We start from the raw sequence: 55,394 nt of genomic DNA on the forward strand, positions 1-55,394 counted from the left end.
AGCACGCCGGTACCGTCGTGACCGTCATCTCCCAGCACCGCTTCGACCCCTCGACGGAGATCGTCCTCGCCGCCGCCGAGCGCGGAGACCTCGGGCGCATCACCTCGGGCATCGCCTCGGTCGACTGGTGGCGCGGGCAGAGCTACTACGACTCCGGCGACTGGCGCGGCACCTGGGCACTCGACGGCGGCGGCGCGCTCATGAACCAGGGCGTGCACACGGTCGACCTGCTGGTCGCGCTCCTCGGACGCCCTGTCGAGGTCTTCGGCTACACCGCGCTCCTCGCCCACGAGCGCATCGAGACCGAGGACGTCGCGGTCGGTGTCGTCCGCTTCGCATCCGGTGCGCTCGGCGTCATCCACGGCTCGACGGCCGTCTACCCGGGCCTCGTCGCGCGGCTGCAGGTCCACGGTGACCGCGGCTCGGCGGTCATCGAGAATGACCAGCTGACGTACTTCCACTCCACCCCCGCGGGGATGGAGCGCGCAGAGGCCTTCTTCGGCTCGCAGGGCAAGGACACGAACCAGGCGGCGCAGTTCGCCGACGAGACGCAGGCGGGCTCGAGCGTCGCCGGACAGATGTCGGACGCGCACCTGCACCAGTACCGGAACGTCCTCGCCGCGATCCGCGGGGAGGAGCCGCTCCGCGTGACGCTGGCGGAGAACCGCCAGGCGATCTCGATCATCACCGGTCTCTACGAATCCGCACGCACGGGCCAACCGGTCCGCCTCGACGCCGTTGCGGCGGTGGCCCGATGAGCGCGCAGCGGACGAACCGGGTGGCGGCGAACCCCATCCCGTACTGGAGTGCGCGCGGCAAGACCCGCGAGGTATTCGAGGAGGCCTTCGCCGACTTCCAGCGCATCGGGTTCACCGCGGTGAAGGCCGACATCCCCGAGGGCATGACCGCGGACGAGTACCGCACGTGGATCGGCGACTACGGCCTCGCACCGTCGCTCAGCCTGTTCAGCAGCGCGTTCGACGAGACGGTCGTCCTGGCCGAGGTCCTCGAGGCGGCGAAGGCGTTCGGGGCGGCCCAGGCCTCCCTCGGACTCGACCGGACGATGATCTCCTCGATGGCGATCCCGGCGCGCATGGCGACGCCCGCGATCGGCGCCGACTTCTCCCAGGAGCGTCTCGACCTGGCCATCGAGAACGCCGGCCGGACCTGCGAGGTCCTGCTCGCCGAGGGGATCCGCCCCCTGCACCATTCGCACGTCGGTGGCGTCTTCGAGACCGAGCACGAGATCCGCAGTCTGCTCGACACCCTCGGCCCGGACCTCATCGGGTTCGGGCCCGACACCGGACACCTCCGCTGGGCGGGAGCGGACCCGGTCGCCATGATCACCGACTACCGCGACCGCGTCGGCGGCATCCACATCAAGGACGTCTACGCCGATCACCTCGACGGCGCGGCGGACGGCGCACTGAGCTACCACGAGACGTCGCAGACGAAGCGGCTGTGGGCGGAACCCGGGCTGGGCGTGCTCGACTTCGACGCGATCGTCGCGGCGATGCCCGCGGACTACGACGGCGACTACATGATCGAGGTCGACTTCCCGAGCGTCGAGAGCGTCTACGAGTCGCACCGCCTGTCGTACGAGTGGGCCAACCACGCGCTCGATGTCGCGACCCGCTGACCCGGCCGGCCTGAGCCCTCCCGCGGAGGCCGCGGCAGTACGATGGCTCAGGTCGCCGAGGGCGGCGATCGAGAGGAGCGAGCCCCATGAGCACCTCTGACGCATCCGCCGAGATGGTCGCTCCCGAGCCCGCAAAACCCGAACCCACGGCGGGGGTCGCGAAGACGAAACGTGCCGCGACGATCTACGACATCGCGCAGCTCGCCGGCGTCAACCCGTCGACCGTGTCGCGGGCGCTGAGCCGCCCTGGCCGCATCAACGAGAAGACGGCGCAGAAGATCCACGACGCCGCCAAGCAGCTCAACTACGTGGCGAACCCCGCCGCCCGGGCGCTCCCCACCGGGCGCACCGGCACGCTCGGCCTCATCGTCGCCGACATCACGAACCCGATGTTCTTCGACGTCGTCCGCGGTGCGGAGCGCGAGGCCGCCGAGCGCAACTACACGCTCGTGCTCGCGGAGTTCAAGGAGTCGGCGGAGATGGAGCTGCTGACCGCCAGGCGGCTCATGCCGTCGGTCGACGGTCTCATCCTCGCGACCTCGAGGCTCCTGCCCGACGACGTGCGCGCGCTGGGCCAGGAGAAGCCCGTCGTCGTGATCAACCGTCAGGTCGACGACGTCGACAGCATCGTCGCCGACGTCGACCCGGGCCTCACCGAGGCGATCGACCACCTCGCGGAGCTCGGTCACCGGAGCCTCGCGTTCGTCTCCGGGCCGTCGCGCTCGTGGATGTCGCGTCATCGCTGGGACCGCACGCGCGCGTTGTGCGCGGAGCGCGGCATCGGGACGGTGCGGGTGCCGTCGACGCAGCCCGACATGGCCGCGGGCAGGGCGGCGGCCACGGCCGTGCTCGAGACGGGTGCCACCGCGGTCCTCGCGTACAACGACCTCCTGGCCATCGGCATCATGCTGGAGCTGCGCTCACGTGGTGTCGAGATGCCCACCCGGCTGAGCCTCATCGGCTTCGACGACATCTTCGGTTCGGACTTCACGACACCGGCACTCACGTCGATCCGCAGCCCGCACATCGCCTCCGGCTCCTACGCCGTGCAGACCCTCTTCGCGCACCTCGGGGGCACCGACGTCCCGACCATCACCGACCTCGCGACCACGCTCATCATGCGCGAGTCGACCGCCCCGCCGCCGGCCACGGACTGAGTCGGACCTTCGTCCAGCCCTTCGACAAGCTCAGGGACCGGGGTGTGGGCCCAGGGGCCGGAATGAGCTCGGGAGCCGCTCTCGCCCAGGGACGCACCGCCTCAGGCGACGAGTTCGATCTCGACGCGCGCGCCGAGCGGCAGCCCGACGACCGCGACCGTGGTGCGCGCAGGGTAGGGCGCCGAGAAGACCGACTCGTAGACGCTGTTCATCGACGCGAAGTCGGCCATGTCGACGAGGTAGACGTTCACCTTGACCACGTCGGCGAACCCGCGACCGGCGGCCGTCAGCACCGACTCGAGGTTGGCGAACACCCGGCGGGTCTGTTCGGCGACATCACCGTCGACGAGGGCTCCGGTCACCGGATCGATGGGCGTCTGCCCGGACAGGTACAGCGCTCCGGTCGGGGCGACCGCGGCATGCGAATACGGCCCGACGGGCTTCGGAGCGTGCGGGTCGTTCACCGTGGATCGCGTCATGGCCTCAGCCTAGGTGGCGACGAAGGCACGGATCGCCGAGGCGATCGCTCGTGGTGCCGTGTGCTGCACGACGTGCCGGTGGCCGGGCACGACCGCCATCGAACCGTGTGACGCCCGATCACGAAGCAACCGACTCCATCCCGTACCGGCGATCGGGTCGTTCCCGCCGCGGACGACGAGCACGGGAGCGGTGACCTCGACGATGCGGTCCTCGATGGGGAAGTCGACCATCCGTCGCACCTGCCGCAGGAACCACGACGGCCCTGCGCGGAGGTAGTCGACGAAGACCCGTCGGTTCACGCTCATGGTCTCACCGACCGTGTCCCACGCGAGTGCCAGCGCCTGCGCCACCATCGACCGATGGTCACGGTCCGTCACCGGACCGATGATGACGACGGCACGCGCCAGATCGGGACGCTGAGCGGCCAGTTCGACGACCCACTGCGCGCCCATGGAATGACCGACGAGGACGAACGGCGCGGTCCCGAGCGTGTCCAGCGCGTGCCCGAGTGCCGTCGCCATCTCTCCGACCTCGACCGTGCGGACGGGCCTCGCCTGACCACCGAACCCGGGGAGGTCGACGGAGACGGTGTCACTGTCGCGGGCGAGGTCGTCGTGCAGCCGGGCGAAGTACCGGTGCGAGGTGCCGACACCGTGGACGAGGACGAAGCGGGCCGCGCCGGGGTCGCGATCGGCGGTCGTGGAGATGATCCGGAAGGAGAGGTCGTCGAGCACGAGCTGCGCGTCGCGTCGCGTCGCCCCTACTGCCATGGGGAACCGCAGTATCGTCCAGTCGTCATCCGGACACCGTACCGGGTGCCCGCGCCGGACAGGCCTCGTTGGTGGGAGCACTCAGCTTCAGGGTGCCGCCCTTCGACAGGCTCAGGGACCGGGGATGCCGCTCAGGGACCGGGTATGGCGCTCAGCGGGCGCTCGACGCGAGGGTGACACTCGGGTACTCGCCGAAGCGGGTCGTGTAGGAGGCCGCGAACCGACCGAGGTGAGTGAACCCCCACCGTCTGGCGACCTCGGCGACCGTGGCCAGGCCCGGTTCCGCATCCCGCAACTCCTGCCGCACGCGATCGAGGCGGATCGAGCGCAGGTAGTCCGTGGCGGTGACGTCGTACTCACGGCGGAACGCCGCCTGCAGGCTGCGCAGGCTGAGCCCGGCGGCCTCCGCGATCTCCGCGGTCGCGATGGGTCGGTGGGCGTTCGCGACCATGAACTCGACGGCGGCGCGGGCCTTGCTGCTCGGAGGAACCGCCAGATCGGTCCGTGGCTGCAGAGCGAGATGTGGGAAGACCTCGAGCAACGTGACGGCGGCCGCTCGGTTCGCCTCGGCGCGCAGCACCGCGGAACTCCCGTCGTCGTAGATCACGCGCGCGACGGTCGCCACCGTCTCGGTCCAACGCCGCAGGGCGTCGCCCGACGGGCGGAACGTCGTGTCGAACCGGATCGGACCCACCGACCCCTCGGTGTCCGCCGCGACGCCTTCCACGTACGCACCGCCGAAGTGCATCATGTTGAGCCGATAGTCGATGAGATCGAACTGCGCGGGCCGGTCATTCGCGAACATCGAGGGCACGCCAGGGTGGAGCTTCATCGGCGAACCGAGCAGGTCCATCACGCCCTCGCCACGCGTGAGCCAGGTCACCACGTACTCGTCCTGGGTGAAGGAAGCGCCCGTGATCCGGCCCTCGACCTGCGACGCGCGCAGCGCGAGGTCGGCGTCGCCGATGGACGTGAAGCGGTATCCGAAGTCGGTGGCCGTCGGCTCGACGGTGATCCCGCCGATCTGGTATGCCTCGCGGTACAGCTCGCGCGCGTCGTCGACGTCGCCGCCCGCGGCTTCGAACCGCTCCGCGGGCCCAGCATTCACGCTCATCCTGCCCAGAATCTCACGAGTCCGTGGTAGCTCCATCTTTGGAGGATCGGCGTTCGTTTATCGGATAGGGCCGGGTCTCCGGCGAGCGCCAAGCATCACCCGATGTACGAGGTGTCGGACCGGGCCTCCCCTGCCACGACGGCCGTCAGGTCGACCTCGCGGCCGTCGAGCCGGAAGGTGAACCGCCCGGTCTGCTCGACCGTGGGGGTCTCCGTGAGGTACTGCCGGAGTTCGGCTCGCTCGCTCTCGTGCAGCCACACCACCGGATCGGAGGTCGACTTGAACTCGAGGATGGCCGCCACGTCCTGGAGCATGCGTCGCTCGTCCGGGTCGAGGAGGTTGCGGGCGCTGCGGAAGTAGACGGCGTCGGGGTCGACCTCGTAGACGTCCTTCAGCCAGACGCGGTTGACGGAGTCGACGATCGAGTTCCATGCGCCGACGCCCGACGGGTCGCCGACCCGTTCGGCGTTGTCCCAGAACGGACCGACATCCGGCCCCACGCGCGCGCCGTCGAACACCCCGATGGACGGGATCATCGGGACGCCGCAGCCGAGCAGGTACACGTCGTCGCCGACGGTCTCCCTGATGAACGAGATCGCGTCCCGGTAGGCGGTCTCGCGGTGGACGTCCTGATGCCGCCGACCGGCGACGGCCCCCGCGTACATGAAGTCGAGCTTGAGGTAGCTGAAACCCCACCCGGTGACGCGCTCGAAGACCTCGCGGAGGTGGTCCTGCACCTCCCGCTGCGTGGTGTCGAGCGAGTAGTAGTGGGAGTTCCAGTTGTAGCCAGTCGCCAGCGGGCGGCCGGCGTCGTCCTGCACGAGGAGGTCGGGGCGCTCCCGCGCGATCGTGGAATCGGGAAGCGCGATCATGGGGGCGAGCCAGAGCCCCGGGCGGAACCCGGCCTCGGCGATGCGACCGGCCGTCGCCTGCATACCGGACGGGAAGTCCGGACCGGCCGTCCAGTCGCCCACGATCGGCTCCCAGCCGTCGTCGAGCTGGAACACGTCGAAGGGGTACCCGGTGAGGTCGGCCACGGTGCGGGCGACCAGCTCCTCGTCGATGCCCTCGTAGTAGGAGTACCAACTGCTCCAGACGCGACCGGCGCGCTGCGAGCGCCGCCCGAGCCGTTCGGACAGGATGGCCGCGTAGTCGGCGAAGGCCTGCTGCTCCGGTCCGAACGTGACGAACCACTCGGCTTCGTCGGTCTCGCTCCGCGCCCAGATCGTGTTGCGGTCGGCACCGACCCTGGGGTTGCCGAGCCCGAGGGTCCCGATGAGCAGCACGGTGCCGTCCGGTCCCGCGATGGCTCCGACACCGCTGCCGGAGTGGAGGTGCGGGGTCTCGTTGACCGCATCGTCGGCGGTGAGCAGCCGGTCGGGGTTGTTCTTGATGCCGATGGTCTCGCCGTCCGTGGTGGTCCAGCCGCTCGGGCTCCACGAGTTCCAGCCGTGCCGGTAGAACCCGGTGTCGCCGAAGGGGTGGAGGATCGCGACCGGACCGGCGGGCACGACGAAGCCGGTGCTCGTGGCGGTCGGTTCGCCGGCGAGGTTCGCGGGGACGCGGAGGTCACCGAAGGTGAAGGTGTGCAGCATGGCCGGCTTTCTGTCTGGATGGGCGCTCTCGGGATCGACGCGGGATTCACGCCTGCCACCGCAGGGCTGCCGCGGGTAGAGTCGAGGAGGCGGAGTTAATACTGCAACGTGCCGTGAAAAGTCGCAAGGGGGGAATGGCGGATGCCTCGAGAGGCGATGGTGGAGCCCTCCGGCGGATCGATGGGCAGTCGATCGTTGCTCCGGAGGATGAACTCGCTCGGTGTGCTGCGCGCCCTGCTCCCGGAGCCACTCACCCTGCGGGAGTTGGCGAACGCGTCCGGGCTGTCTCGGACGGCCATCGACGCGATCGTGACGGACCTCGTCGACATGGGCTGGCTCGAATCCGTCCAACGCGCCTCGGCGTCCCGGATCGGCAGACCGGCCACCGCCTTCAGCGTGCGGGCGGGACTCGGCCACCTCCTGTCGCTCGACATCGGCGCGAACCACATCCATGCCGTCGTGACGGACCTCGCCGGTGCCGTCCTGGGCCAGCGCACGGCTCGCTTGCCCGAGGACACGGGCGCGACCGAGCGCATCACCCTGGCGCTGGCGACCGGCGATGCGGTGCTCAGCACCCTCGGCCTCACCCGCGGGTCGGTGTGGATCGTCGCCGTGGGCTCCCCGGGTGCGATCGGCCGAGACGGCGAGGTGCTGCACTTCGGCGGAACGGGGCTGCCGGACTGGGTCGGACTGAACCTGCGCGAGCGGTTCGAGCAGGAGTTCGACGGAGCCGTCCTGGTGGAGGGCGACGTCGCGCTCGGCGCCCGCGCGGAACTGACCGTCGGCGCAGCACAGGGCCACCGCGACGTCGTCTACCTCCTCTGCGGCGTGCGCACCAGCGCGGCCTCCATCGTCGACGGGAAGGTGCATCGCGGCGTGCACGGTGCGGCAGGGATCGTCGGCGAGATGCCCGAACTCCGGTGGTCCCGCTTGAACGAGCGGTACGGCGAGTCGGTCCTCGGCTCTCCACGGCCGTCCCGCGAAGCGATCTTCGAGGCGGCTCGCGCCGGTGATCGGATCGCCCTGACGGCGATGGAGGAGTTCGCGGACGACCTGGCCACCGGCGCGGCGGCCATGATCCTGGCGCTCGATCCGGAACTCCTCGTGGTCGGAGGCGGCAGCGCTCCGGGCGCGGACGTCTTCCTGCCGCGCTTCATCCGCACCCTCGGCGGGATCTGCCCGCTGCCACCGGACGTGGTCGTCTCCTCGCTCGGTTCGGAGGCGGTGGCGATGGGTGGCGTCAGCCTGGCGTCCCAGCACCTCGACACCGTCCTGCAGACGGCCGTCCGAGATGTGGAGCGGTTCCCCGACCCGGCGGGGGCGCTGCTGCTCGTCAAGCGGGACGCAGCGTCCTGAGCCGTCGCTGACCCACGACCGATCGTGGCTCAGCGACCGCCGGGCTGCGCGGCGAGGACCGGCGACCGTCGCTCGGGGATCGCCGCGTCGTAGACGTCCTGGATCACATCGAACGCCTTCCGCGCTTCTGCGGGGTGGAGCCAGAAGGCGCCCGGCTCGTCGAGCCCCGCGTAGAAGTCCTGGATCAGCCGTTCATGGGAGACGCCCCAGTAGGCACGCGCTCCGCTGGCCGTCACGCGCTCGACCGTGGTCTCGACGCGCCCGTCGGCGAAGCGGACAGTGAGTTCGGCGCCGAGGCTCAGCGTGCCCCGCTCGCAGACGACGTCGATCGTCACGGGCAGGTTCGCGACCCCGGCGACCGTCGCGTAGACCGTGCTCGTCGCGCCTCCCGCGTGCACGATGCGGAGCTCGGCCGTGTCCTCGACCTCGATCACCTCGGCGAGCGCGCGGGTGGCGATCGATCCCGTCGCCTCGACCGGGTCGCCGACCAACCACTGCACGAGGTCGATCGTGTGGATCGCCTGATTCATGAGGAGACCGCCGCCGCCGGTCGCCCAGCGACCACGCCAAGGGCGATCCTCGTAGTAGGCCGCCGTCCGATGCCACGGCACGACCGCCGAGGCGCCGAGCACTGCGCCGAGCTCACCCGAGTCGAGGAGTTCCTTGGCGCGTTCCGCCGGCTGGTTGTAGCGGTTCTGGAAGCACACCGCGATCTTCGCGCGACTGTGCTCAGCAGCGGCCAGGAGCCGTTCGGCCTCCTCGCGCGTGTGGGCAAGGGGCTTCTCGAGGATGACGCTGATCCCGCGCTCGAGCGCTCGGATCGCCTGGTCGGCGTGCAAGTGGTGCGGGGTGCAGATGTGCACGACGTCGGGTCGCGCCTCGTCGAACAGTCGATCGAGGTCGGTGAAGCCCGGGACACCCGTCGTAGCCATCGCCGCATCGAGCCGGCCGGTGTCGACGTCGCACACCGCCACGAGCTGCGCGCCGGGAACCGTTCCGATCGACGCGAGGTGGAGGGCTGCGATGTCACCGCACCCGATCACGGCGACGCGGCGGAGGACGGGTGCTGGCCCGCGGCTCATCGCAGCTCGATCCCCAGCTCGTCGGTGAGCCTCCGGAAGGCCCGGGCGGCGACGCCGAACGAGGCGGGACCGGAGAAGCCGCCGAGCGCGTGGGTGTCGGCGAGGTGCGGCTCGAGCGAGGCGAAACCGGTGTAGCCGTCGTCGCGCAACGCCGTGAGCGTCTCACGCAGTTGCCCGTCACCATCGCCGGACGGCACGACCTGGCCGCTCGCGGCGACCGCGTCCTTGACCTGCAGGTAGTCGAGGTAGGGGCGCAGCATCGCGTAGCCGTCGTCGAACGGAGCGACGCCCACCTGGACGAAGTTCGCGTTGTCCCAGGCGAGACGGAGTGCCGGTGATCCGACCGACTCGACGAGGTCGAGGATGCGCTCCGGGACGTCGCCGTAGATGTCCTTCTCGTTCTCGTGCAGCAGCACGACCCCCTCACGCTCGGCCAGGTCGGCGAGCAGGCGCATGCGGACCAGGACGTCGTCGCGGGTGCTCTCCACCGGGACGCCCTCGCCGCGGAAGAACGAGAAGATGCGGATGTTCGGGGTCCCGAGGGCGTGTGCAGCGGCGATCGCTCGCGCGAGGCGGGCGACCTCCAGCTCGGCGTCGAGGGCCACGTCGACCTTGCCGATCGGTGATCCGATGGCGGACACGCCCATGCCCGACCGCTCCAGCTGCGCACCGAGTCGGGCGAGCTGGTCGGCGTCGAGGTCGATGATGTTGACGCCCCATGCGCTCCGGACCTCGATGTGCGATGCACCGAGCGCCTCGAGCACGGCGATCTGCGTCGTCGGGTCGGCGTCGATCTCGTCGCCGAAACCCGACAGGGTCCAGCTCACCGGGTGTTGTGCATTCACGTGCGCTTCCGCCTTCGCGTTCGTTCTCGTCATCGGGAACCAGGCAGTCGGGCTGCCGGTCCTGTCAGCCTACGACTCTGGCAACCGGTTGACAACCCTTCCCTGTGGGGCGGCCAGCGCGGTGCGCTGACGCGAGCGCGGGGCACGCACTCGAGCGCGCCCCTCCGGAGACCCGCGTTCGTGCGCCAGCACCGCGCTCGGGCCGCGACGCACACACTCACGCCCGGACCACCGCGCTCACGCCGCCATGCCCGCGCTCACGTCAGCGCACCGCGCTGGGCATCGAACCCGGCCGGAGGGGTCGCCCTAGGATGGAGCGTGTGACCGATCTCTACCTCGCCAGTACGACCGTGTCCTTCCACCGCAGCTGGTCCTGCGTGCTGTTCGACCTCGACGGCACGATCGTGGACTCGGCTCCCGGCATCATCTCCCGCATGAAGGCGACGCTGGCGAACGTCGGTGCCCCCGTCCCGTCCGACGAGTCCCTGCTGCGCTGGGTCGGGCCGCCGCTGCTCGACTCCTTCCGCGACTTCGCGGGGATGGACCCGCTGCAGTCGCAGCTCGCCCTCACCGAGTACCGCCGCCAGGTCGCCATCGAGGGCGCCGAAGTCGGCACCGCGGTGTTCCCAGGCGTCGCCGGGCTGCTCGCGCGCATCTCCGAGGCCGGGATCCCGATCGGGCTCGCGACCTCGAAGCCCGAGTCACAGGCGAACACGATCCTCGACCACTTCGGTCTGAGCCAGTACTTCACCGTCGTCACCGGCGCCTCGGAGGACGAGGTGCGCAGCAGCAAGGCCGACGTCGTCGGCGAGGCCCTCCGGCGCCTCACCGCCGCCGGCGTCGACACGTCCCGCACCGTGCTCGTCGGCGACCGCCTCCACGACATCGAGGGCGCAGCGGCGCATGGGATCCCGACGATCCTCGTCGAGTGGGGCTACGGCTCGCCGGCGGAGGCCACCGGCGCCCTCGCCGTCGTCCACTCGATCGACGCGCTGTCGAACCTCATCACCGGCTGAGCGGGGCCGGAACCACTTGGTGGCCCCAGGAGGGTCTGGTTTCACCGACACCCGCTCACTAGGGTGATGACCATCCTGAGGAGGTCGACATGGCGGTGTTCACACGCGGTTTCGGAGGACGGGCACGGGAGCAGGACGACCGGCTCCCGCCCGGGCAGTTCCTCACCGAGGACTTCCCCGTCCTGTCCGCCGGGCCCACGCCGCGGATCGACACCGATGAGTGGGAGTTCCAGATCCGCACGGAGACGGGCGAGAACCACCGCTGGGACTGGACGGCCATGCAGGCGCTCCAGCAGGACGACATCACCCGCGACATCCACTGCGTGACCCGCTGGACGAAGCTCGGCACGAGCTGGCAGGGCGTCTCCCTCGACACGCTCTTCGCCGAGGTCGAGAGCGGCTACGACTTCGTGATGGCCCACTCCTACGGCGGCTACACGACCAATGTCCCACTCGACGACCTCCTGGACGGCAAGGCCTGGATCGCCACCGGCTTCGACGGAGAGCCGCTCGCCGCGGAGCACGGCGGGCCGGCGAGGCTCCTCATCCCGCACCTCTACTTCTGGAAGAGCGCGAAGTGGATCCGCGGCCTCGTCATGCAACAGGACGACGAACCGGGGTTCTGGGAGCAGAACGGCTACCACGCCTACGGTGACCCCTGGCTCGAACAGCGGTACTCGTGAGGCGCACGGGCCATGTCGACGTCTGGAAGGCGGCCACCGTGGTCACGGCGACGCAGCTGACCCCGTCGGGGCGGAGCCTCATCCTGGACGCTCCCGGCTGGGGCGGGAACCTCGCCGGGCAGCACGCCGACGTCCGCCTCACCGCCCCCGACGGCTACCAGGCGGTGCGCTCCTACTCGATCGCCTCGGCGGACGCCGGTGACCGCATCGAGATCGCCGTCGACCGGGTCCCCGACGGCGAGGTCTCCCCGTTCCTCGTCGACGCGATCGAGGTCGGCGACCAGGTCGAGGTGCGTGGACCATTGGGCGGCTGGTTCGTCTGGCACCCCGAGGACACGGAGCCGGTCCTCCTGATCGGCGGCGGTTCGGGCATCGTGCCGCTCGTGGCGATGGTGCGAGCGCACGAGGCGGCCGGGAGCACGACGCCGTTCCGACTCGTGTACTCGGTCCGCTCACCGCAGGACGCCTTCTTCGCCGACGAGCTCGCTGCGGCGACCGGAGTCGAGGTCACCTGGATCTACACCCGGCGAGCGCCCGACGGCTGGGCTCGTCCCGCCGGCCGCCTGGTCGCGGCCGACCTGCAGGCGCTCGAGGTCACCGGCGGCGAGGCCCCGTCGGTGTTCGTCTGCGGACCGACCGGATTCGTCGAGGCGATCGCCGACACCCTCGTCGCGATCGGCCACGATCCCGCGCGTATCAAGACCGAGCGGTTCGGAGGCGCGTGATGACCTCGCATCTGGACGGGAACGTCCTCGCCGGCACCCTGTCGGAACTGACCGGCACCGACCCGAGCGACACGATGTCACAGTGCCTCGGGTGCCGCGACGTCTCGCCTCTCGCCGCGGAGCTGGTGTTCGGCACCCCGGACGCGTGGGTGGTGCGCTGTCGACACTGCGACGACATCCTGCTCGTCGTCCTCCATCACGAGGAGACCACGCGCGTCACCCTCGACGGCGTCCGCTGGTGGACAGACCTCGCCTGACGACGTCCCGCCCGGTACCGATTCGTGTTACAGTACCGGCATGGAACCAGATAGCAAGCTCGCGGCACTCCGCCGAGGCATGCTCGAACCCCTCGTGCTCGCTTCGGTCGAGCATCAGCGACGCTATGCGGGCGAGATAGCGACGGCGCTCCGCGAAGCCGGCTTTCCCGTCCAGGAAGCCACGCTGTATCCGCTCCTGAACAAGCTCCGACGCGAAGAGCTCCTGGCGCACGACTGGCAGGAGTCCACGTCCGGCCCGCCTCGCAAGTACCTCTCCCTGACCGAAGCCGGACGAGTACAGCTCCGGAACTTCCGCACCTATTGGTCCTCCCTCACCGACATGATCACGACGATCGGACACTGACATGGAACAGATCCACCACATGAGCCTGAGTGGGCATGCGGAGACGATCCCGCTGACGGCCGCCGCACACGCCCACCTGGTCCGCTACCTGTCGAACACCCGCGCCGCACTCGGCACCGACCCCGATGCGGACGAGACCGTACGCGACCTCGAGACGGCGCTCGGAGACCGCCTGCGATCGATGGCGACGACCCCTGGCGCCGCGATCGACGACGAACAGCTCGCGAGGATCCTCGCGGAGACGGGCTCCGTCGAGCAGGAAGCACCGCCGACCCGGATCCTCGCCTATCCCGCTCGCGGTCGATTCTTCTGTCGCATCGGGGAAGGGAGCTGGTTCGGCGGCCTGTGCGCCGGCATCGCCGCGTACGGCGACTTCCGCGTGGACTGGGTCCGCACCGTCGCCCTCTTCCTCCTCCTCTTCACAGGCGGGACCGCCGGTCTCGTCTACCTGGCCCTCCTCCTCATCCTGCCGAAGGTCGACACGGTCGCCGAGTATCGGCGCAAGTGTTCGGAGCCGGTGCCGAGTCGATGAGGCTGCTCCGACAGGCGGTCCGTAAAAGCTATTGACATTAGCTAAACGGCAATGCACACTAGCTTCATGAACACGAACCCGGCATCGACAGGGCCCGCCACCCGCCACCTCGACCGCCCCGAGGGCAAGATCGCCTACGAGCTCCAGGGCGACGGCCCGCTCGTCGTCCTCGTCCCGGGAATGGGCGAGCTCCGCTCCTCCTACCGCTTCCTCGCCCCCGCGCTCGTCCAGGCCGGCTACCGCGTCGCCTCCACCGACCTCCGTGGTCACGGCGACAGCGACACGACCTTCTCGTCCTACGGCGACGTCGCGACCGCCTCGGACATCCACGCCCTCATCCGCGAACTGGGCACCCCGGCCGTCATTGTCGGCAACTCCCTCGCTGCCGGCGCGGGCGTGATCGTCGCCGCCGAGCACCCCGACGATGTGTCCGGTCTCGTGCTCGTCGGGCCCTTCGTCCGCAACCCGAAGGCGAGCGGGTTCATGCTCGCCTTGTTCCGCGCCATGATGGCTCCGCTGTGGGTCGCACGGGTCTGGAAGGCCTACCTCCCCACGTTGAACGCGGGCCGGAAGCCGGTCGACTTCGACGACCACCTCGCCGCCGTCTTCGCGAGCCTGCGTCGCCCCGCCTACGGCAAGGCCTTCTCGCAGACGACGAGACAGACCGACCACGCCCCGGCCGAGGCTGCGCTCCCAGGCGTGAGCGCTCCGACGCTCGTGATCATGGGCACCGAGGACCCCGACTTCCCCGACCCCGCGGCAGAGGCCCGCTGGATCGGCGACACCCTGCAGGCGGAGGTCGTCCTCGTCGAGGACGCCGGCCACTACCCGCAGGCCCAACAGCCCGAGGTCACCTCGCAGGCCGTCCTCGGCTTCCTTCAGTCGGCGCTGCACCGTGCCTAGGGCGGGACTCAGCCGCACGCGCGTGGTGGACGAAGCGGCTGAACTGGCCGACGAAGTGGGGCTCGAGGGGCTGACCCTCGCCGCCCTCGCCGAACGGCTCGGCGTCCGGCAGCCCTCGCTCTACAAACACCTCGACTCGCTCGCCGGACTCCGCCGGAGCATCTCCCTCCAGGCGAAGGGCCAGCTCGGCGACGTCCTGCGGCGCGCGGCCGTCGGCCGTTCGGGCGCGGACGCGATCACGGTGATGGCCGGGGCGTACCGGGAGTGGGCCCTGAAGCACCCGGCACGCTATACGGCCGCGCAGTGGATCGCCGGGCCGGAGGACGCGGAGGACACGGCGGCGTCGCTCGGCGCCATCCAGGTCATCTCCGACGTCCTCACGGCCTACGAACTCCGCGGCGACGACGCCATCGACGCGATCCGCGCGTTCCGCTCCACCCTGCACGGCTTCGTCTCGCTCGAGGCGGCGGGCTCCTTCGGCCTCGACCGCGACCTCGACCGCAGCTTCGACCGCCTCGTCCGTGGCTTCGTGATCACACTGACCGACTGGGCCGAGACGGACCGTGGCGTGCCCGATGATCGCTAGCTCCGCAACGGCTTCCGCCACGAAGAACGCGCCGGTACATTGCGGTCATGTCATGTCGCATCAGTGAACTCGTCCTGGACTGCCGCGATCCGGAAGCGCTCGCCCGCTTCTGGTGCGAGGTCCTCGACTTCGTCGTGCTCGACCGAGACGAGGACGGGGTGGAGATCGGAGCCCGGGACGGCTTCGGTGGATCGCAGCCGACGATCATCCTCAGCCGCAGCGACGACCCGCCGCAGCCGAAGTCGAAGCTCCACATCGACGTCAGCCCGACCGCCGGCGACCAGGACGCCGAGCTCGAGCGACTGCTCGCCCTCGGTGCACGCCCGACGGACATCGGGCAGACGGGCGACGAGTCGTGGCACGTGCTCGCCGATCCCGAGGGCAACGCCTTCTGCCTCCTGCGCACGCCGGTCAAGCCGGTCTGAGGGTCGTCGGGCACGGTGCCGGTGGGATAATCGGCGCATGTCCTCGACCGCGCGGTACGCCAGGCAGCTCGCCCTCCCCGGGTTCGGACCAGCGGCGCAGCAGCGCCTCGCAGACGCACGGGTACTGATCGTCGGCGCGGGTGGCCTCGGCAGCATCGTCATCCCGGCGCTGGCCGCTGCCGGTGTCGGTTCCGGCGAAGGCGCGATCCACCTCGTGGACGACGACACGGTCGAGCTCAGCAATCTGCATCGGCAGACCGTCCACAGCACCGCGGACGTCGGCCGTCCGAAGGTCGACTCCGCCGCCGACCGCGCCCTCGCCGTCAACACCGACGCGACGATCCTCAGGCACCGCCTCCGCCTCGGACCCGGCGAGATCATGGGTCTCCTGGCCGACGCGGAGATCGACCTCGTCATCGACGGCAGCGACAACTTCGAGACCCGGTATCTGGTCGACGACGCCGCGACGCTCGCCGACGTCCCACTCGTCTGGGGTGCGGTCTCGCAGTACGGCGGGCAGGCCGGGCTCAGCTGGTCGTCCCGCGGCCCGCGCTACCGCGACCTCTTCCCCCACCCGCCGACGGACGGCTCGGTGCTCTCCTGCGAGGCCGGCGGCGTCCTGCCCACCACGGTCGGGGTCATCGGGTCCATCATGGCGACCGAGGCGATCAAGGTGCTCACCGGGGTCGGGACCCTCTCGCTCGGCCGTGTGACGATGTTCGACGGACTGAGCGGCGGGTTCCGCGAACTCCGGTACGAGCGAGACCCCGCGGGCGCCCGGCAGGTGTCGCTGGACGAGCACCTGCACCGGACGCCGGGAGGGGATGCGGCGAGCGCCGCAGCGGCAGCACCCCATGAGCCGCGACACGCCGGACGCACGATCACCGCACCACAGCTGGCGGCGAGCGACGACGAGGCCGTCCTGCTCGACGTCCGGGAGCCGTGGGAGGCGGAGATCGCCCGGTTGCCCGGTTCGACGCTGATGCCGCTCGGCTCGCTCCCCGAGACACTCCACGGTCTCGACCCCGAAACGCCCGTGATCGTCTACTGCCACCACGGCATCCGGTCCGAGTCAGCGCTCCGCCTGCTCCTCGAGCGCGGCTACACGGCCGTCCATCTCGAGGGCGGCATCGACGCGTGGTCGCGCCTCGTGGACCCGACCGTCCCCCGCTACTGACCGCGGCTCCGAACACCCCGTGCAGCCCCACCGACCGACCTCTCCGACGGGAACCACCATGACGACGCCACCGCCCACGAGTCGGAAGACCGTCGAGCAGCACGCCTCCGACGTCGCAGCCCTCCTCGACGACGTGACCGACACCGGCGCCGAGCACGTGCCGATCGACGAGGCCGCAGCTCGGGTGACGGCCGTGGCGGTGCCGTCACCGGTCGACCTGCCGCTGTTCCGCAACTCGCAGATGGACGGTTTCGCGGTTCGGGCGGCAGACCTCTCGGGTGATGAGACGCGACTGCGAGTGGTGGGCGAGATCGCCGCGCGCCCGATCGACCCGGCGCCGCTCGAGCCGGGGACCTCGGTGCGCATCATGACGGGCGCGGTCGTTCCGCCGGGTGCGGACGTCGTCGTGCCCGTCGAGGAGAGCGAGGTCGAGACGGATTCCCACGGTGTCGAGACCGTCGTCCTCGGTCGTCCGCGCAACGGCGGCGAGCGCCCGGTGGGACTGTTCGTCCGGGAGCGCGGGAGCGACGTCCGCGCCGGTGAGGAGCTGCTGCCGGCCGGCCTCCGCCTCGCTTCACGACACCTCGCCGTGTTGGCTGCGGCCGGCATCACGACCGTCGAGGTGCGTCGGCGGGTGCGGGTCGCGATCGTCACGACCGGTGCCGAACTCGTCGAACCCGGCGAGACGCCGACGCTCGGCCAGACCTTCGACTCCAACGGGACCGCCCTGGCGGCCGCCGTCGTCGCAGCCGGGGCCGAGGTCGCCGCTCGTGCGCGCGTCGTCGACGACGCCGACGTCCTGCTCGCGCTGCTCGACGACCTCCACGGCGAGGTCGATCTCATCCTCACCTCCGGCGGGATCTCCATGGGAGAACATGAGGTCGTCCGTGACGTCCTCGGGCCGTCGGGCGGCTGGATCGGCTCGGTCGCGATGCAGCCAGGCGGTCCGCAGGCGCTCGGTGCCCACCGGGGTGTCCCGATCATCGCGTTCCCCGGCAACCCGGTGAGCACCCAGCTCTCGTTCGAGGTCTTCGTCGCTCCGGTCCTCCGCCGGGTCACCGGGCTGCCGCAGGCGTCGCGTGTGCCGGCCGAACTCGCGGTGGCCGTGCGTTCGGTGCCCGGCAAGCGTCAGTTCCTCCGCGGACGCCGACGAGACGACGGCCGGGTCGAACCGGTCGCAGGTCCCGGCTCCCACCTCGTGGCCGGACTCGCGGCGTCCGACGTGCTGATCGTGATCCCGGAGGACACCCTCGAGCTCGACGCCGGTGACGCTGTGGAAGCATGGGCACTATGACCGGGCTCACACATCTCGACGACGACGGCCGCGCACGCATGGTCGATGTCGGCGACAAGGCCACGACGAAGCGGGTCGCGACGGCGACGGCGACGTTCACCACCCGACCGGACGTGATCGCACTCGTCCAGGCGGACGGTCTGCCGAAGGCGGACGTCATCGCGACCGCGCGCATCGCGGGGATCGCGGGGGCCAAGCGGACGAGTGAGCTCATCCCGCTGTGCCACCAGCTCGCGCTGTCGTCGGTGAGCCTCGACTTCGCCTTCACCGAGGACTCGATCGTCATCACCGCGACGGCGAAGACCACCGGCCAGACCGGGGTCGAGATGGAGGCCCTGACGGCCGCGTCGATCGCCGGCCTGACGCTGCACGACATGGTCAAGGCCGTCGACCCGGCCTCGGTCCTCGGCGACATCCGGCTGCTCGAGAAGTCCGGCGGCAAGCGCGGGAACTGGACGCCGGAAGCGTCGGAGCCGATCGAAGCACCTGTGACGCGGACGGTCCGTCCGCGAACCGCGGCCGTCATCGTCGCGTCGACCGCCGGCGCGGCCGGCACGCGCGAGGACCTCACGGGGCCCCGAATCTCCGCGTGGCTGTCCGAACACGACTACGCGGTCGATGCGGTGACGGTCGTGTCCGACGCCGACGTGCACCTCGCGATCACGGCAGCCCTGGACGCCGCGCCCGCGGTGCTCATCACGACGGGCGGCACCGGCCTCTCGCCGAGCGATCGCACCCCGGAGGCGACGCAGCCCCACCTCGACCGCGAACTGCCCGGCATCTCGGAGGCGATCCGCACCCTCGGGTCGACCAAGACCCCGACCGCGGCGCTCAGTCGCGGGCTCGCGGGGGTCTCCGGCGGCACCGTCGTGGTGAACCTGCCGGGGTCCACCGGCGGCGTGAAGGACGGACTCGCGGTCCTCGACGGCTTGCTCGATCACCTCGTCGCCCAGATCGCCGGAGGTGGCGCGCATGAGTGAGTCGACGGTTCCCGAGGTCCTCGCGCTCATCTCGGAGTCGCCCCTCGACGCGCACGCGATCGAGGACTTCGTCGCGGCGCCCGCCAACGGCGCACTCGTGGCCTTCCGAGGGATCGTGCGCGACCACGACCACGGCGAGGCGGTCGATGCCCTCGACTACCGCGCCCACCCCGACGCCCAACGGTTCCTCGAGGACTGCTGCCGGACGGTCGCCGCGGAGACCGGCCTCCGAGTGGCGGCAGCGCACCGCGTCGGGTCGCTCGTCGTCGGCGACCTGGCCCTTGTGGCCGCCGTCGCCGCTGCGCACCGGGCCGAGGCGTTCGCCGCGTGCGAGCGTCTGGTCGAGGAGATCAAGCGCACCGTCCCCATTTGGAAGCGCCAGCACCTGGCCGACGGCGAGACGGAGTGGGTCGGCCTGTAGCGGCCCGCCCTCGATTCGCCCCGAGTGGTCGCACGCACGAAGCGTGGGCGACGATTCGGGGCGAATCGAGCTGTCAGCGTGGCAGCACGTCGTAAGTGATGCGAACGAGACCGTCCTCGGGCGTCGCGTGGGTGCCGCGGAGCCGCAGGCGGACGTCGGCGTCGAGGTCGCCGAAGAGGCGGGCGCCCGAGCCGATGAGCACCGGCGCGACCGACACGGTGAGCTCGTCGACGAGGCCCGCACCGAGGAACGCCTGGATGGTCCTGCCTCCGTCGACGTAGACGCGGCCGGCCCCGGCCTCGTCGAGCAGGGCGGTCGCTTCGTCGAGCGACCCGGCGACCGTGATGCGGTCGTCCCCGGCCTCGAGCGTGGTGCTCAGCACGACGACCCGCTTGCCCTCGAACGGCCACTCGCCGAAGCCGAGCACAGTGTCGTAGGTGGTACGTCCCATCACGAGGGTGTCGATCGTCGGGAAGAACGAATCCCAGTCGAGCGCCGGGTGCCGCCCCGGCGCATCCGCGGCATGCTCCCGCGGCTCGAGCTCCGTGAGCCAGCCGAGGTCGCCGTCGGGCCCCGCGATGAACCCGTCGAGGCTCACCCCGATGAAGACGCAGCCGTGCCAGGAACGTTCACGAGTCATGAGGACGATCCTGCCGTCCACCGCCGACATCGACTCCGTACGGAAGATTGCCGTACAATGACGACATGGCATCTCCACTGAAAGACAAGCGCATCGAGGTCCGCGTCACCAGCGCACAGAAGGACGCGATCGCCGCCGCCGCAGCGATCGAAGGTCGGTCCATCACCGATTTCACCACGTCCGCCGCTACGGAACGGGCGGCTGACGTCATCCGCCGTGAGCGCGACATCCGCGTGGACGCGGCCGCCTTCGAACAGTTCGAAGCGATCCTGGAACGCCCAGCGCGTTCGATCGACGGACTCCGCGACCTCCTGAACCGACCCACGATCTTCGTTGACTGACTTCCGGACTCCACGGCCGCTCGCTACTGGAGACGTCCTCTCCGACTTCCGCTGCTGCGTCGACGTCCTCGACAGCTGGCTCCGCGGATACGCACGGAACAACGACCGCAGCGGTGGGTCGAAGACGATGGTCTCGGTGACGACCGAGGGTCGCGTCGCGGGTTACTACTGCCTCTCGGCGAGTTCGCTCGTTCGAGAAGATGCGCCGCAGCGGCTCGCGCACCGGGCACCCGATCCGATTCCCGTCGTCCTGATCGGCCGGCTCGCCATCGATCAGGAGTTCACCGGCCTCGGCCTCGGAACCGCCCTCCTGCAGCATGCCGTCCTTCAAGCGATCAGCGCGGCGGAGATCATCGGGATGCGAGCGATCCTGGTCCACGCCCTGACCGACGACGTCATCCCGTTCTACGAGCGATTCGGCTTCGAACGATTTCCCGGTTCGAGTCGCGCCCTGTACCTGTTGGTCTCCGACGCACGCGCGACCCTGGTCGGCTGAGCGCACGTCGATCGCCGCCCGCACACCTGTGGGGGCGCGTCAACCACTCCGCATCACGGCAGCGAGCGACGTAGGGTGATCTGATGCCCGAAAACGCCCCCGAAGCATCCGACCCGTTCGTCCGCGTCCGGGGAGCCAACGAGAACAACCTCCGCAACGTGGACGTCGACGTGCCGCGCGATGCGATCGTCGCCTTCACCGGGGTCTCCGGCTCGGGCAAGTCGTCGCTCGCGTTCGGCACCATCTTCACCGAGGCGCAGCGACGATACCTCGAGTCCGTCGCCCCATACGCCAGGCGACTGATCCAGCAGGGTCACGACCCGCACGTCGACTCGATCTCCGGCCTGCCACCGGCGGTCGCCCTGCAGCAGCGACGCGGCGCCCCCAGCTCGCGCTCCAGCGTCGGCACGGTGACGACCCTCTCGAACTCGCTCCGCATGCTCTTCTCGCGCGCCGGCACGTTCCCGGAGGGGTTCACGACCCGACTCGACTCCGACGCCTTCTCGCCCAACACCGCCGTCGGCGCCTGCCCGGAGTGCCACGGCATCGGCGTCGCACACACGGTCACCGAGGACTCCCTCGTGCCCGACCCGTCGCTGAGCATCCGCGAGGGAGCGATCGCCGCCTGGCCGGGAGCCTGGCAGGCGAAGAACCTCCGCGACATCACCATCGCCCTCGGATACGACGTCGACCGCCCCTGGCGGGAGCTCGACCAGGAGGACCGCGACTGGATCCTCTTCACCGAGGAGCAGCCGGTCGTGCAGATCACGCCGCAACGAGACCGGGTCGCCAAGCCGTACAACGGGATGTTCTGGAGCGCCAAGCAGTACGTCTTCCACACCCTCTTCGACTCGAAGAGCCAGATGATGCGGAACAAGGTGCTGCAATTCGTGCGCTCGGGTCCGTGCCCGCTCTGCCACGGCACGGGACTCCGCCGTGAGGCGCTCGCGGTCACCTTCGCCGGCCGCACGATCGCGGAGCTCAACGCCCTGCCGATGACGGAGCTCGCCGAGGTCATCCGCCCCACCACTGAGCTGAAGGACGCGGCGCCCGCACTCCCGACCACGCTCTCCGGCGAGCGCACCGACGTCGCCGTCGCCATCACGACCGATCTCCTCGCGCGCATCCGCGTGCTCACCGACCTCGGACTCGGCTACCTCGGGCTCGGGCGTGTGACGACGACGCTCTCCCCCGGCGAGATGCAACGGCTCCGGCTCGCGACCCAGCTGCGCTCCGGGCTCTTCGGCGTGGTCTACGTCCTCGACGAACCGTCAGCGGGTCTGCACCCGGCCGATGCGGAGCCCCTCCTCGAGGTGCTGGAGCAGCTGAAGCGCTCGGGCAACTCGGTCTACGTCGTCGAGCACAACATGGACGTCGTCCGGAACGCGGACTGGATCGTCGACGTCGGCCCCGGTGCAGGCGAGGGTGGCGGCGACGTGCTCTACAGCGGGGCCGTCGAGGGTCTCGCCGAGGTCCAGGCCTCGGCGACCCGCCCGTTCCTCTTCCCCGAACAGCACGGTCCGGCTCCCGAGCGACGAGCACTCCGTGAGACGCGCGATTGGCTCGAGGTCGAGGGCATCACGCTCCACAACCTCGCCGGCGTCGACGCCTCGATCCCCCTCGGGACCTTCGTCGCCGTCACCGGTGTCTCGGGTTCCGGTAAATCGACCCTCGTGAGCCGCGTCCTCCGCGACGTTGTGCGCGACCACCTGCGGGCAGCCGGCCGGACGACGGACGACACCGCAGACGATGACGACGAGGTGCCCACCGAGACCGATGCGACCGAGGGTTCCGGCCTGGCGGAGGCGACGGTGCCGGACGGACACGCCGACACGCTCACCGTGCGTCGGGTGCGAGGCCTCGAGCACGTGGACCGCCTCGTCCGGGTCGACCAGAAGCCCATCGGTCGAACGCCGCGGTCGAACCTCGCAACCTACACCGGGCTGTTCGACGCCGTCCGCACCGCGTTCGCCGCCACGGACCTCGCCCGCGAGCGCGGGTACACGGCCGGCCGGTTCTCGTTCAACGTCGCGGGAGGTCGCTGCGAGACCTGCCTCGGTGAGGGATTCGTGTCGGTCGAGCTGCTGTTCCTGCCCGGCAGCTACGGGAAGTGCCCGACCTGCAACGGCGCCCGGTACAACGCCGAGACCCTCGAGGTCACCTACGACGGGAAGTCGATCGCAGACGTCCTCGCACTCACCGTCGAGCAGGCGGCCGAGTTCCTCGCGGCCGTTCCGGCGGCGGCGCGCAGCCTCCGCACCCTGCTCGAGGTCGGCCTGGGGTACCTGCGGCTCGGCCAGCCGGCCACCGAGCTGTCGGGCGGTGAGGCGCAGCGCATCAAGCTCGCGACGGAACTCCAGCGGGTGCGACGCGGTCACACCCTCTACCTCCTCGACGAGCCGACGACCGGCCTCCACCCGGCCGACGTCCGTCGTCTGCTGGCGCAGTTGAACGCGCTCGTCGACTCCGGCGACACCGTCGTCGTGGTCGAGCACGAGATGGACGTCGTCGCGGCAGCCGACTGGGTGATCGACCTCGGACCGTCCGGTGGCGACGCTGGTGGACGCATCGTGGCCGCAGGCACCCCGGACGCTGTCGCTGCAGACCCCGACAGCCGCACCGCGCCCTACCTGGCGAAGCGACTGGCGTTGCTCGGTGCGGCACCGTCACCGAGCGCCTAGCGTGGAGTCCATGTCGACGACCGGTGCGCACCCTGACCTCCGCGCGCGGCGCATCGCCGTCCTCGTCTGGGCGGTCGCCGCGATGGTGATGCTGGTGCTCGCTCCCATCGAGGAACTCATCTGGGCACCGCTCGCGATGACGGACGACTCCTACGGCCTCGAGGCGATCTACGGGGTGTTCACGCCCACCACCCTGGCCGTCGGCCTCGTCGGAGTCGCGATCGCGTTCCTGCTCGGTCTCACGGCGATCCTGGTGTTCACCTCCTTCGGATGGCGCGGGCGGCTCGGCACGCACTGGGTCCACGTCGCGACCCTCGGATCCATGCTCGTCTGGCTCGGTCTCATCGCCATGTTCATCGCCGGCTTCGGCGTCGGGAACACCGTGTCCGACGAGATCCCGCCGTACGTCGGCCGGTCGTCGTCGGTGGGCGAACTCCTCCAGATGCTCGCACTCGTGGCGTTCCTGGCGACCGTCGTCGGTGCGATCTCCTCGCTCATCCTGATGTTCCGGTCGGCCGGGGTGGCCCGTCGCGCTTGGCAGGCCTCGCGATGAGCACCTATCCGACACCTGACGTGTAAGGTCACGGAGTATGACGCAGCCCGAATCCGCGTTCCTCTCCGTGACCTACGTGAGCACGTCCGCTGCGCCGCTGACCCAGACCGCACTCGAAGCGATCCTCCGGCAGTCCCGTGACAACAATGGACGCTCGGGCCTCACCGGCATGCTCGCCGTGCGAGGCGACGACTTCTTCCAGGTGATCGAAGGGCCCCCTGCGGTCGTTCGCCACGTGCTGCAGCGGTTGCACGAGGACACCCGACACAGCGAGCTACGGGTCCTGGTCGAGGAGGAGATCGAGTACCGGCGGTTCCCCGACTGGACAATGCGCTGCGAGAACCTCGACGACTACCCGGTCGATTCGATCCCCGGCTACCGGGCGTCGCACGAGGACGAATCGGACGCACGGCGCCATCGCATCCTGGACCTCGTTCGATGGTTCCAACACCGCGCCACCCGCGCCCTGGCCGAGCGTGGTCGCTCGGCGACGTCGGCGTCCTAGCCGCCGGCGAAGGGCGGGAGGACGTCGACCCGGGCGCCGAGCGGACGGGCGTCGTCGCGACTGACGACGCCGTCGACGAGGAACGAGCCTGAAGCGAGCACCTTGGCCATCGCGTCACCGTAGCGCTCGAGCAGCACGGACTTCAGTTCGCCCACCGTCGCGACCGCGGGAAGGGACTCCTCGGGCACGCCTGCGGCCTCTTCGGCTGCGGCGAAGTAGCGCACGAGCACCTGCAGCGTCGTCGTCTCAGCCACCGATCGCTCCCATGCTCCGCTCCGGACGGACGAAGTCGGGCGACGCGATCCGGTGCCCGGCCTGCTTGTGCCACATCGCCGCGCGCCAGCGGTCCGCGATCTCGACGTCCTCGACACCCGAACGCAGCATGCCTCGGAGGTCGGTCTCGTCGTCGCCGAAGAGGCAGGAGCGGATCGTCCCCTCGGCCGTGAGCCGGGTTCGGTCGCAGTCGTCGCAGAAGGAGCGCGTGACCGAGGCGATGATGCCGACCGTCGCCGGGCCGCCGTCGACGAGCCACTCCTCGGCGGGAGCGGACGGGTCCTCGCGGTGCGGAGCGGTGAGCGTGAACCGGGAGCCGAGGACGTCGAGCAACTCAGCCGCGTCGACCATGTTCTCCCGCACCCACGCCTCGTCGGCGTCGAGCGGCATCTGCTCGATGAAGCGGAGACGGCAGCCGTTCTCGATCGCCCAGGAGAGCAGGGCGACCGCGCCGTCCAGTGTGTCGCGCATGAGGACGGCGTTGATCTTCAGCGGCGTCAGCCCGGCGCGCTTGGCGGCTTCGATGCCGGCCAGGACGGCGGGGAGGCGGTCGCGACGCGTGAGCCGCGCGAAGTGGTCGCGGTCGACGGTGTCGAGGGAGATGTTCACGCGGGTGAGCCCGGCGGCCACGAGCTCGTCGACACGCTTGTCGAGCCCGATGCCGTTCGTCGTCATGGAGATCGACGCATCGCCGGCGACAGCTGAGCTGCGGGCGATGATCTCCGCGAGGTCGGGACGCATGAGCGGCTCGCCGCCCGTGAACCGGATGTCGTGCACGCCGAGGTCGCGGACGGCGATCTCGACGAGTCGACCGATCTCGGTCGGCGTCAGGAGGTCGTCGCGGGCGATCGCCGGGAGCCCCTGCTCAGGCATGCAGTACGTGCAGCGCAGGGAGCACTTCTCCGTGATCGACACCCGAAGGTCGCGCGCCACGCGGCCGAACCGGTCGATGAGGCCGTCGACGTCGGGGCGCCCGGCAGCGTCCGGGATGTGCCTGAGCGGCGACCCGATGCGTGGGATTCCGAGCCCGACTGTGGTCATCCCCCCAGGGTACGGGGATGGACGGCCGACTTGCCCCTCTAGAGCCGCTTCGGGGAGGAACGCCCAGCGGGCGCGCGTAGCATGACGGACATGGAGCCCCGCCGCCGCACCCTGCTCGCCGGTGCGTCCGGCGTCGTCGCAGCCGTCGCCACCCTCGGCTCGGCCGAGGCCGTCGCGGCGTTCGTCGCCCCCGCGAGCTCGCCCCTGCTCGCCGTGGGTTCCCTCGTGATCGACCTCGTGCCCGGCTGGGTGAAGGACCTCGTCATCGCCCTGTTCGGCACCGACGACAAGCTCGTGCTGCTCATCGTGCTCGGCGTGCTGGTCGCGGCCCTCGCCGTCGGGATCGGTGTCCTCGAGGAGCGTCGGCCGGCGGTCGGGAGTATCGCGCTCGCGCTCGTCGGCGTCGTCGCGGTCGTCGCAGCGATCACCCGTGCCGACGCGGGCCTCGACTGGGCGTTCCCGAGCGTCGTCGGCACGGCGGTCGGCATCCTGGTGCTGCGATTGCTCGTGACCCGCCTCCGCACCTGGGACGACGCGACGGTCGCGGACGAGGCCCGGCCGGTCGTCGGGGCCTCCCGAGCCGAACTCCCCCGACGCTCGTTCCTCGTCCTGCTCGGCGGCACCGCGGTCGGTGCCCTCGTCGTCGGGGTCGGCGCACGCGTCGCCTCGGCCGGAGCGGTCGCCGTGGAGAGCATCCGGAAGGCGCTCAAGCTCCCGACGGCCGCCGTCGCCGCGCCGCCGGTCCCGGCCGGAGCCGAACTCGGCATCGACGGGCTCACGCCGGTCGTGTCGGCGAACGACTCCTTCTACCGGATCGACACCGCCCTCCAGGTGCCGAACATCGACCCCTCGACCTGGAGCCTCAAGATCACCGGCATGGTCGAGCAGGAGGTCGAGATCGGGTTCGAGGAACTCCTCGCCCTCCCGCTGCAGGAGTCGATCATCACGCTGACCTGCGTCTCGAACCCCGTCGGTGGCGACCTCATCGGCAACGCGCTCTGGCTCGGGTACCCGATCCGCGAGCTGCTGGCGCGCGCGAAACCCACGGCCGGTGCCGACATGGTCCTGTCGCGGAGCATCGACGGGTTCACCGCCGGGACCCCGCTCGAGGTCCTGCAGGACGAGGACCGCGACAGCCTCCTCGCCGTCGGGATGAACGGGCAACCGCTCCCGCTGCAGCACGGCTTCCCGGTTCGCATGGTCGTCCCGGGGCTGTACGGGTACGTCTCCGCCACCAAGTGGGTCGTCGAGCTGGAGGTGACCCGCTACGCGGACGCTCGGGCCTATTGGACCGACCGCGGCTGGTCGGAGCGCGGGCCCATCAAGACGGAGTCACGCATCGACGTGCCGCGTGACGGTGGACGTGTCGCGGCGGGGAACGTCGCGATCGCCGGCGTCGCCTGGGCGCAGCACACGGGCGTCAACCGCGTCCAGGTCCGGATCGACGACGGCGACTGGCTCGACACGACGCTCGCGACCGCCATCTCCGACGACACCTGGGTGCAGTGGGTCCTCCAGTGGGACGCCCCGGCCGGTGACCACACCATCGCCGTCCGCGCGACCGACGCCGCGGGCAAGACGCAGAGCGAGACCCCCGTCGACGTCGTCCCCGACGGCGCGGAGGGATGGCACACCATCAGCGTGGGCGTCGGCTGACCACGTCGCCCGCACGATTCGGGTTCTGGACGACAGGTATATTAGCCTGGGCCGACGCGCGACGCGTGCGCCGACGTGATCATCACGATTCCGAACCGGGACCCCACCGTGTCACCGGCTCGGAGTATCGTCACTCGGGCACGTCCTTCATGGTCTCCGTCGGTTCGCGCTGCCGTCGGAGGCACTGGTCTCGCGCCAGCCCAGTTCCGCCCCCTCCGTCCGCACGGCCGCTCCGCCGCGGACATGAACCACAAAGGACCTCACGTGGCCCTCCTCGCCCTCGCCCTCCGACACGCCAAGCCGTACGCGGCCTGGGTCGTCGCGGTGTTCGTGCTGCAGCTCATCTCGACGATCGCGGCCCTCTACCTCCCCAGCCTCAACGCCCAGATCATCGACCAGGGCGTCTCCCGTGGCGACACGGACTTCATCTGGTCCACCGGCATGACGATGCTGCTCGTCTGCCTCGTCCAGGTGGCCGCAGCCATCGGCGGGGTCTACTTCGGCGCCCGCACCGCCATGGCCATCGGCCGCGACCTGCGCCGGGAGTTCTACCGGAAGGTCGACTCGCTCGGCGCACTCGAGATCGGCGGCTTCGGCAGTGCGACGCTCATCACCCGCGGCACGAACGACGTCCAGCAGGTCCAGATGCTCGTCCTCATGACCCTCAACTTCATGGTGTCCGCACCCATCATGTGCGTCGGCGGCATCATCATGGCGCTCCGCGAGGACGCGGGGCTGTCGTGGCTGGTGTGGGTCTCCGTGCCGGTGCTGTTCATCATCGTCGGGTTCCTGGTCTACCTCCTCATGCCGCTGTTCCGCCAGATGCAGGACCGCATCGACGGCATCAACAGTGTGCTGCGCGAGCAGATCATCGGCATCCGCGTCGTCCGGGCGTTCGTCCGCGAGCCGTTCGAGTCGGAGCGGTACAACCGTGCGAACGAGGCGCTCACGCGCGTGTCGATCAAGGTCGGCAACATCTTCGTCCTCATGTTCCCGGTCATCATGATGGTCCTGCACCTGGCGACGGCTGCCGTGCTCTGGTTCGGTGGCCAGCGGGTCGACGCCGGCCAGATGCAGGTCGGTTCCCTCACCGCGTTCCTCCAGTACCTGCTCCAGATCCTCACCTCGGTGATGATGGGCGTCTTCATGGTCATGATGATCCCTCGCGCGGTCGTGTGCGCCGAGCGCATCCAGAGCGTCCTCGACACCGAGCCGAGCCTCACCGTGCCGACGAGCACCGACATCCGCGTGCCGTCGGTCGGACGGGTCGAGTTCACCGGCGTCACCTTCGGCTACCCCGGCGCGGAGCGACCGGTCCTGTCGGACGTCACGTTCACGGCGGAGCCCGGCAAGACCACCGCGATCGTCGGCTCGACCGGCTCCGGCAAGACGACGCTCCTCTCGCTCATCCCGCGCCTCTACGACCCGCAGCAGGGCCACGTCACCATCGACGGCGTCCCCGTCTCGCAGCTCACCCGGCAGCAGATCGCCGGGGTCGTCGGCATCGTGCCGCAGAAGCCGTACCTGTTCTCGGGCACGATCGCCTCGAACCTCCGATTCGGACGTCCCGACGCCACCGACGACGAGCTGTGGAGCGCCCTCGACGTCGCACAGGCTGAGGACTTCGTCCGCGCGAAGCCGAAGATGCTGAACGACGGCGTCGCCCAGGGCGGCACGAACGTCTCCGGCGGCCAGCGTCAACGTCTGTGCATCGCCAGGGCCCTCGTCGCGAAGCCCCTGGTCTACCTCTTCGACGACTCGTTCTCGGCCCTCGACGTCGCCACCGACGCACGACTCCGCGCAGCCCTCGGCGACAGCACCGCCGACGCGACCGTCATCATCGTCGCGCAGCGCATCGCGACGATCCGCGAGGCCGACCACATCATCGTCATGAACGACGGCGGCATCGTCGGCCGCGGCACCCACGACGAACTCCTGGACTCCAACGAGACGTATCGCGAGATCGTCCAATCGCAGCTCGCTGTGGAAGGGGTGGCGTGACCATGGCCCGTTCACCACGTGACAAGCGCTCCTCCGGCACCTCGAAGGACACCGCTCAGGCTCCCGAGCTGAACGCGGTCGAGGAGGAGGCGCTCGCACCGGAGTTCACCCCGGGTGAGTCCGACGGCGACATGTTCGGCGGCACCCCGTCGAAGAAGGCCGAGCAGTTCTGGCCCTCCGCGAAGCGACTCGTCGGCCTCCTCGCCCCCGAGAAGGTCAAGATGAGCATCGTCGTCGGGCTCGTCGTGCTCTCGGTCGTGCTCACGGTCATCGCCCCGAAGATCCTCGGTCTCGCGATGGACGCGATCTTCAACGGCGTGATGGGGTCGCAGCTCCCGGCCGGCGCGACGCTCGATCAGGTCGTCGACCAGGCACGCGCATCCGGCAACGACCAGTACGCCGACATGCTCGAGAAGTCGGACATCACCCCGGGGCAGGGGATCGACTTCACCCTGCTGGGCCGTCTGATCATCATCGTGCTCGGCATGTACATCGTCGCGTCGATCCTCAACTGGGCCCAGGGGTACATCCTCAACGGGCTCGTCATGCGCGTGGTCTACAACCTCCGGCGGGACATCGAGCGCAAGCTCAACCGCCTTCCACTGAGCTACTTCGACACCCGTCAGCGCGGCGACCTCATGTCGCGTGTCACGAACGACGTCGACAACATCCAGACCGCCCTCCAACAGGCGTTCTCGCAACTCGTGCAGTCGGCCCTCACGGTGCTCGGCATCACGGCGATGATGTTCATCGTGTCGTGGCAGCTCGCACTCATCGCGCTGATCGCACTGCCGCTGTCCGCGCTGATCGCCGGGGTCATCGGCTCGCGGTCACAGAAGCTCTTCACCGCGCAGTGGAAGAACACCGGCTCGCTCAACGGGCACATCGAGGAGTCGTTCTCAGGCCTCGAGCTCGTGCGGGTCTTCGGCCGCGACAAGGAGATGCTCGCCGAGTTCGACGAGCGCAACGAGAAGCTCTACCGGGCGGCGTTCGGCGCGCAGTTCGTGTCCGGCATGATCATGCCGGCGATGACCTTCGTCTCCTACCTGTCCTACGTGCTCATCGCCGTCGTCGGCGGCCTCCGGGTCGCCTCCGGCCAGATGACCCTCGGCGACGCGACCGCGTTCATCCAGTACTCGCGTGAGTTCTCGCAGCCGCTCAGCCAGATCGCCGGCATGGCGAACCAGCTGCAGTCGGGCGTCGCGTCCGCCGAGCGCACCTTCGAGCTGCTCGACGCCGAGGAACAGGACCCGGAGACCGCGGACGCACACCTGCCCGAGCACACCGACGGCCACGTCGAGTTCGACGGCGTCTCCTTCAGCTACGACCCCGAGAAGCCGCTCATCGAGGACCTCTCCTTCTCCGCGCAGCCGGGTCAGACCGTCGCGATCGTCGGGCCGACCGGGGCCGGGAAGACGACCCTCGTGAACCTCGTCATGCGGTTCTACGAGCTCACGGGCGGTCGCATCCTGCTCGACGGCGTCGACATCACCGCCCTGACGCGCGCCGAGCTGCGGTCGCAGGTCGGGATGGTGCTGCAGGACGCCTGGCTGTTCGATGGGACGATCCGCGAGAACATCCGGTACGGCCGACTCGACGCGAGCGACGCGGAGGTCGTCGAGGCCGCCGAGGCGACGATGGTCGACCGCTTCGTGCGCCAGCTGCCCGACGGCTACGACACCGTCCTCGACGCGGACGGCGGCAGCGTCTCGGCCGGTGAACGCCAGCTCATCACGATCGCCCGTGCGTTCATCGCGAAGCCGAAGCTGCTCATCCTCGACGAGGCGACGTCCTCCGTCGACACGCGGACGGAGCTGCTCGTGCAGCACGCGATGGCGGCACTGCGCTCCGACCGGACCTCCTTCGTCATCGCCCACCGCTTGTCGACCATCCGCGACGCGGACACGATCCTCGTGATGGAGAACGGACGGATCGTCGAGCAGGGCTCGCACGCGCAGCTCCTCGAGGTCGACGGCGCGTACGCCGAGCTCTACCGCACGCAGTTCCGCGGCGGCGAGGAGCAGTCGGCGATCGACGAGGCGGCCGTCGCCAGCGGGTCCGACACGGCACACGCCCCGCGCAGCTGAGTCGGCTCCCACCCCGCGTCAGGCGGGCTCCCGATCATCGGGGCCTGCCTGACGCGCGTTCAGCCGAGGGTGGCCGACCGCCAGGTGCCCTGATCGTTCACCCACAGCCTTCCGTTCCCGACGAGGATGTCGCCGGACTGGCCACCGTACGGCCGCGCGAGACCCATGTGCCGGGTGGAGAGGTAGCTCGTGTTCGGCTGCGCGTTCGCGTGTGCCGTGTTGTCCGACTCCCAACGGTTGCCTTGGACCACGGATGGCCCGGTCGTTCCGAAGGTGTCGAGGCCGTACTCGCACTCGCGTCCGGTGTTGCCGATGATCGTCGCGCCACCGGCGCAGTTGTTCACGGCGACCGCGACTCTGACGCGGTCGATGCGGTTCCCCATGACCACGATCGAGCCGGCACCCTGGTGGAGCACCCCGAACCCGTTGGAGGTCGCGGCCCCGGTGATGGAGTTGTCGGAGACCACCGCGTCCTGGGCGAGGTACGACACGACACCGCCCACCGAGCCCGATGCGAGCGTGACGGCGACGCGGTTACCCGAGACGACGGGCTGTCCGGTCCGATCGAGCGCGATCCCGATCGGACAGGTGCCGCCGCCGATCCGGACCACGTTGTCAGTGATGAGCGCGTCGACGGCGCCGATGACGGTGGTCGAACCGCCCGGGGGTGTCGCCGCCTGGGCCATGATGCCCGCAGCAGCGACGCCGCGGATCTCGATGACGTTCCCGGAGACCACGGTTCCCTGCGCATCGCGGTAGATCATCACCGGGCAGCGCTTCGGCCCCCAGGCGGACCCCTGGTCGTCGTCGGCCGTCCGCGTCCAGCGCACCGTGTTCGCGACCAGGGCGACCGATCGGGTGTCGATGACGGCGAGTCCCCACCAGGTGGCGTCGGACACGGTGTTACCGGTCACGACGGTGTGGGCCATCCCCTCCACGGCGATGGACCGGCGGAACGGCCCGGTGACGACGTTGCCCTCGATCGTGACCATCGAGTCGGCCCAGGACCCGGGGTCGACCGCGAAGTCGGGCAGGTTCTCGGCGTGGATGCCGACCCGTGCGTCGGTGCCGGGGGCGGCCGAGACGATGTTGCCGACGACCGCCGAACGCGCACCCCAGACGGTGATGCCGTCGCCGCGATCCTCGCCCGCGGATGAGGCGGAGCCTCGCCCTCCGCCCGAGCCGACGATGTTCAGGACATGGCACCCCGAGATGACGACGCCCTCGAACTCACCTGACGGTTGCACGGCGATGCCGTTCTGGAACCCGTCGACGGTGACGCCGTCGATCAGGACGTCGCTCGCCCAGATGCTGATCCCGGTGTTGCGCTCACCCGTGCTCGATGCGGTCGGGCCCGCGTAGCTGACCCGGACGCCGATCACCGAGCTGCCCGCCACGATGAGCTTGAGCGCCGGGGCCGCCTCGACACATCCGACGAACCGGAGCTCGCCGCGCCCGCGGAGGTGCAGGCGACGGTCGATCCTGATCGTCGCGTCCACGGCGATGACGTCGCCGCCGCGGACGACCACGGTGCCACCGGCCGGGACGGCCGCGAACCAGGCGAGGACCGCGGCGGTGCTGACGGAGGCACCGGTCGGGTCGATCCCGGGACCTTCGAGGACGAGCTCGACGGGCGGGACGGCCTGGGTGTCCGCGTTCCCGGTCGGTGCCGACGGTGCGGGATCGGGTTCGGGTGGCGACGACGGGGCCTCACGGTCGGGATCGGGTTCGGGCTCGACGGCCGTCGGTTCGGGTTCCGGGACCGGTCCGGGTTCGGCTCCGGTCCTCCGCCACCGAGCTGTTCCGTCGCTTCGTGATGTCCTGTCCACAGTCCAAACAGTACAGAACCATGAGGTACAGAAGCATCCTAGAGTGGAGATCCGGCGTGACCACCGCCGTCCGATCATCCAGGAGCACCATGCCGTCACCGGAGAACCACGCGACCGGAAACCCCCGACGCGACCGCCGACCGGCACCCCGCGTCGACCACACCGCCTTCGCCGGTGCCCGCGCCGTCGCCGCCTGGTGGGTGGTGTTCTCACACTCCGCGGACTGGCTGTTCTCCGTGCTCCCCGAGCTCTCGTGGCTCGCGCCGATGGCCCACACCGGACTCGCCGTCGACGTGTTCTTCGTCTTGAGCGGGTACACGATCGCCCGGGCCTACCAGGATCGGCGCTGGACCTGGCCCATCTACGGTCGCTACCTCCGGAACCGCTTCGCGCGGATATACCCGGCACACGTGACCGTGCTCCTCGCCTTCGTGCTGCTCTGCGTCGGCGGGGCGATCGTCGGTGTCTCAACGGACGACGGGGCGTTCCCGCCCATCGGCCTCCTCGCCGAACTCACCCTCACCCGCGCATGGTTCGGCGACGCACTCTGGTGGAACCCACCCGCCTGGTCGCTGTCGGCCCAATTCCTCGCGTTCATCCTGTTCCCGGTGTTCGCCCTCGTCCTCCGCGACCGGATGCGCGGCCCGGTCCCGGTGATCGCCCTCTCGGTCGGGCTCGTCTCCACGACGACGATCGCCGCCGCCATCGCCCCGTCGGCCATGAACGGCATGGCGACCCCGGCCGTCCGGGTGCTGTGCTGCTTCGCGCTCGGCATCTGTCTGGCGGAGTGGACGGCAGCCCTCCCGGTCACCCGACGAGCGGCGTGGGTCGCCGCAGGAGGCGCCAGCGGCCTGGTGGTGGCGGCGATCGCACTCGAACCCGGAGCACCACGAGCCTGGGCCGCGATCACCTTCGCGGCGATCATCGTCGGAGGCCTGGCGGTCGCGAGCCCGCGCTCCACCGCGGTGCTGCGCAGTCGCCCCGCGCGCATCCTGGGGCAGCTCTCGTTCTCCACGTACCTCGTGCACGTCTTCGTGCTCATCCTGCTGGCGAAGGCGATCCCGCCGAGCGCCGTCGACGGCATGCCGTTCCTCCTCCGGGCCCCGATCAGCCTGGTCTGGTTCGGCTCGATCCTCGCCGCGTCCTGGCTGCTCCACACGCTCGTAGAGGTGCCGTGGCATCGCAGACTCGCAGCACCGCGGACGAGCCGGGCCGTCCATGCCGACGGATCGGCCACCGGCGCTTAGACGTTCGTGCCCGCCAGCGGACGCCGCGCCGCCCGGACACCCCGCGCGATGCGCTCGGGGAGCCGCAACGCGGCGCTGACGAAGGAGAGGACCGCCACGGTGAGCGACACCCACAGTACGGACCAGGCCGCATCGGTGGGTGGGCCCAGCAGGAGCGACGCCGCCGCGTCCCCGACGCCGCCGGGGATCGCGACCGACACCGCGAAGACGAGGGCGAGTCGGGCAGCGCCGAGCAGGATGAGCGTCAGGCCTGCTGCGAGGAGGACACCGATCGCCGCTCCGGCGACGGTCCGGCTCGGGTTGCGGCGGCCCAGCCAGAGCAGGATCACCCCGAGTGCGAGGAGCCCGATCGCGAGCCAGGGCGACCAACCAGCCGCCGTCTCGATCAGCTGGATCCCACCGAGTACCGGCGCGACCTGCGACGCCGGGACGACGTCGACGACGCGGTCGACGTCCGGGATGGCGGCCGCGAAGCCGAACCCCGCGTCGACGAGCCAGGAGCGAGTCGCGGAGACGATCGGCCCCAACTGCACGCCCAAGCCCTGCTCGGCCGAGACGTCGATGACCGCCCCCTGGGAACCGGAGACCCCGGCGACGAGCTGCTCATGTGTGACCCGGAGGGCTTCGGTCCAGGCGGTGGCGAACGCGGGCGAGGCCGCGAACTCGGCGACGTTCCGGCGCAGGACCTCGCGCAGCGCGTCCGCGGTGTCGCCACCGATCGCACCCAGCACCTCCGAGATCGCCGGCGGGAGCGAGAGGGTCGCCGCGAGGTCGGCCGGCACCGCAGCCGCCGCATCGAGGTCGACCTGACTCTCCAGCGCGGCGAGCGCCTGGTCGCCGACGAAGGCCTGGACGGCCGGGTCCGTGGCCAGTGGGGCGAGGGTGTCGACGAACACGTCGGTGTCGCGGAGCATCGTGTCCGCCCAAGTGCTCACGAGGGCGACGGGGATCAACAGGGCGCCGATCACGATCGCGACCGTGCCGAAGAACCCCCACGCGCCCGCTCCGCGTCGGACCGGCTGCTCGACGGCCTCCGCCCGGAGCGCGTCGAAGGTGACGAAGTCGTTGCGGGCGTCGGACGACGGATGATCGGTCACGCGCCCGAGTCTACGAGTGGGCGCCGCCCGGGCGCCTGGATCCCCGAGACCGCGCGATCGCCTCGACCGCCGCCACCGTCGACACGGTCACCCGTTCCGGCAACGCGTCGAGCGGGAACCACCGGAGACCGCCGTGCTTCTCCGGCTCTCGGAGTTCGGGCTCGCCCACGGTGTCCTCCGCGAGGTACACCGGCGAGATCCAGTGCTGGTGCAGCGCCTGCTCGAAATGGTCGACGACGCACAACAGCTCGATCGAGCCGAGCTCGAGCCCGGTCTCTTCCAGGGTCTCCCTGTGGACGGCGTCCTCGAGGCGCTCCATCCAGTCGACCTTCCCGCCGGGGATGCCCCAGGAACCGGCCTCGGGCTCGCGGAGGCGCTCGAGCAGGAGGATCCGACCCTCGCGGACGATCGCGACGCCGCACCCGGAGCGCGGGTGCGGCATGGGCTCTCCAGCAGGCGGAAAGGCGGTTGACGACACGTGCTCACGCTACTCGACGCTGCACCGGCTCGGCCGTGAACGATCACGGTACGCTTGCTCCCGGCACCACGACGATTCGATGATGAAAGCGCAGACCATGCCCTACGAAGCAGCCGAAACCCGTTACGACGACATGACCTACCGCCGCGTGGGCCGCAGCGGACTGCGCCTCCCCGCGCTGTCCCTCGGTCTGTGGCACAACTTCGGCGAAGGCCGCAGCATCGAGGTGCAGCGGGCCATCGTGCGCCGCGCCTTCGACCTCGGGATCACCCACTTCGACCTCGCCAACAACTACGGCCCGCCCGCGGGTTCCGCCGAGACCGCCTTCGGCCGCATCTTCGCCGAGGACCTCGCCGCCCACCGTGACGAGATCATCATCACCTCGAAGGCCGGCTACTACATGTGGCAGGGCCCCTACGGCGAGTGGGGCTCGCGCAAGACCATGCTGTCGTCGCTCGACCAGAGCCTCGGCCGTATCGGTGTCGAGTACGTCGACGTCTTCTACTCGCACCGCCCCGACCCGGAGACCCCGATCGAGGAGACGATGGGTGCGCTCGCGACGGCGGTCGAGCAGGGCAAGGCGCTGTACGCCGGTATCTCGAACTACTCCCCCGAGCAGACCATCGCCGCGGTGGCCGCGCTGCGTGAGCACGGTGTCCCGCTGCTCGTGCACCAGCCCCGCTACTCGATGTTCTCCCGTGAGGTCGAGGACGGCCTGCTCGACACCCTCGATGACCTCGGTCTCGGTGCCGTCGTGTTCAGCCCCCTCGCGCAGGGCATGCTGACCGATCGCTACCTCGGTGGAACGGTCCCGTCGGACTCGCGTGCGGCGACGAGCCACTTCCTCAACGAGGAGTCGATCACGGGCACCTACCTCGAGCGAGCCCGCGGCCTCCAGTCCATTGCGGAGGAACGCGGCCAGACCCTCGCGCAGCTAGCGCTCTCGTGGGTGCTGCGTCGCGACACGGTTACGTCGGCGATCATCGGTGCCAGCTCGGTCGAGCAGCTCGAGGGCAACTACGCGGCGATCCACCGCCTGGACTTCGACGACGCCGAACTCGCGCGCATCGACGAGTTCGCCGTCCACGGCACCCTGCGCTAGCGACCGCTCCCTTCGGCCGATCCCCGGCTCTGTCCCCGGCTCAGGAAAGCTCCGGCGCGTCGCCCCCGCACCCACTCGACCCGCCGGGGTTCTCCTGAGACAGGTTCACAACTCAGGAAGACATCGGCGTGGCATACAGAACGCCCCGGTGTGTCGGGATGACACGCCGGGGCGTTCCTGAGTTGCGAACCGAGCGGGTCGGGTCAGATGAGGTCGTCCGAGAGGTGGTTCGGCGTGCCGAAGCGGTGCGCCGTGATCGAGACCGCCTGCTCCTGGAGGAACGGCAGCAGCTCGATGCGGCCGGCCTCGGTGACGTCGCCCGCGTAGATCGCGACGTCGGGGCTGCCGGAGGTCGCGTGGGCGACACCCTCGGTCGTCCCACCGATGATCCGGACGCGCGCGCCGGCCTTCGTCCCGACGAGTGAGGCGGCGGTCACGTACCAGCGGTCCTCGCTCTCGACGGTGATCCCACCGGCGATGGCCTCGACGGCCGGGACGAGCTTCGGCGGCAGCGCGACGGCAGACGACACGTGCACGGTCGCGCCTGCGGTCGCACCGGCGGCGACGACGCGGAGGAGCTCCGAGACCGAACCACCGTCGACGAGACGCACGTGAACCTCACGAGGCACGTACCGGAACACGTTGCGCTCGGCGGTCAGCTTCGAGACGTCCTTCGCGACCCCGAACTCGTCCGCCCACGCGGCAGCGTCGCTCGCGACCGACCGACGCAGGAACGCGAACTCGTCGGCGGTGAGCACCGCGTCAGCGGCGCGCAGCAACGAGGCGACAGCGGGCTTCGGACCACGGCGCTCCGCCGACCGACCGACGGTGCGCTCAGCCGTGCTCTCGGCGCTCGACCACGAGCCGAGGCCGATGAGGTAGTTCGGGCCACCGGCCTTCGTGCCCGCGCCGACCGCGGACTTCTTCCAACCACCGAACGGCTGACGCTGCACGATCGCGCCGGTGATCCCGCGGTTCACGTACAGGTTGCCCGCCTGGATGCCGTCGAGCCACAGGCGCAGCTCGGCCGGGTTCAGGGAGTGCAGCCCGGCGGTGAGGCCGTAGTCGATCTCGTTCTGGATCGCGATGGCCTCCTCGAGGGTCTCGGCCGTCATGATCCCGAGGATCGGGCCGAAGTACTCGGTGAGGTGGTACTCGGAGCCGCGCGCGACGCCCGCACGGACGCCTGGGCTCCACAGCTTGCCGCTGTCGTCGAGCTGCTTCGGCTCGACGAGCCACGACTCACCGGTGCCGAGCGTCGTCAGGCCGCCGAGCAGCTTGCCCTTCGCCGGCTCGATGATCGGGCCCATCTGCGTGGTCGGGTCGACCGGGTAGCCGACCTTCAGCGACGTGACGGCGTCGACGAGCTGGTGACGGAAGCGGCGCGAGGAGGCGACCGAACCGACGAGGATCACGAGTGACGCGGCCGAGCACTTCTGGCCGGCGTGACCGAAGGCCGACGCGACGACGTCCTTCACCGCGAGGTCGAGGTCGGCGCTCGGGGTGACGATGATCGCGTTCTTCCCCGACGTCTCGGCCAGGAGCGGCAACTCGGGGCGGAAGGAGCGGAACAGCTCCGCGGTCTCGTAGCCACCGGTGAGGATGACGCGCTCCACCGCCGGGTGGGCGATCAGGCGCTCACCGAGCGAGTTGTCGGCCAGCTGGGCGAAGCGGAGCACCTCGCGCGGCACACCGGCCTCCCACAGCGCCTCGATCATGACGGCACCGCTGCGGCGAGCCTGACGGGCGGGCTTGATGATGACGGGCGAACCGGCGGCGAGCGCCGCGAGGGTCGAGCCGGCGGGGATGGCGACGGGGAAGTTCCACGGCGGGGTGACGACGGTGAGCTTCGCGGGGGTGAAGGTCGCGCCGTCCACGTGATCGAGCTCGCGGGCGCGCTCGGCGTAGTAGTGGGCGAAGTCGATCGCCTCCGACACCTCGGGGTCGGACTGGTCGAGGGTCTTGCCGGTCTCGGACGCCATGACCTCCATGAGGTCGGCGCGACGCTGCTCGAGGACGTCGCCGGCGCGGTGCAGGATGACCGCACGCTCGGCGCCGGAGAGCGACCCCCACGAGGCGCCCGCTGCGGTCGCCCCGTCGATGACGGCGTCGAGGGCTTCGACGCTGTCGAGGATGGACGCGGCGACGGTGTCGTTGCCGAGCCGCGACTCGGTGACGCGAGTGAGGATGTCGCGTCCCCAGACGCGGTTCGCGGGGAGCGACGGGTCGGTGTCGGGGGTGTTCTCGAACGCGTCCACCGGCGAGGCCTCGGCGGCCTTCGTGCGGTCCTGCTGCCGGTTCGGCGCGGGGACGGTGGTGTCGAGCTCCGCGAGCGACGCGAGGAACCGCTGCTGCTCACGGGCGAAGAGGGTCTCGTTCTCACTCAGCTCGAACACGGCGGACATGAAGTTGTCCTGGCTCGCGCCCTCCTCCAGGCGGCGGATGAGGTACGCGATGGCGACGTCGAACTCCTGCGGGTGCACGACCGGCGTGTAGAGCAGGAGCTCGCCGACGTCGCGCTTCACGGCCTCGGCCTGGCCCTGGGCCATGCCGAGCAGCATCTCGAACTCGACGCCGCGCTCGACGCCCCGCTGCTTGGCGAGCAGCCAGGCGAAGGCGATGTCGAAGAGGTTGTGGCCGGCGACGCCGATGCGCACGTTGTCGATGCGGTCGGGGTGCAGAGCGTACTCGACGACGCGCTTGTAGTTGGTGTCGGAGTCCTGCTTGGTGGACCAGGTGGCGAGCGGCCAGTCGTGGAGGGACGACTCGACCTGCTCCATGGGGAGGTTGGCGCCCTTCACGATGCGCACCTTGATGCCGGCGCCGCCCGCCGCACGACGACCGGCCGACCACTCCTGGAGACGGATCATCGCGGAGAGCGCGTCGGGCAGGTAGGCCTGCAGGACGATGCCGGCCTCGAGGTCGCGGAACTGCGGGAGGTCGAGGAGCTTGGTGAAGACCGCGATCGTGAGGTCGAGGTCCTTGTACTCCTCCATGTCGAGGTTGATGAACTTCGCAGGGCTCGCCTTGGCGGCACGCTCGAACAGCGGGGTGAGGCTCGTGACGACGTGCTCGACCGCTTCATCGAACGCCCAGACCGAGTGGGGGCTGACGGTCGACGACACCTTGATCGACACGTAGTCGACGTCGGGGCGGGCGAGCAGCTTGTGGGTGCCCTCGAGACGACGTGCCGCCTCGCCCGTACCGAGGACGGCCTCGCCGAGCAGGTTGACGTTGAGGCGGGTGCCGGGCGTCTTGATCTTCGCGATCGCGGGGCCGAGCTTCTTGTCGGTGGCGTCGACGACGAGGTGGCCGACCATGTTGCGGAGCACCTTGCGGGAGATCGGGATGACGACGCCGGGCAGGATCGGGGCGAACGCACCGCCGCAGCGGACGGCTGCCTTCAAGTACCAAGGGAGGAACGCGGGCACCTTCGGGGCGATGGTCTGCAGGGCGCGGGCCGCGACGCGGAGGTCCTCCGGACGCACGACGCCGTCGACGAAGCCGACCGTGAACTCGAGGCCGGTCGGGTCCTTCAACACACCGGCGAGCTGCTGCGCGGAGGCGTCGGCGGGGATCGTCGAGGCCGTCTGGAGCCAGCGGCGGACGAGGGCGATGGCCTCGGTGGCGAGGGCATCGCGGTCGAGCTGCTGCGTCGATGCAAGAGTGTCGGTCATGGTGCCAGTATCGGCGTCTGGACCAATAAGATACAGCGAAGGTTTTCGAATGATATCCATCGGTTGAGCCGATGGTTTTGGAGGGCACCGTGCTTGACGTCCGACGGCTCCGCCTGCTGCGCGAACTCAAGATCCGCGGGACGATCGCCGAGGTCGCCTCCGCGCTCAACTTCAGCCCCTCATCCGTGTCCCAGCAGCTCTCGGTCCTCGAGCAGGAGACCGGTGTCGAGCTCCTGCGGAAGGTCGGTCGACGGGTGCAGCTCACCCCGCAGGCTGAGATCCTCGTGGGGCACACGGACGCGCTCCTCGACACGCTCGAGCGCGCCGAAGCCGACCTCGGGGCGTCCCTCACGACCGTGTCGGGCACCATCCGCGTCGCGGTCTTCCAGTCGGCGGCGCTCGCACTCATGCCGGCGGCCCTCAGCGCCATGCGCCGCGACCACCCGGACGTCCGCGTGGAGATGGTGCAGCACGAGCCGGAGACCGCCCTGGCCGAGACCTGGGCGCGCGACTTCGACGTCGTCGTCGCGGAGCAGTACCCCGCCCACGCCGCCCCGCGGCACCCCGGGCTCGACCGCCGTCAGCTCGCCACCGACCCGATCCGACTCGCGTGCCCGCCGGTCGCGAACGAGATCCACCCGGTCCTGCGCATCGAGGATGCGGCCGACCTCCCCTGGGTGATGGAGCCGCACGGAGCGGCGTCACGGCATTTCGCCGAGCAGTTGTGTCGCCGTGCGGGGTTCGAGCCCGACGTCCGCTACCAGACCGCCGACCTCCAGGCGCAGATCCGGTTGATCGAGTCCGGCAACGCGGTCGCCCTCATCCCCGACCTCCAGTGGGCGGGCGAGCCGGCCAGCTGTCGCCTCGTCGACCTGCCCGACCTCCCACGACGCACCATCTTCACCTCAGCGCGCGAGGCCGGCGTCACCCGCCCGGCGATCGTCGCCTTCCGCGCCGCGCTCGAGGCCGCGGCGGCCTGACAGCCCGCGGGCGATGATCGCCGGTCGACAAGCTCAGGGACCCCGTCGACAGGGTCGGGGACCGAACGCAAGGGGGGTGCGCCTCCCAGCCGCCGGTGCTTGGCTGGAATTCCGCATTTCTCCGAAGGAGCACCCGCATGACCGACACCACCACACGCCCCGCAACCGCCGCCGGCACCTTCGCCCTCGGCGGCGACCTCACCGTGAACCGACTCGGCTACGGCACGATGCAGCTGACCGGCGAGGGTGTCTGGGGCGAGCCCGACGACCGCGACGGCGCCATCCGCCTGATCAAGCGCGCCGCCGAGCTCGGCGTGAACTTCTTCGACAGCGCCGACGCCTACGGCCCCGACGTCACCGACACCCTCCTCCGCGAGGCCCTGCACCCCTACGACGACATCGTGATCGCGACGAAGGTCGGCCAGACGCGACAGGGTCCCGGCGAGTGGACGCCCACCGGCGTGCCCGCCTACCTCCGCCAGCAGGTCGAACTCGGTCTCCGCCGTCTCGCCGTCGACCGCATCGACCTGCTGCAGTTGCACCGGATCGACCCGACCGTGCCGTTCGAGGACCAGATCGGCGAGCTTCGGAAGCTGCAGGACGAGGGCAAGATCCGGCACATCGGCCTCAGCCAGGTGAGCGTCGCCGAGGTCGAGGCGGCCCAGCAGATCGCTCCGATCGCGTCGGTGCAGAACCTCTACAACCTCACCGACCGCTCCTCGGAGGATCTCCTCGACTGGTCGACGGAGCACGGCGTCGCCTTCATCCCGTGGTTCCCGCTCGCGACCGGCGCGCTCAGCAAGGAGGACGGCCCGCTCACGCAGCTCGCCGAGCGACACGACGCGACCCCGTCGCAGCTCGCGCTGGCCTGGCTGCTCAAGCGCTCGCCCGTCATGCTCCCGATCCCGGGGACGTCGAGCATCGAGCACCTCGAGGACAACCTGCAGGGCGCGACGATCGAGCTCACCGACGACGAGTTCGAGGAACTCTCCGCCGTCTCGGAGTAGTACTCCCACCGCCCTTCGACAGGCTCAGGGACCGGACGCGACAGGGTCACGGACCGGACCACCCGGTCACTGAGCGACCACCCGGTCACTGAGCCTGTCGAAGTGCGGCTCGGCGCAGGGACCGACCGCCCGCCTCAGCGGAGGCGCTTCGACAGCTCGTGCGCCTGCTCCAGCAGCAGGCCACCGAGGAACGCCTGGCGCTCAGGCCGGAACCGGGACTCGATCCCGGTGAGACTGAGCGCCCAGGCGGGCTTCCCCGCCGCATCGAAGACCGCCGCACCCATGCCCCAGCTGCCTTCGAGGATGAGCGCCGGGTTCACGGCGTACCCGCGCTCGCGCGTCTCACGGATCCGCTCGCGCACGCGATCAGCGGTGTGGGCCTCGCCCCACCGCTCGTCGAGGTCGGCGCGACCCAGGTAGTCGTCGATCTCCCCGTCGCTGGAGAACGCGAGGATCGCCAGTCCTGCCGACGCGACCCCCAGCGGGAAGCGGACCCCCTCCGTCAGCACGAACGACCGCACTGGGAAACTCCCCTCTTCGCGCAACAGACACACGGTCTCGAAGCCACGGCGCACCGACAGGAAGGCGCTTTCGCCGCTCTCGTGCGCGAGGATCCGCACGCTCTCCCGGGCGAGCTCCGCGACGTCGTACCGCTCCGCCGCGAGCGATCCGAGGAGGAACAGCTCAGGACCGAGGTGCCACCGGGCGGCGCGGACGTCGTGGTCGAGGAAGCCCTCGGCAGCGAGCGAGGCGAGCAGGCGGTGCGCCGTCGGCCGTGTGAGCCCGGCGGCCGCGGCCACCGCCGAAGACGACGCCCCGCCGGGATGCTCCGACACGATCTTGAGGATCCGACTCACGCGCGAGACGACCTGGGCGCCGCGCATCCCCTCAGCCACGTCGCACCGTCAGCTTGTCCACATGGTGAGCCTACGCCGCAGCCGGGACCACGTCATGAGTGAATCCGCGATCGGAGCCGATGCCACCTTTGACACCGCAGGACGGCTGTGACTGACTACTGGAGAGACGATCGGCGTGCACCACCATGTGGTCAAGCCGGCACGCCATCCACAAGGGAGTGACATGACGAAACACTGGTCGAGCGCCGCCGAGGCGTTGCATGAGGTCGTCCGGGACGGAGCGACCATCGCGGTCGGCGGGTTCGGTCTGAGCGGCAACCCGACGGACCTCATCGAGGCTTTGCGGGACACGGGTGCCACCGACCTCACGATCGTCTCCAACAACATGGGCGTCGACGGCAAAGGCCTCGGCATCCTCCTCGAGAACCGACAGGTGCGGAAGGTCGTCGCGTCGTACGTGGGCGAGAACAAGCTCTTCGCCAAGCAGTTCCTCGACGGCGAGCTCGAGGTCGAGTTCACCCCGCAGGGCACGCTCGCCGAGCGGCTGCGCGCGGGCGGTGCCGGTATCGCCGGGTTCTACACGAAGACCGGCGTCGGCACCCCGGTCGCCGAGGGCAAGCCGACGGAGGTGTTCGACGGGGAGACCTACGTCCTCGAGCGTGGCATCGTCGCCGACGTGGCCCTCGTCCACGCGTTCCGCGCCGATCGCGAGGGCAACCTCGTCTTCCGGCACACCGCGCGGAACTTCAACCCGATCGTCGCGACCGCCGGCCGGCTGACGATCGCCGAGGCCGAGGAGGTCGTCGAGGACGGCTACCTCGACCCGAACAGCGTCGTCACCCCCGGCATCTTCGTCCAGCGCCTCGTCACGGCGACGCCGCGGGTGAAGGACATCGAACAGCGCACCGTCCGCCCGGCGGCCGCCACCACGACACCGGCAGGAGCCTGATCATCATGTGGACGAGAGACGACATGGCCGCGATCGCGGCGACCGAACTCCGCGACGGCGAGTACGTGAACCTCGGCATCGGCATCCCCACACTCGTCGCGAACCACGTCCCGCCGGGCGTCCACGTCACGCTGCAGAGCGAGAACGGCCTGCTCGGCATGGGTCCGTTCCCGATCGAGGGCGAGGAGGACGCCGACCTCATCAACGCCGGGAAGCAGACGGTCACGCTCCTCGAGGGCGGGAGCTACTTCGACTCGGCGACCTCGTTCGGCATGATCCGCGGCGGCCACGTGCAGCTGGCCATCCTCGGCGCGCTCCAGGTCTCGGGTGCGGGCGACCTCGCGAACTGGACGATCCCGGGCAAGCTCGTCAAGGGCATGGGCGGCGCGATGGACCTCGTCGCCGGGACCCCGCGGGTGGTGGTCGTCACCGAGCACGTCGCGAAGGACGGCAGCCCGAAGATCGTCGAGCAGTGCGATCTCCCACTCACCGGCGTCGGTGTCGTCGACCGCATCATCAGCGACCGCGCCGTCTTCGATATCGTCGAGGGGGCGCTCGTCCTGCGGGCCTTCGCGCCCGACACGAGCGTCGCCGAGCTGCGCACCCTGACGGGCGCGGAGTTCTCCGTCGAACTCGACCCCACCACCACCGGCGAGGTGCCGATCGCACCCGCCACGCCTCAGGAGGCACACGCATGAGCACCGTCATCGTCGGGTACGCCCGCACCCCGTTCGTGAAGTTCAACGGGGCGTTCGCGTCCGTACCCGCCACCGAGCTCGGCGCCCACGCCATCCGCGCAGCCCTGTCCCGGGCGGGGGTCGACGCCGCCGACGTCCAGCAGGTCATCGCCGGCCAGGTGTTGCAGGGCGCCGCCGGCCAGAACCCCGCCCGGCAGTCCGCCGTCGGGGCCGACATCCCCTTCACCGTCCCCGCCATCACCGTCAACGCCGTGTGCCTCTCCGGCATGGAGGCGATCGTCACCGGCACGCGTCTCATCGACGCCGGCGAGGTCGACGTCGTCGTCGCGCTCGGCCAGGAGTCGATGAGCCTCGCCCCGCACGCCTGGTCGGGCTCGCGCGCCGGCAAGCGCTACGGCGCCATCGAGCTCGTCGACACCCTCGACCACGACGGCCTGACCGATGCGTTCGAGCACCGGTCGATGGGTTCGTCCACCGAGGAGCGCAACGGCCCGCTCGGCATCGCACGCCCGGAGCAGGACGCCTGGGCGGCCGGGTCGCACCAGCGGCTCGCAGCAGCTGCGGACGTCCAGGCCGAGGAGATCGAACCCTTCTCCGTGCCGGGTCGCAAGGGTCCGACCGTCGTGAGCACCGACGACGGACTGCGCGCCGACACCACCGCCGAGTCGCTGGCCGGGCTGCGTCCCGCGTTCGGCGGCGAGGGGACGATCACCGCGGGCAACTCCTCCCAGATCACCGACGGAGCGGCCGCGGTCGTGCTCATGAGCGAGCAAGCCGCTGCGGCCGGGGGACTCACCCCGATCGCCCGTGTCGTCGCGCACGCGCTCGTCGCCGGACCCGACGTCAGCCTGCACGCCCAGCCGTCGAACGCGATCGTCGCAGCCCTCGCGAAGACCTCCCACACGATGGGCGACCTCGCAGCGGTCGAGATCAACGAGGCGTTCGCCGCCGTGTCGGTCCACTCCACGAACGAGCTCGGCGTGGATCCCGCGATCGTGAACGCGAACGGCGGCGCGATCGCCCTCGGTCATCCGATCGGCGCTTCCGGTACGCGGATCGTCGGCCACCTCGCCCGTCGTCTCGCCGCCGCCGGCTCGGGTTCGATCGGTGCCGCCGGTATCTGCGGTGGTGGCGGCCAGGGCTCCGCGATCATCCTCGAGGCCATCTGATCCGTGAGGTGAGGCATCTGGTCGCTCCCGGGGTATCCCCGCGACAGACTGCCTCACCTCAGACGGGCTCGCCGGTGACGGTGTAGCGGAGGTGGACGACGCCGGCCCCGAAGCGACGCTCGTCGACGAGTTCCAGGCGTCGCCGGAGGTTGGCCGGCAGCGCACGCAAGCCGCCACCGACGATCACCGGTGAGAGGAACAGCTGCACCTCGTCGACGAGCCCCGCTGCCATCGCCTCGGCTGCGAGGTGCGGGCCGCCGACGCTGAGGTCGCGGTCCGATTCCGCCTTCCACCGGCGAACGGCCTCCGGGTCGAACGATCGCTCGAGCGTGGTCCGTGCCGTCGAGACCGCATCGAGCGACGTGGAGTACACGACCTTGTCGGCCGCGAGCCACAGAGCCGCGAAGTCGGCGATCTCGCGAGGCTCGTCCGGCAGCTCGTCCGCCGTCTCCCAGAACGTCATGATCTCGTACATGCGTCGGCCGAACAGGTAGGTGCCGATCGGCCGGGAGAGCTCGTTCACGAAGGCGTGCACCTCGGCATCCGGGGCGCTCCAGTCGAAGCGTCCCTCCTCATCGGCGAGGTAGCCGTCGAGCGAGCTGATCGCCGAATAGATGAGCCTGCCCATGTGTCCTCCGTCGCCGGTGCCGGTACGCGAGAGGCTAGGCCGCAGAGGCGACCGCCCACAAGGGGTGGCTCCGGCACCGACGGTCAGGCGGGCGGGATCACGAGCGTCACGAAGGAGTCGGCCGGCAGGGTCGGCGTGATGACGTCGTCGCCCACCACGATCTGGACCGGGAGCGGCTCGCCGAGGTCGTTCTGCATCACGAGCACGACGCCGCCGTCCGGGTTGCGGAAGGCGAGCAGGTTCTCGTGTCCGGTCCAGCTCATCGTTGCGAGCCGCTGCGCTCCCGGCTGCAGGAAGTGCCCCAGGTGCCGCATGAGGAAGTACTCGTGCGTGTAGCGGAAGGCCCGGGTGTCGGGATCCACGACGACGAGCGAGTTCTGCGCCCAGCCCCAGCGGCTGACCCCTCCCTCGGTGAGCGCGAGGTTCCAGTACGTGTAGGCCTGTGCGCCGTTCGTGAAGAAGTGGCGCATGAGTCCCCAGGTGTGCCGCACGAAGCGCCAGTCGTTCCGGCCGTCACCGCACTCCTGCTCGGTCTGGTACAGCGCGAGGTCCGGGTGGGCGTGATGCACCGCGGCGATCGCGCCCTTGCCGGCCCACTGGAATCCGACTCCGGCGACCCAGGGACCGGCCGCCGGATCCCGGAGCACGGTCTCGATCTGCGCGTCGTGCGGCCGCTCCTGCGTGCCGAGGAAGACCCGCACTCCGAGACGGTCCATCTCCGGCCCGAGGACCGCGATGAACCGAGCGAGCCCCTCGGCCGTCCACACACAGCTCGGGAACACCTGCGCCGAGTTGAACTCGTTCTGCGGCATGACCATCTCGACCCGGATACCCTCCTCGCCGTAGGCCTCGACGAAGCGGGCGAAGTACCGGGCGTAGGTCTCGAGGTAGCGGTCCTCGAGGATGAAGAGATCGGTCCCCTCGGAGCCCAGCTGGTCGTCACGGATGCCGTTGTCGACGCCTGACTCCGCCCAGGGTCGCGCGGCCGCGTAGTGCCCGTTCGTCTTCATCCAGGTGGGCGGGCTCCACGGCGACGCCCAGAGGCGCAGGTCGCCCTGGTACCGCTGCGCCGCCTGGATGAAGGGGACGAGCGTCGCGCGATCGTGGTCGATGCTGAAGTGCTCGAGGTCGAAGTCGCCGTCGACCTCGTCGTAGGAGTACCAGTCGGTGGAGAAGTCGTTGGCGCCGACGGGCATGCGGCAGAGCGAGAGGTTCAGTCCCGCGCCCGGCGTGAAGAGGTCGGACAGGATGCCCTCTCGGTCCTCCTCGGACAGGAGCCCGAGCGCGGTCCAGCCGAGTTCGTTGAAACACCCGCCGATGCCGTCGACGGTCTGCTGCGGGTTCGTCACGTCGACCATGACGTTCGGCATCCCCGCGAGTCGTCCGAACCCGAGGGGCTCCTGCTCCTGCCAGGGTGCGTCCTGGGTGGTCACGACCCAGCTGACCGACCGCGCTGAAGGCGTGGCGCCTCCGCTGGCGACGGGGCTGCTGGCGGGAATGCTGCTCGTCATCGAGTGCCTTTCGACGGGGGTCCTCCGTGGACCGCGACCGGTGCTCCCACCAGTATGTTGCAGAACCCACGAAAACCGAAGGGTAGTCGCCATTCACGAAAGGGCGCGTCGCGCAGCAGGGCTCACCGGCCAAACGCGCCCGGGGCATCCCCCTGGCCGACCGTTCCCAGGCGGTCGTACACTCGATGGATGGCCGATTCCACGACGGTCCGGGAGCCGCAACCCGGAGCAGACCTCCCCGACGCCCGCGGGCGCACCGGTCTGCACCGGACCGGCCTCGACCTCACCGGCAACCCGCGCGTCCAGGTGACCGACGTGGAACTGGTCGCCGCCGCCTGGCACGTCCTCCGCCGGACGACCCTGCGGGTCCAGGACCGCTCGGGCGCCTGGTCGACGCAGCAGCGCGAGACCTACGACCGCGGTAACGGCGCGACGATCCTGCTCTACCACGGTGACTCCCGGAAGGTCCTGCTCACCAGGCAGTTCCGCTACCCGGCCTACGTCAACGGACACCCGACCGGCGAGCTCATCGAGACCGCCGCGGGCCTGCTCGACGACGACGATCCCGAGACGGCGGTCGCCCGCGAGGCCCGCGAGGAGACCGGATTCGCGGTCGAGGCCGTCCAGCACGTGTTCGACGCCTTCATGAGCCCCGGCTCCGTGACCGAGCGCCTGCACTTCTACGCGGCCGAGTACGACCCCGCTGCGCGTCGCGGCGACTGGGGCGGGCTCGCCGAGGAGGGCGAGGAGATCGAACTCCTCGAACTCGACATCGACGACGCGGTCGCGCGCATCGGCGACGACATCATCGACGCGAAGACCATCATGCTGCTGCAGTGGGCGAGGCTCTCGGGCCCGTTCGCGACGGCGACGACGCCTGTTCCGCCTGCACCACCCGCACGCTAGTACCGCCGAGACTCCCGGACCCCGAGCTCGCCAGAACCCCGTGCCACCCGACCCCGGGTGGCCCATCGGCGAACCCGAACACCGGTCGGCCCCCGGTCCCCTGCCCGTCAGACCGAGCGGATGATGTCCGTGAGCACCGCGCAGCCGAAGTCGAGCGCATCGAGTGGCACACGTTCGTCGACACCGTGGAACATCCCGGGGAAGTCGAAGTCCGCCGGCAACCTGAGCGGGATGAACCCGTACCCCGTGATGCCGAGTCGGCTGAGCGCCTTCGCGTCGGTGCCGCCGGGGATGAGGTGCGGGAGCACGGTCGCACCGGGATCGTGCCGCTCGATGACCGCTTCGATCACCGAGACGAGCTCACCGTCGTTCGGCGACTCCATCGCGATGAGCTCCAGCTGGACCTCGACGTCGACCCCCTCGCCCGCCGCCTCCCGGATGCGCGCGATGACCTCGTCCCGTTGGCCGGGCAGGAACCGGGCGTCGACCGTCGCGGTCGCGGACTCGGGGATCACGTTCTCCTTGTACCCGCCGGTGATCATGGTGACGTTCGCCACGTTCTGCAGGCCGGCGCGCAGCCGCGATGCGCTGGGACCGACGAGCGCGGCGAGTTCGAACGGCGACAGCTCGGAGGACGCTCCGGTCAGTTCGCGCAGTCGCTGGAACAGGTGCGTCGTGGTCTCGGTGAACGACACCGGCCAGTCGAGCGCGCCGATCCGGCCGACGGCGGCGGCGAGCTTCACGATCGCCGAATCCTGGCTCGCGAGCGAGGCGTGACCGGCGGCACCGTGGGCGGTCAGGCGCAACCAGAGCACGCCCTTCTCACCGGTGTTGAGCAGGTACGCGCGGGTGTCGGCCCGTTCGCCGAGGGTGACGCTGTACCCGCCGCCCTCGCTGATCGCGTCGCGGACGCCGGCGAACTGCTCCGGGTGGTGCTCCACCATCCACTGCGAGCCGAGGACGCACCCGGCCTCCTCGTCGGCGAAGAACGCCAGGACGACGTCGCGCTCGGGCTGCTCCCCCGCCGTCACCATGCGCCGGACCGACGCGACGATCATCGCCACCATGTTCTTCATGTCGACGGCGCCGCGGCCCCACAGCATGCCGTCGGCGATCTCGCCGCCGAACGGGTCGACCGTCCACGCGGCCGCGTCGACCGGGACGACGTCGAGGTGCCCGTGCAGCAGCAGACCGGGCAGCGTGCGGTCACGACCCGGCCATCGCGCGACGAGGTTCGTCCTGCCGGGCTCTGCCTCGAAGCGCTCGCACACGATCCCGACCTCACCGAGCAGGCGTTCGACGAGGTCCGCCGCGCGGGACTCGCCGACGGCACGCCCGCCGCCGTAGTTCGAGGTGTCGATCCGGATGAGGTCGCGCGTGATGGAGACGACCTCGGAGAGACCGACCGGGTCGCCCACGCGTTCGCCCACGCTCATTCGGCGGTCCGCGGGACCACGGTGAACCGGCGGTTGGCGAGCGAGGGCACCCGCGCCCGCACGGTGTCGAGCCGCGCCGGATCGAGCTCGGCGAAGACCACGCCCGGTGCCTCGCCGGCGGCGGCGATGACGACGCCGGCGGGGTCGACGATGATCGAGTTGCCGGTGGCGAGCGGGCCGGTCTGGTTGGCGCTCACGACGTAGGCGGTGTTCTCGATGGCCCGGGCGCGGACGAGGGTGGTCCAGGCGTCCTCCTTGCCCGGGCCGACGATCCACATCGCGGGCAGCAGGATGACGTTGGCGCCGGCGTCGATGAGGCGCCGCGCGCTCTCCGGGAAGCGGAGGTCGTAGCAGGTGAAGGCCCCGATGCGGAGGTCGCCGAGCTCGAGGACGAACGGTTCGGTGAGCTCGCCGGCCGAGATGCCGTCGCTCTCCGCGTACCCGAAGGCGTCGTAGAGGTGCACCTTCCGGTACGTCGCGGTGATGTTGCCCTCGGCGTCGATCGCCACGAGCGTGTTGTAAGGCAACCCACCGGGGTTCTCCTCGATGGTGCCGACGACCGTCGGGAGGGAGCGCGCTGCGGCTGCGGCGGCGACGCCCGTGATGAAGGGGCCGTCGAGTGGCTGGGCGATCGCGGCGAGCGCGCTCGGCGGCTCCGAGGTGGCGTAGCTGCTCATCTCCGGCAGCACGAGCAGTTCGGCGCCGCCCGCTGCGGCCTCACCGAGCAGGGCGACCACGCTGGCGAGGTTCTCGTCGATGTCCGTTCCGGCGGAGAACTGCCCGGATGCGATGCGCATGTGAAACCTCGTTCCGTGGGAAGGGCCGTGACCGTCGGCGCACGGCCGTCCAGCCACCCTATGCCGAGAGTGGGGGCGTGCGCTGCCGGAGCCGGAGCCGGCCCTGGCTCACCAGGATGCCGAGCACGACGATCACGCCGCCCACCGGCTCGTTCCAGTGCAGGACCTCACCGAGCACGAGGATGCCGAGGACGACACCGACGAGGGGTGTGAGGTACGTGACGGTGGACGCCGCCGTCGGACCCCAGGAGTCGACGATCGTCGTCATCCAGATGTAGGCGACACCGGTACCGAGCGCTCCCAGCGCGAGCATGCTGAGGACGACCGGGACGTCGAGCGACACCGGCTGCATCGCGATGAACGGCGAGAGCACGAGCATGATGACGGCGGCGAGCGAGATCTCCACGGCGGAGATGACCACCGCGTCGTAGCCGTGGGTGCCGAGGACGAACTTCCGGAGGTAGACGAAGGCGATGCCGTAGCAGAGGGTCGCCCCGAGACAGGCGAGCTGCGCCGGGATGGACTCGAGGATCGCCGGGTCGGCCAGGACGCGCCAGGGCCCGACGACGATCGCGACGCCGAGGGCTCCGACGAAGATACCGAACACCTGCAGGCCGTTCAGCCGCTCCTTCGGGAGGAATACGGCGCCGACGGCGAGCGTCATGATCGGCGTGGTCGCGTTGAGGATGCTCGACAGGCCGGACGGCAGGAACTGTCCGGCCCAGGAGAACAGGAGGAACGGGGCGACGCAGAGGAAGACGGAGACGACGGCGAGGTGCGCCCAGAGCCGACGCTCCCGCGGCCAGCGGCGTCGGGTGACGAGCATGATGATGCAGAGCGTGACGGCGCCGAGCACCACGCGGGACAGTGCGACCTGCGTCGGTGCGAGTCCGGTGAGGCCCGTCTTCATGAAGAGGAAGCTGGCGCCCCAGATGAGTGCGGCGCCGAGATAGGCGCCCAGCACCCTGCGGGACCCTGGTGCGACGAGCGCGGTGACACGGGTGTTCGGTGCTGCGGTGCTCATCGTGCTCCCTCGGGTCGGACGACTCAGCTTGGCATCACCCACCGACGCGCGCACCGTACTGCGACCCGGACGTCCTTGTTTCAGGCCTCCTCCGGCACGCCGCCCTGCTCCCCGGGCGACGCGCCGGAGTTCTCCTGAGAACGGTCCGGTCGATCAGACGGTGGACGGGACGGGTTCCAGCCGGTGGATCGCTTCCACGAGCGGCGCGAGTTCCGGGAGCGATTCCGCAGTGGTGAGCGACTCCTCGAGGGCGCGGTCGTGCACCGGTCGGGCCTCCTCGAGCAGCGCCTTCCCGGCCGCAGTGAGCTCGGTGTAGACCCCGCGGCGGTCGTCGGCGCACAGCACACGGGTGAGGAGCGCGCGATCCTCGAGGCGGTTGACGAGCCGGGTGGTGGCGCTCGGCGACAGGGCCGTCGCGCGGGCGAGCTGCTGCATGCGCATGTGCCAGCCGTCCTGGCGCCCGAGGGCGTCGAGCACGGTGTACTCGACCACCGAGAGCCGGGCCTCGGCCTGCAGCGCACGTTCCAGATCGGACTCGATCGATCCGTACAGGGCGGCGAGCGTCCGCCACCCCTGCGCGCGGATCTCAACAGCGTCGTCGGCGATGCCCATCGGGACTCCTCGGTTCGAACATCGATCAATTGATTGCAGACGCACATAGTTGCTTGCGCTATTACCTAGCGCGTGCAACGATATCTATCGCGCGTCTGCAACTATCAGCGTACGCGTCCCGGCTACCGGCCACCAGCACTCTCCCCCCGACCCCCAGGAATCGCAGGAATCGTCATGCCACTCGGTCTCATCGCCCTCGCCCTCGGCGGCTTCGGCATCGGCCTCACGGAGTTCGTCATCATGGGGCTGTTGCCCGAGGTGGCGACCGACTTCGGCGTCTCGGAGGCCGCAGCCGGCTGGCTCATCTCCGGCTACGCCCTGGCCGTCGTCGTCGGGGCGCTCGCCCTCACCGCGGCGGTCACCCGACTGCCGAAGAAGCCCGTCCTCCTGGCCCTGATGGTGCTCTTCATCGCCGGCAACCTCGTCTCCGCACTCGCCGGCGACTACCAGGTCATGCTCGCGGGCCGCATCCTCGCTGCGCTCAGTCACGGCGCGTTCTTCGGTATCGGCTCGGTGCTGGCCGCGGCGATGGTCCCCGCACACAGACAGGCCGGCGCGATCGCGATCATGTTCACCGGCCTCACCGCGGCGAACGTGCTCGGTGTCCCCTTCGGCACGCTGCTCGGCCAGCACTTCGGCTGGCGCTCGACCTTCTGGGCCATCACGGTGATCGGGGTCATCGCGTTCATCGGCATCCTGACCCTCGTGCCGAAACCGAAGCACGACGGGGCCCCGGCATCACTGCTCGCCGAGCTGCGCGCATTCCGCTCCGGCCAGGTCTGGCTCTCGATCGCTGTGACGGTCCTCGGCTACGGCGGCATGTTCGGCGCCTTCACCTACATCGCGTACACACTCACGGAGGTCAGCGGCTTCGCCTCGACCACGGTGCCGTGGCTGCTCATCCTCTTCGGCGTCGGACTCCTGGTCGGCAACATCGTCGGCGGCAAGGCGGCGGATCGGAACATCGACCGGACGCTCATCGTCGTGATCGCGGTGCTGACCGTGATCCTGGTCGCGTTCGCCGCGACCGCGCAGTCGCCCGTCGCCACGGTGATCGCCCTCGTCCTCATGGGCGGCTTCGGATTCGCGACCGTGCCCGGCCTGCAGATGCGGGTGATGCGGTACGCGTCGGCTGCTCCCACGCTCGCCTCGGGAGCGAACATCGCCGCGTTCAACCTCGGCAACGCGCTCGGCGCCTGGCTCGGCGGCGTCACGATCACCGCCGGCCTCGGCTACACCTCGCCGATCTGGGCCGGTGCGGCGATCACGCTGCTCGGGCTGATCGTCATCATCGGCGCGTCGAGCGCCGCGAAACGCGCCCGCCGTCGTCCACGACTCCTGCAGGATGAGCCCGCCGACGCCGCCCGCCAGGAGATCCCGCACCCCGCGTGATCCGCGCGCGACTCCAGCAGGAGTTGTGGACGCTCTGGGCTGCGCACCTCGACAAGCTCGGTGACCACGGTAGGGGCGCTCGGTGACCACGGTAGGGGCGCTCGGCGAGCAGGCCAGCGGAGGGCGAAGGGCGCGGGGCGCGCTACCGTGGGCGGATGAGCCGAACCCCTCGCCCCAGTGACACCATGATCGCGGTCGCCGAGCACTGGGCGGCCGAGCGACCGGCGATGCAGCCCGGCAGCCCGACCATCACGATGCTCGGAGCGGGCACGGCGAACGAGGTCGCAGCGGTCGAACTCGACGGCGGCGAGCGCGTCATCGTC

At 70.2% G+C, this 55,394-nt stretch carries 55 protein-coding genes (2 of these 55 cut by a window edge); 35 read left to right on the forward strand and 20 right to left on the reverse strand.

Annotated features, from left to right (window positions below):
* The 3 genes from AC4PMY_RS09190 to AC4PMY_RS09200 all read left to right on the forward strand — a co-directional run.
* Positions 1-758, forward strand: the 3' portion of a protein-coding gene (locus tag AC4PMY_RS09190) for a Gfo/Idh/MocA family protein (RefSeq protein WP_491622528.1). The gene continues 340 nt to the left of window position 1, outside the view; only the last 758 of its 1,098 coding nucleotides appear in the window; its start codon lies beyond the left edge, outside the window; its stop codon occupies positions 756-758.
* The gene (locus AC4PMY_RS09195) at positions 755-1,639 is read left to right on the forward strand and encodes a sugar phosphate isomerase/epimerase family protein (protein WP_491622529.1); all 885 of its coding nucleotides are present in this window, start codon (positions 755-757) and stop codon (positions 1,637-1,639) included. Before AC4PMY_RS09190 ends, AC4PMY_RS09195 begins: the two co-directional genes overlap by 4 nt.
* Positions 1,640-1,725: 86 nt before the next feature.
* Complete coding sequence (locus AC4PMY_RS09200) at positions 1,726-2,796, forward strand: LacI family DNA-binding transcriptional regulator (RefSeq protein ID WP_491622530.1); 1,071 nt, start codon at positions 1,726-1,728, stop codon at positions 2,794-2,796.
* Positions 2,797-2,897: 101 nt separating this feature from the next.
* Here AC4PMY_RS09200 and AC4PMY_RS09205 read toward each other — a convergent pair whose 3' ends face one another.
* The 4 genes from AC4PMY_RS09205 to AC4PMY_RS09220 all read right to left on the reverse strand — a co-directional run bounded on the left by AC4PMY_RS09205 (position 2,898) and on the right by AC4PMY_RS09220 (position 6,755).
* The gene (locus AC4PMY_RS09205) at positions 2,898-3,275 is read right to left on the reverse strand and encodes a RidA family protein (RefSeq protein WP_064293922.1); all 378 of its coding nucleotides are present in this window, start codon (positions 3,273-3,275) and stop codon (positions 2,898-2,900) included.
* Positions 3,276-3,284: 9 nt separating this feature from the next.
* A complete protein-coding gene (locus tag AC4PMY_RS09210) occupies positions 3,285-4,046 on the reverse strand; it encodes an alpha/beta fold hydrolase (RefSeq protein ID WP_064293923.1) in 762 nt (253 codons plus the stop codon).
* A 151-nt stretch (positions 4,047-4,197) separates the two neighbouring features.
* On the reverse strand, positions 4,198-5,160 hold the full coding sequence (locus AC4PMY_RS09215; RefSeq protein ID WP_491622531.1) for a helix-turn-helix domain-containing protein: 963 nt from the start codon (positions 5,158-5,160) through the stop codon (positions 4,198-4,200).
* 95 nt (positions 5,161-5,255) lie between these two features.
* Positions 5,256-6,755 carry a glycoside hydrolase family 36 protein gene (locus AC4PMY_RS09220; RefSeq protein WP_071261887.1) on the reverse strand — a complete coding sequence of 500 codons (1,500 nt, stop codon included), beginning with the start codon at positions 6,753-6,755 and terminating at the stop codon, positions 5,256-5,258.
* Between the two features lie 207 nt (positions 6,756-6,962).
* Here AC4PMY_RS09220 and AC4PMY_RS09225 point away from each other — a divergent pair, with 207 nt between their 5' ends.
* On the forward strand, positions 6,963-8,111 hold the full coding sequence (locus AC4PMY_RS09225; RefSeq protein WP_491622532.1) for an ROK family protein: 1,149 nt from the start codon (positions 6,963-6,965) through the stop codon (positions 8,109-8,111).
* 29 nt (positions 8,112-8,140) lie between these two features.
* Here AC4PMY_RS09225 and AC4PMY_RS09230 read toward each other — a convergent pair whose 3' ends face one another.
* Both AC4PMY_RS09230 and AC4PMY_RS09235 read right to left on the reverse strand, forming a co-directional pair.
* Positions 8,141-9,193 (reverse strand): Gfo/Idh/MocA family protein, encoded by a 1,053-nt coding sequence (locus AC4PMY_RS09230; protein ID WP_491622533.1) that lies wholly within the window; start codon positions 9,191-9,193, stop codon positions 8,141-8,143.
* Positions 9,190-10,071, reverse strand: coding sequence for a sugar phosphate isomerase/epimerase family protein (locus AC4PMY_RS09235; RefSeq protein WP_491622534.1), 882 nt, complete (start codon positions 10,069-10,071; stop codon positions 9,190-9,192). Before AC4PMY_RS09235 ends, AC4PMY_RS09230 begins: the two co-directional genes overlap by 4 nt.
* A gap of 287 nt (positions 10,072-10,358) precedes the next feature.
* Between AC4PMY_RS09235 and AC4PMY_RS09240 the strand changes: the two genes are divergently transcribed.
* The 13 genes from AC4PMY_RS09240 (at position 10,359) to AC4PMY_RS09300 (ending at position 19,401) form a co-directional block, all read left to right on the forward strand.
* Positions 10,359-11,054 (forward strand): HAD hydrolase-like protein, encoded by a 696-nt coding sequence (locus tag AC4PMY_RS09240; RefSeq protein ID WP_231884265.1) that lies wholly within the window; start codon positions 10,359-10,361, stop codon positions 11,052-11,054.
* Positions 11,055-11,143: 89 nt separating this feature from the next.
* Positions 11,144-11,737, forward strand: a complete 594-nt coding sequence (locus AC4PMY_RS09245; protein ID WP_491622535.1) for a sulfite oxidase-like oxidoreductase — start codon at positions 11,144-11,146, stop codon at positions 11,735-11,737.
* A complete protein-coding gene (locus AC4PMY_RS09250; protein WP_491622536.1) occupies positions 11,734-12,462 on the forward strand; it encodes a ferredoxin reductase in 729 nt (242 codons plus the stop codon). Before AC4PMY_RS09245 ends, AC4PMY_RS09250 begins: the two co-directional genes overlap by 4 nt.
* Positions 12,462-12,719, forward strand: a complete 258-nt coding sequence (locus tag AC4PMY_RS09255) for a DUF6510 family protein (protein ID WP_491622537.1) — start codon at positions 12,462-12,464, stop codon at positions 12,717-12,719. The genes AC4PMY_RS09250 and AC4PMY_RS09255 overlap by 1 nt, the downstream gene beginning before the upstream one ends.
* 40 nt (positions 12,720-12,759) lie before the next feature.
* Positions 12,760-13,083, forward strand: coding sequence for a PadR family transcriptional regulator (locus tag AC4PMY_RS09260; protein WP_071261893.1), 324 nt, complete (start codon positions 12,760-12,762; stop codon positions 13,081-13,083).
* A gap of 1 nt (position 13,084) precedes the next feature.
* Positions 13,085-13,615, forward strand: a complete 531-nt coding sequence (locus AC4PMY_RS09265; RefSeq protein WP_199687210.1) for a PspC domain-containing protein — start codon at positions 13,085-13,087, stop codon at positions 13,613-13,615.
* Between the two features lie 66 nt (positions 13,616-13,681).
* Positions 13,682-14,518 carry an alpha/beta fold hydrolase gene (locus tag AC4PMY_RS09270; RefSeq protein WP_314138242.1) on the forward strand — a complete coding sequence of 279 codons (837 nt, stop codon included), beginning with the start codon at positions 13,682-13,684 and terminating at the stop codon, positions 14,516-14,518.
* 22 nt (positions 14,519-14,540) lie between these two features.
* Positions 14,541-15,104, forward strand: coding sequence for a TetR/AcrR family transcriptional regulator (locus AC4PMY_RS09275; RefSeq protein ID WP_491622538.1), 564 nt, complete (start codon positions 14,541-14,543; stop codon positions 15,102-15,104).
* Between the two features lie 47 nt (positions 15,105-15,151).
* Positions 15,152-15,529: a VOC family protein gene (locus AC4PMY_RS09280; protein WP_491622539.1), complete on the forward strand. Its 378-nt coding sequence runs from the start codon at positions 15,152-15,154 to the stop codon at positions 15,527-15,529.
* Between the two features lie 37 nt (positions 15,530-15,566).
* Complete coding sequence (locus AC4PMY_RS09285; RefSeq protein WP_491622540.1) at positions 15,567-16,706, forward strand: ThiF family adenylyltransferase; 1,140 nt, start codon at positions 15,567-15,569, stop codon at positions 16,704-16,706.
* A gap of 58 nt (positions 16,707-16,764) precedes the next feature.
* The gene (locus AC4PMY_RS09290) at positions 16,765-18,000 is read left to right on the forward strand and encodes a molybdopterin molybdotransferase MoeA (RefSeq protein WP_491622541.1); all 1,236 of its coding nucleotides are present in this window, start codon (positions 16,765-16,767) and stop codon (positions 17,998-18,000) included.
* On the forward strand, positions 17,997-18,980 hold the full coding sequence (gene moaCB, locus AC4PMY_RS09295; RefSeq protein WP_491622542.1) for a bifunctional molybdenum cofactor biosynthesis protein MoaC/MoaB: 984 nt from the start codon (positions 17,997-17,999) through the stop codon (positions 18,978-18,980). Before AC4PMY_RS09290 ends, moaCB begins: the two co-directional genes overlap by 4 nt.
* The gene (locus AC4PMY_RS09300; RefSeq protein ID WP_056011786.1) at positions 18,973-19,401 is read left to right on the forward strand and encodes a molybdenum cofactor biosynthesis protein MoaE; all 429 of its coding nucleotides are present in this window, start codon (positions 18,973-18,975) and stop codon (positions 19,399-19,401) included. The genes moaCB and AC4PMY_RS09300 overlap by 8 nt, the downstream gene beginning before the upstream one ends.
* Positions 19,402-19,474: 73 nt before the next feature.
* On the opposite strand, the gene AC4PMY_RS09305 is transcribed toward AC4PMY_RS09300, so the two are convergent.
* Positions 19,475-20,041 carry a dihydrofolate reductase family protein gene (locus AC4PMY_RS09305; protein WP_491622543.1) on the reverse strand — a complete coding sequence of 189 codons (567 nt, stop codon included), beginning with the start codon at positions 20,039-20,041 and terminating at the stop codon, positions 19,475-19,477.
* Between the two features lie 65 nt (positions 20,042-20,106).
* On the opposite strand from AC4PMY_RS09305, the gene AC4PMY_RS09310 reads away from it, so the two are divergent.
* The 5 genes from AC4PMY_RS09310 to AC4PMY_RS09330 all read left to right on the forward strand — a co-directional run bounded on the left by AC4PMY_RS09310 (position 20,107) and on the right by AC4PMY_RS09330 (position 24,617).
* Positions 20,107-20,382, forward strand: a complete 276-nt coding sequence (locus tag AC4PMY_RS09310) for a type II toxin-antitoxin system TacA family antitoxin (protein ID WP_064293940.1) — start codon at positions 20,107-20,109, stop codon at positions 20,380-20,382.
* A complete protein-coding gene (locus AC4PMY_RS09315; RefSeq protein WP_491622544.1) occupies positions 20,375-20,878 on the forward strand; it encodes a GNAT family N-acetyltransferase in 504 nt (167 codons plus the stop codon). The genes AC4PMY_RS09310 and AC4PMY_RS09315 overlap by 8 nt, the downstream gene beginning before the upstream one ends.
* 83 nt (positions 20,879-20,961) lie before the next feature.
* The gene (locus AC4PMY_RS09320) at positions 20,962-23,559 is read left to right on the forward strand and encodes an excinuclease ABC subunit UvrA (RefSeq protein ID WP_491622545.1); all 2,598 of its coding nucleotides are present in this window, start codon (positions 20,962-20,964) and stop codon (positions 23,557-23,559) included.
* Positions 23,560-23,569: 10 nt separating this feature from the next.
* Positions 23,570-24,112 (forward strand): hypothetical protein, encoded by a 543-nt coding sequence (locus tag AC4PMY_RS09325; RefSeq protein ID WP_157583284.1) that lies wholly within the window; start codon positions 23,570-23,572, stop codon positions 24,110-24,112.
* Between the two features lie 37 nt (positions 24,113-24,149).
* Positions 24,150-24,617: a BLUF domain-containing protein gene (locus AC4PMY_RS09330; RefSeq protein WP_194642995.1), complete on the forward strand. Its 468-nt coding sequence runs from the start codon at positions 24,150-24,152 to the stop codon at positions 24,615-24,617.
* Here the strand turns inward: AC4PMY_RS09330 and AC4PMY_RS09335 are convergent.
* Both AC4PMY_RS09335 and moaA read right to left on the reverse strand, forming a co-directional pair.
* A complete protein-coding gene (locus AC4PMY_RS09335; protein ID WP_064293945.1) occupies positions 24,614-24,871 on the reverse strand; it encodes a MoaD/ThiS family protein in 258 nt (85 codons plus the stop codon). The genes AC4PMY_RS09330 and AC4PMY_RS09335 overlap by 4 nt on opposite strands.
* Positions 24,864-25,931: a GTP 3',8-cyclase MoaA gene (gene moaA, locus AC4PMY_RS09340; protein ID WP_064293946.1), complete on the reverse strand. Its 1,068-nt coding sequence runs from the start codon at positions 25,929-25,931 to the stop codon at positions 24,864-24,866. Before moaA ends, AC4PMY_RS09335 begins: the two co-directional genes overlap by 8 nt.
* A gap of 90 nt (positions 25,932-26,021) precedes the next feature.
* Here moaA and AC4PMY_RS09345 point away from each other — a divergent pair, with 90 nt between their 5' ends.
* The 3 genes from AC4PMY_RS09345 (at position 26,022) to AC4PMY_RS09355 (ending at position 31,675) form a co-directional block, all read left to right on the forward strand.
* Positions 26,022-27,587 (forward strand): molybdopterin-dependent oxidoreductase, encoded by a 1,566-nt coding sequence (locus AC4PMY_RS09345; RefSeq protein ID WP_491622546.1) that lies wholly within the window; start codon positions 26,022-26,024, stop codon positions 27,585-27,587.
* 264 nt (positions 27,588-27,851) lie between these two features.
* Positions 27,852-29,588 (forward strand): ABC transporter ATP-binding protein, encoded by a 1,737-nt coding sequence (locus AC4PMY_RS09350; protein ID WP_064293947.1) that lies wholly within the window; start codon positions 27,852-27,854, stop codon positions 29,586-29,588.
* A gap of 2 nt (positions 29,589-29,590) precedes the next feature.
* Positions 29,591-31,675, forward strand: a complete 2,085-nt coding sequence (locus AC4PMY_RS09355) for an ABC transporter ATP-binding protein (protein WP_369808439.1) — start codon at positions 29,591-29,593, stop codon at positions 31,673-31,675.
* Positions 31,676-31,734: 59 nt separating this feature from the next.
* On the opposite strand, the gene AC4PMY_RS09360 is transcribed toward AC4PMY_RS09355, so the two are convergent.
* Positions 31,735-33,504, reverse strand: coding sequence for a hypothetical protein (locus AC4PMY_RS09360; RefSeq protein WP_491622547.1), 1,770 nt, complete (start codon positions 33,502-33,504; stop codon positions 31,735-31,737).
* Positions 33,505-33,593: 89 nt separating this feature from the next.
* Between AC4PMY_RS09360 and AC4PMY_RS09365 the strand changes: the two genes are divergently transcribed.
* On the forward strand, positions 33,594-34,751 hold the full coding sequence (locus tag AC4PMY_RS09365) for an acyltransferase family protein (protein WP_491622548.1): 1,158 nt from the start codon (positions 33,594-33,596) through the stop codon (positions 34,749-34,751).
* On the opposite strand, the gene AC4PMY_RS09370 is transcribed toward AC4PMY_RS09365, so the two are convergent.
* Positions 34,748-35,848: a hypothetical protein gene (locus tag AC4PMY_RS09370; protein ID WP_491622549.1), complete on the reverse strand. Its 1,101-nt coding sequence runs from the start codon at positions 35,846-35,848 to the stop codon at positions 34,748-34,750. The genes AC4PMY_RS09365 and AC4PMY_RS09370 overlap by 4 nt on opposite strands.
* A gap of 10 nt (positions 35,849-35,858) precedes the next feature.
* On the reverse strand, positions 35,859-36,290 hold the full coding sequence (locus AC4PMY_RS09375) for an NUDIX hydrolase (RefSeq protein ID WP_491622550.1): 432 nt from the start codon (positions 36,288-36,290) through the stop codon (positions 35,859-35,861).
* Positions 36,291-36,423: 133 nt separating this feature from the next.
* Here AC4PMY_RS09375 and AC4PMY_RS09380 point away from each other — a divergent pair, with 133 nt between their 5' ends.
* On the forward strand, positions 36,424-37,428 hold the full coding sequence (locus tag AC4PMY_RS09380; RefSeq protein WP_491622686.1) for an aldo/keto reductase: 1,005 nt from the start codon (positions 36,424-36,426) through the stop codon (positions 37,426-37,428).
* Between the two features lie 203 nt (positions 37,429-37,631).
* On the opposite strand, the gene AC4PMY_RS09385 is transcribed toward AC4PMY_RS09380, so the two are convergent.
* Entirely contained in the window at positions 37,632-41,105 is a 3,474-nt protein-coding gene (locus AC4PMY_RS09385; protein WP_491622551.1) for a bifunctional proline dehydrogenase/L-glutamate gamma-semialdehyde dehydrogenase, read from the reverse strand.
* A gap of 89 nt (positions 41,106-41,194) precedes the next feature.
* Between AC4PMY_RS09385 and AC4PMY_RS09390 the strand changes: the two genes are divergently transcribed.
* On the forward strand, positions 41,195-42,085 hold the full coding sequence (locus AC4PMY_RS09390) for a LysR family transcriptional regulator (protein ID WP_071262156.1): 891 nt from the start codon (positions 41,195-41,197) through the stop codon (positions 42,083-42,085).
* A gap of 137 nt (positions 42,086-42,222) precedes the next feature.
* Positions 42,223-43,092: an aldo/keto reductase gene (locus tag AC4PMY_RS09395; RefSeq protein WP_064293953.1), complete on the forward strand. Its 870-nt coding sequence runs from the start codon at positions 42,223-42,225 to the stop codon at positions 43,090-43,092.
* Between the two features lie 134 nt (positions 43,093-43,226).
* Here the strand turns inward: AC4PMY_RS09395 and AC4PMY_RS09400 are convergent, their stop codons facing one another.
* Positions 43,227-43,976: an IclR family transcriptional regulator gene (locus AC4PMY_RS09400; RefSeq protein WP_175116651.1), complete on the reverse strand. Its 750-nt coding sequence runs from the start codon at positions 43,974-43,976 to the stop codon at positions 43,227-43,229.
* 196 nt (positions 43,977-44,172) lie between these two features.
* Between AC4PMY_RS09400 and AC4PMY_RS09405 the strand changes: the two genes are divergently transcribed.
* The 3 genes from AC4PMY_RS09405 to AC4PMY_RS09415 are packed head-to-tail and all read left to right on the forward strand — an operon-like array spanning position 44,173 to position 46,765.
* The gene (locus AC4PMY_RS09405) at positions 44,173-44,898 is read left to right on the forward strand and encodes a CoA transferase subunit A (protein ID WP_064293955.1); all 726 of its coding nucleotides are present in this window, start codon (positions 44,173-44,175) and stop codon (positions 44,896-44,898) included.
* A gap of 5 nt (positions 44,899-44,903) precedes the next feature.
* Complete coding sequence (locus AC4PMY_RS09410; protein ID WP_491622552.1) at positions 44,904-45,596, forward strand: CoA transferase subunit B; 693 nt, start codon at positions 44,904-44,906, stop codon at positions 45,594-45,596.
* Positions 45,593-46,765: an acetyl-CoA C-acyltransferase gene (locus AC4PMY_RS09415; RefSeq protein WP_491622553.1), complete on the forward strand. Its 1,173-nt coding sequence runs from the start codon at positions 45,593-45,595 to the stop codon at positions 46,763-46,765. Before AC4PMY_RS09410 ends, AC4PMY_RS09415 begins: the two co-directional genes overlap by 4 nt.
* Positions 46,766-46,823: 58 nt before the next feature.
* Here the strand turns inward: AC4PMY_RS09415 and AC4PMY_RS09420 are convergent, their stop codons facing one another.
* Entirely contained in the window at positions 46,824-47,393 is a 570-nt protein-coding gene (locus tag AC4PMY_RS09420) for a dihydrofolate reductase family protein (RefSeq protein WP_064293958.1), read from the reverse strand.
* Between the two features lie 83 nt (positions 47,394-47,476).
* On the reverse strand, positions 47,477-48,904 hold the full coding sequence (locus AC4PMY_RS09425; protein WP_071261920.1) for a glycoside hydrolase family 30 protein: 1,428 nt from the start codon (positions 48,902-48,904) through the stop codon (positions 47,477-47,479).
* Positions 48,905-49,093: 189 nt separating this feature from the next.
* Between AC4PMY_RS09425 and AC4PMY_RS09430 the strand changes: the two genes are divergently transcribed.
* Positions 49,094-49,810, forward strand: coding sequence for an NUDIX domain-containing protein (locus AC4PMY_RS09430; RefSeq protein ID WP_285038806.1), 717 nt, complete (start codon positions 49,094-49,096; stop codon positions 49,808-49,810).
* A gap of 107 nt (positions 49,811-49,917) precedes the next feature.
* On the opposite strand, the gene AC4PMY_RS09435 is transcribed toward AC4PMY_RS09430, so the two are convergent.
* The 4 genes from AC4PMY_RS09435 to AC4PMY_RS09450 all read right to left on the reverse strand — a co-directional run bounded on the left by AC4PMY_RS09435 (position 49,918) and on the right by AC4PMY_RS09450 (position 53,679).
* Positions 49,918-51,246: a M20/M25/M40 family metallo-hydrolase gene (locus AC4PMY_RS09435; RefSeq protein WP_071261922.1), complete on the reverse strand. Its 1,329-nt coding sequence runs from the start codon at positions 51,244-51,246 to the stop codon at positions 49,918-49,920.
* Complete coding sequence (locus tag AC4PMY_RS09440) at positions 51,243-52,043, reverse strand: carbon-nitrogen hydrolase family protein (RefSeq protein ID WP_121292916.1); 801 nt, start codon at positions 52,041-52,043, stop codon at positions 51,243-51,245. Before AC4PMY_RS09440 ends, AC4PMY_RS09435 begins: the two co-directional genes overlap by 4 nt.
* Before the next feature lie 58 nt (positions 52,044-52,101).
* The gene (locus tag AC4PMY_RS09445) at positions 52,102-53,067 is read right to left on the reverse strand and encodes a DMT family transporter (RefSeq protein ID WP_491622554.1); all 966 of its coding nucleotides are present in this window, start codon (positions 53,065-53,067) and stop codon (positions 52,102-52,104) included.
* A gap of 153 nt (positions 53,068-53,220) precedes the next feature.
* On the reverse strand, positions 53,221-53,679 hold the full coding sequence (locus tag AC4PMY_RS09450) for a MarR family winged helix-turn-helix transcriptional regulator (protein ID WP_071261925.1): 459 nt from the start codon (positions 53,677-53,679) through the stop codon (positions 53,221-53,223).
* 174 nt (positions 53,680-53,853) lie between these two features.
* Between AC4PMY_RS09450 and AC4PMY_RS09455 the strand changes: the two genes are divergently transcribed.
* Together AC4PMY_RS09455 and AC4PMY_RS09460 are read left to right on the forward strand one after the other, a co-directional pair.
* Positions 53,854-55,071, forward strand: coding sequence for an MFS transporter (locus AC4PMY_RS09455; RefSeq protein ID WP_491622555.1), 1,218 nt, complete (start codon positions 53,854-53,856; stop codon positions 55,069-55,071).
* Between the two features lie 155 nt (positions 55,072-55,226).
* Positions 55,227-55,394 carry the start of a phosphotransferase family protein gene (locus AC4PMY_RS09460; protein WP_491622556.1) on the forward strand. 909 nt of this gene lie beyond the right edge of the window, so only the first 168 of its 1,077 coding nucleotides appear in the window; its start codon is at positions 55,227-55,229; its stop codon lies beyond the right edge, outside the window.

The sequence above is a fragment of the Plantibacter sp. MDV22-iso1 genome (assembly GCF_058408345.1).

Bases quoted from the DNA above. Each gene is read 5' to 3' on its own strand.
- AC4PMY_RS09290 (WP_491622541.1), top strand. From the start codon at position 16,765: ATGACGACGCCACCGCCCACGAGTCGGAAGACCGTCGAGCAGCACGCC.
- AC4PMY_RS09220 (WP_071261887.1), bottom strand. From the start codon at position 6,755: ATGCTGCACACCTTCACCTTCGGTGACCTCCGCGTCCCCGCGAACCTC.
- AC4PMY_RS09380 (WP_491622686.1), top strand. From the start codon at position 36,424: ATGCCCTACGAAGCAGCCGAAACCCGTTACGACGACATGACCTACCGC.
- AC4PMY_RS09410 (WP_491622552.1), top strand. From the start codon at position 44,904: ATGTGGACGAGAGACGACATGGCCGCGATCGCGGCGACCGAACTCCGC.
- AC4PMY_RS09425 (WP_071261920.1), bottom strand. From the start codon at position 48,904: ATGACGAGCAGCATTCCCGCCAGCAGCCCCGTCGCCAGCGGAGGCGCC.
- moaCB (WP_491622542.1), top strand. From the start codon at position 17,997: ATGACCGGGCTCACACATCTCGACGACGACGGCCGCGCACGCATGGTC.
- AC4PMY_RS09210 (WP_064293923.1), bottom strand. From the start codon at position 4,046: ATGGCAGTAGGGGCGACGCGACGCGACGCGCAGCTCGTGCTCGACGAC.
- AC4PMY_RS09435 (WP_071261922.1), bottom strand. From the start codon at position 51,246: ATGAGCGTGGGCGAACGCGTGGGCGACCCGGTCGGTCTCTCCGAGGTC.
- AC4PMY_RS09430 (WP_285038806.1), top strand. From the start codon at position 49,094: ATGGCCGATTCCACGACGGTCCGGGAGCCGCAACCCGGAGCAGACCTC.
- AC4PMY_RS09450 (WP_071261925.1), bottom strand. From the start codon at position 53,679: ATGGGCATCGCCGACGACGCTGTTGAGATCCGCGCGCAGGGGTGGCGG.
- AC4PMY_RS09320 (WP_491622545.1), top strand. From the start codon at position 20,962: ATGCCCGAAAACGCCCCCGAAGCATCCGACCCGTTCGTCCGCGTCCGG.
- AC4PMY_RS09225 (WP_491622532.1), top strand. From the start codon at position 6,963: ATGAACTCGCTCGGTGTGCTGCGCGCCCTGCTCCCGGAGCCACTCACC.
- AC4PMY_RS09325 (WP_157583284.1), top strand. From the start codon at position 23,570: ATGTCGACGACCGGTGCGCACCCTGACCTCCGCGCGCGGCGCATCGCC.
- AC4PMY_RS09395 (WP_064293953.1), top strand. From the start codon at position 42,223: ATGACCGACACCACCACACGCCCCGCAACCGCCGCCGGCACCTTCGCC.
- AC4PMY_RS09455 (WP_491622555.1), top strand. From the start codon at position 53,854: ATGCCACTCGGTCTCATCGCCCTCGCCCTCGGCGGCTTCGGCATCGGC.
- AC4PMY_RS09345 (WP_491622546.1), top strand. From the start codon at position 26,022: ATGGAGCCCCGCCGCCGCACCCTGCTCGCCGGTGCGTCCGGCGTCGTC.
- AC4PMY_RS09405 (WP_064293955.1), top strand. From the start codon at position 44,173: ATGACGAAACACTGGTCGAGCGCCGCCGAGGCGTTGCATGAGGTCGTC.
- AC4PMY_RS09305 (WP_491622543.1), bottom strand. From the start codon at position 20,041: ATGACTCGTGAACGTTCCTGGCACGGCTGCGTCTTCATCGGGGTGAGC.
- AC4PMY_RS09270 (WP_314138242.1), top strand. From the start codon at position 13,682: ATGAACACGAACCCGGCATCGACAGGGCCCGCCACCCGCCACCTCGAC.
- AC4PMY_RS09230 (WP_491622533.1), bottom strand. From the start codon at position 9,193: ATGAGCCGCGGGCCAGCACCCGTCCTCCGCCGCGTCGCCGTGATCGGG.
- AC4PMY_RS09310 (WP_064293940.1), top strand. From the start codon at position 20,107: ATGGCATCTCCACTGAAAGACAAGCGCATCGAGGTCCGCGTCACCAGC.
- AC4PMY_RS09255 (WP_491622537.1), top strand. From the start codon at position 12,462: ATGACCTCGCATCTGGACGGGAACGTCCTCGCCGGCACCCTGTCGGAA.
- AC4PMY_RS09420 (WP_064293958.1), bottom strand. From the start codon at position 47,393: ATGGGCAGGCTCATCTATTCGGCGATCAGCTCGCTCGACGGCTACCTC.
- AC4PMY_RS09285 (WP_491622540.1), top strand. From the start codon at position 15,567: ATGTCCTCGACCGCGCGGTACGCCAGGCAGCTCGCCCTCCCCGGGTTC.
- AC4PMY_RS09300 (WP_056011786.1), top strand. From the start codon at position 18,973: ATGAGTGAGTCGACGGTTCCCGAGGTCCTCGCGCTCATCTCGGAGTCG.
- AC4PMY_RS09280 (WP_491622539.1), top strand. From the start codon at position 15,152: ATGTCATGTCGCATCAGTGAACTCGTCCTGGACTGCCGCGATCCGGAA.
- AC4PMY_RS09200 (WP_491622530.1), top strand. From the start codon at position 1,726: ATGAGCACCTCTGACGCATCCGCCGAGATGGTCGCTCCCGAGCCCGCA.
- moaA (WP_064293946.1), bottom strand. From the start codon at position 25,931: ATGACCACAGTCGGGCTCGGAATCCCACGCATCGGGTCGCCGCTCAGG.
- AC4PMY_RS09215 (WP_491622531.1), bottom strand. From the start codon at position 5,160: ATGAGCGTGAATGCTGGGCCCGCGGAGCGGTTCGAAGCCGCGGGCGGC.
- AC4PMY_RS09260 (WP_071261893.1), top strand. From the start codon at position 12,760: ATGGAACCAGATAGCAAGCTCGCGGCACTCCGCCGAGGCATGCTCGAA.
- AC4PMY_RS09265 (WP_199687210.1), top strand. From the start codon at position 13,085: ATGGAACAGATCCACCACATGAGCCTGAGTGGGCATGCGGAGACGATC.
- AC4PMY_RS09330 (WP_194642995.1), top strand. From the start codon at position 24,150: ATGACGCAGCCCGAATCCGCGTTCCTCTCCGTGACCTACGTGAGCACG.
- AC4PMY_RS09400 (WP_175116651.1), bottom strand. From the start codon at position 43,976: ATGCGCGGCGCCCAGGTCGTCTCGCGCGTGAGTCGGATCCTCAAGATC.
- AC4PMY_RS09355 (WP_369808439.1), top strand. From the start codon at position 29,591: ATGGCCCGTTCACCACGTGACAAGCGCTCCTCCGGCACCTCGAAGGAC.
- AC4PMY_RS09195 (WP_491622529.1), top strand. From the start codon at position 755: ATGAGCGCGCAGCGGACGAACCGGGTGGCGGCGAACCCCATCCCGTAC.
- AC4PMY_RS09245 (WP_491622535.1), top strand. From the start codon at position 11,144: ATGGCGGTGTTCACACGCGGTTTCGGAGGACGGGCACGGGAGCAGGAC.
- AC4PMY_RS09415 (WP_491622553.1), top strand. From the start codon at position 45,593: ATGAGCACCGTCATCGTCGGGTACGCCCGCACCCCGTTCGTGAAGTTC.
- AC4PMY_RS09235 (WP_491622534.1), bottom strand. From the start codon at position 10,071: ATGACGAGAACGAACGCGAAGGCGGAAGCGCACGTGAATGCACAACAC.
- AC4PMY_RS09385 (WP_491622551.1), bottom strand. From the start codon at position 41,105: ATGACCGACACTCTTGCATCGACGCAGCAGCTCGACCGCGATGCCCTC.
- AC4PMY_RS09375 (WP_491622550.1), bottom strand. From the start codon at position 36,290: ATGCCGCACCCGCGCTCCGGGTGCGGCGTCGCGATCGTCCGCGAGGGT.
- AC4PMY_RS09365 (WP_491622548.1), top strand. From the start codon at position 33,594: ATGCCGTCACCGGAGAACCACGCGACCGGAAACCCCCGACGCGACCGC.
- AC4PMY_RS09440 (WP_121292916.1), bottom strand. From the start codon at position 52,043: ATGCGCATCGCATCCGGGCAGTTCTCCGCCGGAACGGACATCGACGAG.
- AC4PMY_RS09445 (WP_491622554.1), bottom strand. From the start codon at position 53,067: ATGAGCACCGCAGCACCGAACACCCGTGTCACCGCGCTCGTCGCACCA.
- AC4PMY_RS09205 (WP_064293922.1), bottom strand. From the start codon at position 3,275: ATGACGCGATCCACGGTGAACGACCCGCACGCTCCGAAGCCCGTCGGG.